The following is a 57,671-nucleotide window of genomic DNA, read 5'->3' as shown; positions in this document are numbered from 1 at the left end:
TTTGCCCCTATTTTGTTGCAAATGCAATAAACATAGTATATATTTAATCTACCCTAATTTTGTTGCATTTGCAACTTGAAATTATAATAAAGAGGTCGAGTAAAGTGAAATATGTTTTTTTTGTAATAGGAATTTTTATATTATCCCTTGGTATTTCTTTCACTATACAATCAGACCTTGGGACATCACCTTTTGATGCACTATTGGTAGGACTATCCACAAATGTGGGGCTTACTGTAGGAAGTTGGGAAATCATAATGGCTTTAATCTTGATCTGTTGTAATTCACTTTTAAAAAGACAAAGACCAGAAGTTTTGGGGTTGTTAACAGCATTTATAACGGGGATTGGTATTGATATGTGGCTTTTTTTATTGCAGGATTTAATAACACCTGAACTATGGTACAGCAAAGTTGTTTGTTTTGGAACTGGTTTAGTTATTGTGGGATTAGGAACTGCAACCTATTTACAGACAAACTTTGCACCCATTCCAGTTGACCGATTAACCATAATCATACAAGAATTAACTGGAAAAAATCTTTTTTTTTCGAGAACATTCATTTACCTTATCTTCTTGATCATAGCATTCATTTTAAATGGACCCATTGGCATTGGAACTTTGTTAACTGTTTGTTTAGGGGGGGTAATACTCAATTATTTCATGCCCCTCACTGGAAAAGTATTAGACCGCATATTAACACACTCTGGTACATCACCAAATCATGATAAAGATAAAAAGCATTCAATGTAGAATGCTTTTTATCTTTATCATTCAACTGACCTGATCTGAAGGCATAATATCATTACAAATATCATTACAAATATCATTACATTAATTTCAATACAGAATCTTTGTTTTCAGTTTTAAGTTTCTCTAAAAGAATTGGTACAGTTATTTGTCTCTTAATTGGTACTTTAATTGTGTCTAATTCATTTTTATAATGTGTTTGTATTTTGAAGGTCAATTCATAAAGGAGTGTAACTTTATGTTCCACGGATTATCTGCTTTTCCACTCACCCCGGTGAATGAGACAGGCATTGACGAAAAAGCATTTGTAGCACTGATTCAACGATTAGTTGCAGCTGGTGTAGACTCAATTGGGGCATTGGGTTCAACTGGAAATTATGCATATCTTAATCGAGAAGAACGTTTCCGGGTTCTTCAACTTGCTGTCCACTCAGCAGACGGGATTCCCGTGATGACAAGTATAAGTGCGATTCGTACCTTAGAAGTACTTCGATTAGCGGAAGATGCACAAAAAGCAGGAGCAAGTGCAGTGCTGCTAGCCCCTATCTCCTATCAAGCACTAACGAATGAAGAAGTATTTTCACTCTATGAACAGGTAACCCGTTCACTCTCCATTCCACTTTGTGTCTATGATAATCCAGGTACCTCCCATTTTCATTTCAGTGACGAATTGCACGGCCGAATTGCTGAGTTACCTCATGTTGGTTCTATTAAGATTCCCGGAGTACCTACTGATCCCGAAGCAGCCAAGACACGCATCAAAAAACTACGAGAGTCGATTCCTCCCCATGTAACTATAGGAGTAAGTGGAGATTCATTTGCAGTCACCGGCTTGAATGCAGGTTGTGAAGCATGGTACTCCGTTCTCGCTGGTTTGTTTCCAAAGGCATGTCTAAAAATAACCCGATTGGCCCAGGACGGTTTTGCTGACGAAGCAGAACGACTCTCGACACTACTTGAACCTATTTGGACGTTATTTCATCAGTATGGTAGCCTTCGTGTTGTTTCAGCAGCAGCAGAAATAAGTGGCTTAATCTCAAGTCCCAGTCTTCCTTTGCCCTTACAACCATTGAATCAATCAGCTAGAGAACACTTGAAACTTATACTAAAGAATCTTCAGGAATGAATTGTTTCTTTTACTATTTATCAAAAAAAGAGCGGAATCTCAACATGTATCTAGATTCCGCTCTTTCAGCATGGAGACGCTGCTTTAGCTTAGGACTGTTTTCTTATCGAATCCGTCCAGAGAGCATCCACAGGCGGTAATTCGCTCCCTTGTGTCATATATATCCGGTCGACTCTGAGTTGTGACTTTCGAGCTAAGATCGAAAACAGGTGAACACCACTGGGCAATTCCAAATCCGACAGTAAACACCAATAGTACACTTGAGCGGTGTTATACGTATGCAGTGTGCCCTTGCCCAGTTGTTCGGATAACGGTCTTACTACGCCGTCCAGCGATAAGTAGCATGAATCGGATTGGTCATTATGATGTCGAACCAAAATCCAAATATGGTAAATACCTTCATTTTTGATATTTATTTTGTAATGCATGGCTGGAGCAATCTCCGGGTTCTCCCACTGTCTTCCAGGCTCAGAAACATGCATGGCGAAACCTGTCCTTCCATTGGTTTCTGCCTGTAAGTGGCTCCAATGAATAGCAGTACCGTCTTTACTGGACGTGAGATATGCATTTTCAGAGTTTTCCAACGCATATTCGGCTTCGATCGCAACGATGCCGTTCGATTCGATAAACATACCCGCACCAAATTCTTTTATAACATCCTTTGTACCATCAGCATCACAAATGTTTGCATAGCGTTTATCCCCTAACGTGGTCTGCGGAACATCAAAACATTTCAAGAAGATTTCATCGATGGTGGCGTAAAAATCTCTTGTGGCATAAAGGACGACGGGAAGAGGTACTTCATGCTCTCCCGTTTCGTAAAATTGATTACATAATTGTTCGACTTCATTCCAATTCACAGTAGAACTTTCCAGTCCATGATCGGTAACCAGCCTATGATGATGCTCACTGGAAATCGGTCCCAAATTGCACGTTTTTTGCTCTTTCGTATATATCACGAACTTGTTGATAGTGACATAAGGATCTACCATATAAATTTTTAAGACATGTATACCGGAAGCCAGGTAGGGCAGCTCCACTCTCATTTTCTCACCGTTATTAAAGACGGCTTCCTGCCAAGCCCCCAACCACTCGTCACGAGTCTCTGATTCTACCAGGATGGGTGCTGTATCATCGACTCCAATACCGAAACGAATATTGCCTGTCGAATTTAAAGTAAGAAAACGATGAATCTCTAAGGTAAACTGTCCAGCCTCTTTCAACAAAATATTGTATCCTAAATATGGATGATTCTTAAGCTCTCCTGCAAGCGGTCGTAGTTCACCGCTCCAGGCCATCATCGCGGCTCCCTCATACCTTGCCATCCCCGGTATGGCCACCCAACCGGACTTATTGGTCGAATCTACACCGGGAACATTATGGTCGTAGGAGGCTGCTGGGATAGACACATACCCGTCTGCCTCTATATGTCCGTAAAACGTTTCAGGAACATTTACACCTTCCTCAACTTGCACCTTTATTGGAACAGATGTCATATCTTTATGGTTTCGGACGGTCAGTTGCGCAGTCTTTCCCGCATGCTTATACGGATCGATGACCGAGACAAGAATTCTTTTCTCCGTTTGGATCGATCCTTCACTTTCGGAAAGAATGATCCAATCTGCGTCTTCCATTACCTCAATCGTGAATGGAATGGTTCCGTTCCCCTGGTTTCCAATCTCGAACCATTTTTGTTTCTGACCATGGATGGAAAAGCGCAGCGTTGGTTCTTCATTCCAAAGATCGATTCTCATGCCACCTTGAGCAATTTTCAATGCGGGCTTTCGCGCAGGATACAAGGCGGTAGGCGGTGGTGGAAAACTTTCCGGTGTCAGGATTCCGTTCCACTTGCCTTCACTCATTTTTGCGTTATAGAAATGAAGCATTCTTCGTTTGTAGTCCGCCATTTTTACCGAAAGCTCCACATATAGGTCAGCAGCCTGCATGTTTCCGCGCTCATAAGAAAGCGTGCTTCTGTCGGCAAAATAAAACTCATGGTTGGTATAATACGATGCGTGAATTTTCATGAGAAACATCTGGAAAAATGCAGCCCGCTCCTGCACTGGAAGGCTGTACATTATGGCATTACCCCGACGAAAAACATCCTCCAACCGCATTAATCTACGCCCTGCTTCATCACCTAATACAGTTTGTGAAAACACATTGGATTGCATATGTTCGATCTTTCGTACGTTAGTGACCTGTGCAAATGTTTCGTATATTTCCGCAGCTTCAGATCCGTGGTTGCCGGAAAAATTGGCGTTTATCCAAGATTCGACGAATTTGGATGCATTCTTGGTCATTCCTTCTTCTTTGCCGGCTTCCCAGCCAGATCGCAAAAAGAATTCCATATCCTGTTCAAGGGGCTTCAACCCGCCAACATTCAGAATCCACAATTTCCGGATTCCCGATTCATACGATTTTTTCAATTCATTCCCTGTATGGGCCAATGGAATTGAATTGATAAAAAGATAACTCATCGCCGTTCCTGGAGCTGCCCAGTAAGAATTGTGATAATACAAACCGTTGCCTCCACTGCGTTGACGCTCCTTCTCATTCGGATATCGGCGCATATGCCCAAAGTTGTCGTTTGCCCAAATGAGGGTCACACCTTCAGGTAGATCAAGACCTCGGTCATATAGCTCTAACACTTCTTTGTACGGGATAAATGTCCGTAATGAAGCATTTTCTTTCGACTCGCCGATCACGTCCTTGAGAATTTGCTTTTGATCCTGTATGACCTTTCCTAAGAGAGAACTCTTGGCTTTTGCCCGTTCTTCCTTAGACATGGAATTATCCTCATCAATGGACTGCGTATGAAATCCGGAATCATGGATTCCACGCATACCAACTGTATAACACACCTCGTAATTTTTATTCTTCTCGACACTTTCCCGCCAATATTCCTGTAGAATTTCGCGATTTCGACCTTCGATGGAATAATCGTATGAGATGTCGTCATAACCCTTGGCTGCGAGCCATGGCTCCCATTCATTCTGGTTGCTGCGAAGCAACATATCGCAATGCGACGTGCCTACTACAATCCCCATTCTTTCCGCGAGTGCTCCATTTTCGGGATTCTCATTAAAATAATTCACATGCATGGCAGGCCAAATGAAATTGGCTTTCAGACGAAGTAAAAGTTCAAAAATAGATTGATACGCGTCAGGTCCGATTGTGCCATCTTGAGTATGAATCTTGGTCCAGTCATCAAGCTCTTCCTCATCATTCAGGAAAATTCCCCGGTACTGAACCGCTGACCAATCTGCTTTGGAGAAGTCCAAAGGCAAACAAAATACATCGCAGGTTTTCACCGGTACATCCGCCCAGTAATACCACGGAGACACACCCATCGCCTCGCACAAGTCATAGATTCCGAAGATGGTACCGCGCCTGTCGGTTCCTATGATATATAACACACCGTCAATGACTTCCTGAAGAAATGCTTCCCACCGGTACGAGCCATCCTCCAACACTAGTTTTTTCAGCGATACCCCTTTATCTTGCAGATAAGCGAGTAACGGCTCATTGTCTGTGATCGTGCCGATCACGATGCTGCTTTGGTCCATTTCTTTTGCTCGCACTAGCTTACAACCGCAAACCCAATCAATATCTCGCATAAGATTGCAAAAAGCAAGATGCACTGCGCTGTTTTCCATTTCGGAAACAAAAACAGGCACCGTGTGATTTCTTTTCAACAGTTCAAATTCATTCTGGGTCCCTTGGTGTGATTTCAAGTGTCTAACCTCCTCATGTGCTCCATTCGGAAGAAAATCTGGTAGCTAAACTATACCTGAATACCAAGCAATAATCTTTTAATATGTTGCCGAATTATCGATTTGTTATATTATATTGCTATAGGATGGAGGTTGAGCAATGGTTGCTGATGTAAGTCATACGCACCCCCTATTTTCAATCGAGTATGTCGTCCATGATGCAGGCCACAACATGACCAATTTTCATTATCACGATGCATATGAACTTTATTTTCTAGAAAAAGGGTATCATCAGATTTTGATCCAGGACTCCATCTATGACATTAAGCTGCATGATGTTGCACTGTTCAAACCAAATCTGTTCCATAAAAGCTACCAAAATCAAGGCTGTGCCAGAACATGTGTCTATTTTACGGAGCGTTTCTTGCGATTATATTTTACGGAACGGGCAATAAAATCTTTATTAGGCTGCTTTGATACAGAAATTATCTCTTTGAAAGAAGAAGTATTTGCGAAAGTGAAAAGGCTATTAAAGTCCCTGGAGAAAGAAAACGTCTCGGGTGAGAATGATCGTATTTTTATACATTTAGCTGAACTATTATCTCTATTAAATAATAAGAAGAAGAATGCCCAAATAGTGGAGCAGCCGTCTTCCAAGAACGCTAACTTTGGACCTATTCTGTCGTACATCAACCAAAACTATAACAAAATCACCAAAATCGAAGATATTGCAAAGTCGTTTTACATGTCCAAATATTATTTGTGTCATCGTTTTAAAGAAGCCACGGGACTTACGGTTATTCAATATTTAAATAACATTAAGATTCAACATGCTTGCAACTTGCTGATCAATACAAAGTTAACGATACTCGAGATTGGTAACGAATGTGGCTTCAACTCGTCCATGTATTTTTGTAAGGTCTTTAAACAAACGGTATTTATGACACCTAGGGAATTTAGAAAGAAAGCTAGATAAGATCATCTGTTATAGTTTTAGGATAAAATTCATGACAGCTTGTGGAACGCGTATAAGCGTAATGCGGGCTTATCTTCCAACGAAAAGAGGAATGTAAATTGACTAGTCTTCCCCTGCATCCGGCTTTGTCTGGAAAAACAGTTGTGGTAACCGGCGGCTCCGGCGTGTTGTGCAGCTCCATGGCCAAGGAACTTGCCCGCCAGGGTACCAAGGTCGCTATTTTGAACCGTACTGCTGATAAGGGCGAATTGATAGCCAAGGAAATTTGTGAGAGTGGTGGAGAATCCATCGCTGTTGCCTGCGATGTGACCGATGTTGAAAGCGTGAAGCAGGCTGAGGAGACGGTCCGTCGTCTGCTCGGTCCGTGCAATATTCTGATCAATGGAGCAGGCGGCAACCACCCCAGTGCGAATACGAGTTTGGAGACATTTCATCCTGAAGATCTGAACCAGTCTGGAATCACTACCTTTTTCGATCTCAGTGTACCTGGCTTCCGCAATGTGCTTGATTTAAATTTTATCGGGACTTTAATCCCAACACAGGTTTTTTCCAAAGGCATGATCGGACGACCTGGCGCTGTGGTCCTTAACATATCCTCCATGAGCGCTCCCAGCCCAATGACCAAGGTTCCCGCTTACAGCGCTGCCAAAGCCGCCATCAACAACTTCACCCAGTGGCTGGCCGTACATCTAGCCGAATCTGGCATTCGGGTGAATGCCATTGCCCCCGGATTTTTCCTGACAGAGCAGAACCGACAATTGCTCACCAACGAGGACGGCTCGCTTACCGAGCGTTCGGCCAAGATTATTGCCCACACCCCTATGCGCCGTTTCGGTGAGCCTGAAGACCTCCTCGGAACGCTGCTTTGGCTGGCAGATGAAACCGCTTCCGGTTTTGTGACCGGTGCAGTCATTCCTATAGATGGTGGTTTTATGGCCTATTCGGGGGTATAGAATCTTCACTTTCCATCCCTTGCCCTTCTATTTACAATTACGAAGTGGCAAGGGGCTTAGTGTGTCAACAACGCTCTACTATAGTTTCAACTGAATCCGTTTACATAAATAATAAGTCGAAGGAAGCATTGCTCAATTGGTCATGCTTTAATTTATCACATTCTCCTATGCGTATATTCAAGCAGGATTACACTTGTCTTGTATACAAGATATCGAACCTCTATGAAAATCCTTCAATTCCATCCACCGCTTGACGGCAAACAACTAGACTCACGAGCAAAAAAATGAATAACACAGGCCAGCATTATTTCTTGATATAGTCAGCGAACTGCCGGAGGAATTCGAGAGAATGTATATCCTTTCGGAGATGATGGTGAACCAGATCATCCATTTTGCTTGTATCCTGATTCAACATATATTCAAGCATAGTTTGGTGTTCATGCCAGATTTCCATCAGCTTCCCTGCTTCCAGCATATGGAGCTTGCGATATCTGATATAGTGAACATTTGATTGCTGAATCAGCTGCCAAAGAAATTCTCGGCCCACCAATTGGAACATAGTATGGTGGAACTGATCGTCCAAAATGAGAAATTGATCCGTAGCATGATCGTCATCAATGACAGCCCTCTGCCTGTCCAAAATTTCGCTCAGCTTCTGTATATCGCTTAATGCAAATTGCGTAGAAAGCTCCTTCATAATCTCTTTTTCCACTGCGCTTCTCAAGTAGCTCATTTGTTCTACGGACTCCAGATCAATATAAGAGACAATGTTCCCCTTCTTGGGATAAATATCAATATAAGACTCCAGCGCAAGCTGTTTCAGCACATCGCGCAGCGGAGTTCTGGACAACTGGAAGCGTTCTGACAAGGTCGTCTCGCTGAGCAGAGTCCCAGGCTTTAAGGTCAACGACAAAATATCATTTTTCAAAAGCTGCTTGATTTCTTCCTTTGTAAACATAACATTCCTGCCTTCACTTTATAAATCTAGTCTTATTATAAAGCATTTTGATGTGATAGACTCCTCAAAAATTGTCATTGACAAGGATAAACTTTGCATTTTATGATCAAGTCAATCTTGTATACAAGATTAAAAAAATCAATCAGGGAGGGTATCGTTATGAACATGACCTGGAGATGGTATGGGGAAGGCAATGACATTATTACACTGGATCATATCCGGCAAATTCCAGGAGTTATGGGCATTGTTTGGTCTTTACATGAAAAGATAGCCGGTGAAATATGGGAAATGGAGCGAATTCAGGAGGTAGCTGATCAGATTACAAGCAAGGGCTTTAGTACGGCAGTCGTAGAGAGTGTAAATGTCCACGATGATATCAAAATCGGCCTGCCATCCCGCGATCAATATATTGACATTTATATTGATACCATTCGCCAATTGGCCAAAGTGGGAGTCAAGGTGATTTGTTATAACTTTATGCCTATTTTTGACTGGACAAGAACGGAACTGTATAAAGAGCTGCCTGACGGATCCAACGCCCTCTTTTATGAAAAGGCTGCCATCACCGATAATCCCCACCAAATGGTGGATCGGATTCTCAAAGGAGCCGGGAAGTTCACGATGCCAGGCTGGGAACCGGAGCGGTTGGCGAGACTGGATGAACTGTTTGCTGCTTACGCGGATGTCACAGAAGACAAGTTGTTTGATAACCTAAAGTATTTTCTTGAGCGCATCATCCCGGTTTGCGAGGAGGTTGATATCAAGATGGCCATTCATCCTGATGATCCGGCATGGCCCATCTTCGGGCTGCCGAGAATTGTTCGAAGTCGTGAGACCATCCGGCGCATCCTGGATGCAGTGAACAGTCCATATAATGGTCTAACCTTCTGCACAGGCTCACTGGGGACTAACCCCGAGAATGATTTGCCAGCTATGATTCGGGAGTTCCATGATCGTATTCATTTTGCGCATATTCGTAATGTCAAGGTGTTTGAGAATGGCGACTTTATTGAAGTGTCACATCGCGGGAAAGACGGAAGCGTCGATATACCGGAAGTGGTTAGAGCTTATCACGAAAAAGGCTATCAGGGATATGTGCGCCCAGATCACGGTAGACATCTATGGGGAGAAGAAAAGAATTGTCGGCCAGGATACGGTTTGTATGACCGTGCACTGGGAGTTATGTACTTGCTGGGTGTCTGGGATAGTCTCGCTCAAAGCAAGGGAGTGAAATAGATGCTCCAGCTTGACCGGAAAGGTCTTTTAGATAAGGCGGCCTGGGAAGCAGTAGGCATCGAACTGCCGAAGTATGATCTGGAACTTGTAGCCCATAACACCCGAGTTAGACCGCAATGGGTGCATTTCGGAGCAGGCAATATTTTTCGGGGGTTCGTAGCCAATGCACAGCAACAACTGCTGAATAGTTTGAAAGCGGATACAGGTATAATTGCGGCCGAAACCTTTGATTTTGGAATGATTGACAAAGCCTACAAGCCTTACGACAATCTAACCTTACTGGTGTTAATGAGTGCAGACGGTAAATTTCACAAAAGTGTGGTCGCAAGCATCGTTGAGAGCCTTGCAACGGAGCAGAATCGTCCGGACGACTATCTCCGTTTGCTTGAAGTATTTGAAAATCCGACTCTGCAAATGGCCAGCTTCACTGTCACGGAAAAAGGATACGGCCTCACCGGGCCCGACGGTAAGTATCTGGCTGTTGTGGAGAGGGATTTAGTGAATGGTCCTGAACAGCCGGTGCATGTGATGAGCATAGCTACTTCGCTTGCCTATCGGCGTTATTTAAAGGGACAGCATCCAATGACCTTGGTAAGCATGGATAATTGCTCCCATAACGGCGATCTGTTAAAGGATAGTATGATTGCTATCGCCAAGGAGTGGACGCGCAGAGGCCTGGTAGAGAAAGGATTTGCAGACTATCTGCAGAATGAGGAAAAAATAACCTTCCCGCTGACTATGATTGATAAAATCACCCCCCGCCCTTCCTTACAGGTACAATCTGCTCTTCGAGAGCTGGGGTTAGCCGACATGGAGATTGTCGTTACCTCCAGGCATACGTATACGGCTCCCTTTGTCAATGCTGAGGTTAGCGAGTATTTGGTCATTGAAGACAAGTTTACAAACGGGAGACCTGCACTGGAGGAAGCTGGCATCATCTTCACGAATCGGGATACGGTAGACAAAGTGGAGAAGATGAAAGTCACGACCTGTCTCAATCCGCTACATACAGCGCTGGCCCTCTCCGGGTGTCTGCTCGGCTATCAGCTCATTGCAGATGAAATGAAGGATTACACCTTGCATCATCTGGTGGAAACCATCGGCTACAAGGAAGGCTTGCCTGTTGTGGTTGATCCCGGAATTATCCAACCCCAAGCGTTCATTAACGAAGTATTGCAGGAACGCTTCGCCAATCCCTATATTCCAGATACGCCACAGCGGATTGCAACAGATACTTCCCAAAAGATGAGCATCCGTTTTGGCGAAACCATAAAGTCGTATGTTAGCACAGCAGGGCTTGATCCCACCGACCTGACTGCTATTCCCTTGACCATTGCGATCTGGTGTCGTTATTTGCTGGGGGTGGATGATCAAGGAGCACCCTTCACACTCAGTCCGGACCCGTTACTGGATACATTGCAGGGGTATTTGCAGGATACGAAGCTGGGCGATCAGACCTCTGGGGTTCGCAACCTCCTTGAGGATGAAAAACTGTTCGGCGTCCGATTATATGAGATTGGTCTGGGCGACAAGATTGAAGCCATGTTTCATGAAATGCTATCAGGTCCCGGAGCAGTCCGAAGCACCATAGAGAAGTATGTGAACTAGAACTTACATTAAACAATCCCCCTGCCACGAAACTTTGGTCAGGGGGATTTGTAATTCTCATGTTTGTTAGCTTGTTGTCAACAGTAGAACCGGGCCACAACTTTGATTAGAATCCTGCCGTCCAACCCGCATCAGCAGCAATAACTGCCCCATTCACAAAGCTCGACTCGTCTGAAGCCAAGAAAAGGGCTATTTTCGCGATTTCTTCAGCCTGCCCTACACGAGGAATTACGCCTTGCGTGACCTTCGTTCGAGATGCGCCAAACTCATTCAAGTTATGAATCGTTGAAGTAATGTTGGTAGCTGTTGCACCTGGCGCAATGGCATTGCATCGGATGCCTTTTTGAGCATACATAAATCCCGTGTTTTTCGTAATACCGACTACCGCATGCTTTGAGGCGGTATAGGCAGCGCCTGCATGCGCACCACTGAAGCCACCCGTGGATGCCGTATTTATAATTACTCCATTTCCTTTATCCAGGAAGATCGGGATGACTTTGCGAATCGCACGCATAACGCTTTTTGTATTAATATCGAATATCAAATCCCATTTCTCGTCGTCCACATCCCCTACTGGCGCCATGTTATCCATAACGCCCGCATTGTTAACCAAAATGTCGAGAGTTCCGAATTCATTAACAGCTGTATCGATCAAAGCATGTATATCATTCAAATCAGCAACATTGGTTTTTATTGCAATGGCGTTTCCTCCAGCTGATTTAATTCCTGCTGCAACCGCTTCTGCTCCTTCAATGTTCAGGTCTGAAAGAACAACACTTGCCCCTTCTTTTGCAAATAATTCTGCAATCGCTTTCCCCATTCCTGATGCTGAGCCTGTAACGACCGCAACTTTTCCTCCCAAACGCATGAAAGATCCCTCCAATGTTTTTTAGTCAACCGTTCATTTGAAGTATGGATCAACTTCTAAATCAAAGTCAATTGTACGAAAGTACAGGCGAATAATCTATCTTTCATACCATAACCCTGATAGTCCCCCTGTAAGATAAAACTGATGTGTATCACGTTGATAAGGAGCAGGATGCATATTATTAAGAGTTTATCGATTTATTTTTACAATTTCTGTGGAATTATATATATACTTTTCCAGAGTAATGGTATATTCTAGTAAAAACAATGCTCATATAAAAAAATATGACCTTATGGAGGGACAGGCCTTGAAGAGACTTTTCGCTTTAAGTTGTGCTTTCTATCTATTAATCGGCGTCACCAGCGTGGTGCTTGGGACATTACTGCCGACTTTACTGCCTCACTATGGACGGGGGTACAGCGATGGTGGATTACTGCTGTTCTTGCAGTTTTTTGGCTTTCTTGTCGGTGTTCTGCTCACTCCCTTCATGGCTCTACATATGGGCCGCAAGTCCATGCTTGCTATTGCCTTGGGGAGTATTGTCGTCTCATGTACTATCTTGGGCCTACTTCCCTCTTGGAATTGGGTCATTGTAATGGCCATATGGATTGGCTTCGGCTCAGGCATTATTGAATCATCCATCGGAGCGTTCACCATTGAGTTTACGGAGGAGCAAAAAGCCGTAGCGATGTCCAAGCTGGATGTCTATTTTGCACTTGGTGCACTGCTTATGCCTGCGATCGTTAGCCTGTATATCTGGTTTGGAATTTGGAATCTAACCTTTTACACCATCTCCTTTCTCACTTTTATCCTATTGCTATTTTGGCTTACCATGCCTGTTTCCGCCTCCACTCACCTCACTCAAGCAGACATCCGCACTACTGAGCGTTCAGTTGAACAAGCCCGTTACTCAGGACAGCATCGTGTATTGCTAGGAATCTTCATTATTTTCTTCTTTGTTTATATGGGTCTTGAACTTGGACTCATGAACTTCCTACCTTCTATTCTGACCGAAACGCTACAACTTCAGGGATCTGTTGCCTCGCTAGGTGTCAGCGTGCTTTGGATTGCAATGATCATTGGTCGTATGTTCTCAGGAAGGATTGCAGAATCAGCAGGATATATTCCTTATCTGCTATGGAGTGCAATTGGAACTTTCTGTTTCTTAGTCGCTATGGTGTTTATATCCAGCCAATGGGCTACATACCTTCTAATTTTTGGTGCAGGGATATTCATGTCTGGACTCTTCTGTATCGCACTTGTCTACGCCAACGTACTGATTCCGGGAATGACGGAGCGGACGACCAGTATTCTGATTGCGTCAGGCGGAATTGGCGGCTCAGTGCTTCAATACGTAATAGGCTGGAGCATGAGCGAATGGCCAGTGACAGCTAGCCTCTGGATCTTAGGAGGATTTACTTTGATTTTGCTGCTGGCACTTATTCTCACACATCTGTGGAATAATCGGGGCAGCCGAGTAATTGACTCCCTTGTCCATCAGGGCAAGGAAGGATGATATTGTTTTAGTCCTTAGGGGAGGTGAGGCCTATCGCGTTTTTGCTTTTCGGGCAGATTCTGTTGCTGCGGTTATCTCTCATATCTGTGAAATCGCAGGAACAGTCAAATTGTGGCTTCTTTGTCCATTAGGACAAGGAAGGTGATTTTCTTATTTTGGGGAGGTGAGTTCAGCCTCGTTATGCTGATTGGGCGTTACTCTTTTTAAGGATGACTTAATGAAATGTATATTCTGATATGGAGGGGAAATATCGTGCATACCTTGACCAAAGAACGTTTCAGATACGGAAAAGGCATTACTTTGATTGACGATTCAGGTAAGGAGTATTTGGATGGCGTATCTGGCACCTTCAATCTGTCGCTCGGTTATAATCACCCTCATGTCGTCTCCAAAGTACAGGAGCAAGTCGCCAATCTTGCCCACATGTCTTCATCCTTTACCGAGCCTTACGTTGAAGAAGTCCTAGACCATCTAATCCAATATGCCCCGAACGGCATCGATGCCGGGTGGATGAGAGATATTACCGGCTCCACGGCGAATGAATGTGCTGTGAAACTGGCCCAGAAATATACCGGAGCAACTGATATCATCAGCCTGCATCTGTCACATCATGGACAGACCCAGTTCGCAACAGGCATTTCCGGTAATGCCTTTCGCCGCAAGAATTTTCCCAATTCAACTGCGGCATATTCTCTGCATGTGCCTGCCCCCTACTGCTATCGTTGTCCCTTTAATTCTTCACCAGACAAGTGTGGTCATCACTGTATTGAAGCCATATCGGACGCCATTGAATATGCAAGCTCAGGCTCTGTGGCCTGCATGATTATTGAACCCATTCTGGGCAACGGAGGTAATATCATCCCGCCTGCAGGATATTTCAAGCGTCTCCGTCAGTTATGCGATGAGCATGGGATGATTCTGATTGCTGACGAAGTGCAGACTGGGATTGGGCGGACAGGCTACATGTTCGCAAGTGAGCTGTTTGACATCCAACCGGATATTATTACTCTTGCTAAGGGTCTGGGCGGCATTGGTGTCCCGGTTGCGGCGGTCTTGATGCAGTCTCGTCTCGATGTCCTGGAGAAGCACGAGCATTCCTTTACCTCGGGCAGCAATCTGATCTCGGTCACGGCAGCCAAATCCACGCTGGAGGTTGTAAGCGAGCCCGGTTTTCTGGAAGCCGTCCGGTCCAAAGGAAACCTGCTCGGATCCCTGCTGACCGAGATAGCTGACAAGCATGATTGCATTGGTGAGGCTCGTGGCGTCGGACTGATGTGGGGACTGGAAATTGTAGACGAGGACGATAGCCCGGATGCAGTGAAAAGCAATGGAATTATCGATCGTGCATTTGAGGAACAGCAATTAATCCTCAGAGGTTCCCGTTACGGTTATGGCAACGTGGTCAAAGTGAGACCTTCCCTCACGGCTACAGAAGATGAGATTGTCGAAATTGTTAAACGGCTTGACACCGTTCTTGCTACCCTTCACTAACGATCTGCCCAATAGGCCAAAGGAGGAATTATTCATGCTTGCACTGGTATACAAATCAGCTTGGGATGTCGCACTTGAGGAAAGACCTATCCCGGAGATTAAAAAAGATAACGATGTACTCGTCCGGATTCGGGCGACAGGCGTATGCGGTACGGATCTAGGCATCATTAGTGGCAAATATCATGCCGTGCCGTCCACGATCTTGGGCCACGAATCAGCGGGGGATGTGATCGCTGTAGGATCAGCCGTCAGTTCACTACAGCCTGGAGACCGGGTGGTAATTGATCCAACATACTACTGCGGGCAATGCGAAATGTGCCGGACAGGAAGACAGAATCATTGCACACACAAATCCGTAACAGAGACCGGAGTCAGCGCCGACGGTACGTTCACCGATTATTATGTGACTGAGGACCGTTTTTTGTACAAGCTGAAGGACCATATCAGCTACGAAGAAGCGACGCTGACCGAACCGCTGAGCTGTATGCTGACCGGAATCAACCAGATTAACCTGCTGCCTAACTTCACAACCGTTATTATAGGTGCGGGTCCGATCGGGATTCTGTACAGCTATGCTCTTGCTTCGAAAGGCGTAACTGGTTGCCTTGTTGACATCTCGGAGGAACGGCTCGCCATAGCGGATTCTATTGCCCCCGAACGGTGGTCCGCGCACGCCACACTGGAATCGGCCATTCATAAGCTGGCTCCGTTAAAAAATCAGGTGGACATGATTGTGGACACCACAGGAGTGGTCGGCACTGAGGTACTAAGCCAGCTTGCGAGCGGCGGGTATTTGATGCTGGTGGGGCTGAGAGATGGGATAAGCTCGTTTAATCCGAAAGAGGTAGTTGACCGTAGCCTTAAAATCATCGGCTCCATTGATTCTCTGGGCACGTTCTCCACGGCACATTACCTGATTGAGCAGCAAATCATTCCCGCCAAAAAAATCATTACCCACTCGTATCCGCTGGACGACTACCATGAAGCCTTCAAGACGCTTGGATGCAATATCAGCGAGCGGACACTTCAGCCTTCGTCGCAGGCGATCAAGATTGTGCTGCAATCGAATGGCTCCGGCAACTAAATTTAGCTACTAACAAGGGGGAGAATGGACATGACGAGCATCCATCATGTTACACCGACGAATAATGAATACACAGGAGACCTATCAGCGTCCGTTCCGGTCAAAGCGGTCATCTTCGACATGGACGGGGTGTTGGTAGACAGCGAACCGATTTATTTTGAAGTTGAACGCAGCTCCTTTGCCCATTTCGGTGCACCCATGACGGAAGAAGAGCACCATACCTATGTCGGAGTGACACTCGAATCCATGTGGCGTCAAGTGCTGGACAGGCATCAACTCACTCATACATTGGAAGAGGCGCTTGCCTATCACCGAAAAAATGTGATGCAGACCATAACAGCACACGAGGGCCTGGTGGCGATCAACGGACTGGAACGGTGGCTGGACTGGCTACAGGAAAAAGGAATTCCGGTTGCAGTAGCCTCTTCCTCTCCACGGTCGTTGATTGATCTCATTATGGAAAAAACGGGACTGGGCCGTTACTTTGATATTCGAATCACCGGAGAAGAAGTATCCCAGGGTAAGCCGGCTCCGGACATCTTCCTATATGCCGCCGAACTGCTAGGTATAGCCCCGGCCCATTGTATTGTTATTGAGGATTCACGAAATGGTGTTCATGCGGCCAAGAGTGCGGGTATGCGCTGCATTGGTTTACACAACCCAGGCTCGGGCCAGCAGGATTTATCCAAGGCAGATCACCGTATTTTCAACTATGATGACCTGTGGGCGCTTAAAGAGAACTTGCCATTCGGGGAATAGTTGCCTGCCAAGAGAAGGACCGTAAGATGCTGGAAGGCATATCTCCTCTATAAATATATTAAACCGCATAACCTTTAAAATGGATGAGGACATATATAAATATGCCCCATAGAGTACACAGTTGAGTATGTTAACCTACCCTGTGTGTACTCTATGGGGTATGCTTTACATCAAATATTTTTTAACCCCATTTTGTTACGGAAAAAACTGAACTTAGGAATGCCATAATCGGAATTTTTATAGTATGTATTTTATGTGTCAAGTAGCAGTTTTCCGCTTTGGCCATCCTCATCAGTCCCGGCTTTCACACCCAAATACACCTCTTCCCTTTTGGGTCCATTAAAAACCATTTTATTATAAGACGCTTGCTCTTAATCATTACTTTATGTGCATATAAGCTAGTTTATAGTATCTCATATTGCTGTGCTCAGTTGTGCAGTCGTTTTTCAATGATGTTCTACTGGAGGATCACTGTGAAGGTCTTGATCCCGCTCTGTAAAGTTCCAGCGAGTAAAGGTAACCTCAAAACCCTCTCGGGTTGGCGAACAGGTATAAGGACCGGCCTGATTTCCGGTGGTGTAGGGAAAACGCGCCACACGTATCGTTCGCCATCCGTGCTGCTCCGTCCTTGCGCGAATAATTACAGCATCCTTGATGATGGAAGCGCGCAGGGTGACTTCTTCACCGACCCACTCTGGCACAGCCGCAAGCGACCAGTCAGAATATCCAGCGGTTACGACTGTGGAAAGCTGAGGAATGCCGTCATTGATTTCTATCCCCGCTTTAATCCATTGCTCCGGGCCATGGTATAACAAAATACCTGCCTGATCGTAAAGCTCCGTAAATGATGCGAGTTGAAACGACACTTCCACCGCCGTGTTATGATTCCAATCCGATAATAGAGCGGACCCATCCTCAAATTCAAAACCATATAAAGTCTTTTTCCAGAAGTCTCTTCCCTTTTCAGGCGCAACCTTAAGAAAATCTCCTTCTTTCCGGGCATATAGAGGTGAATTGATCCAATTCCCTTCCTCCCATTCCATTCTCTTTTTAGTCATCTTTTTGTCCTCCCTTGTTCAATAAAGGTGTGTCGTTCTAAGCAAACATTAGATACCAATAGATCGCGATCTCGTCACTTTCTCTATTTAGACCTTTGTAGACGTAGGAGTCGAATCCACCGATCACAAAACCGCAGCTTTCATAGAATTTACATGCGCGAACATTATTGCTTTGTGTCTCCAGCATGATCCCTGGCATTCCGCCATCTTTCGCCCAGCGTTTAGCCTGTTCGATTAGTTTCTTACCGATACCGAGGCTTCTATATTGCTTGTCGACTTTGATATCTTCCACATATGCATATTTGTTCCAATTTCTTTTCAGAACAATTTGACCTACAACTTGATTATTTACGAGCGCTAAATATATGATTTGATCGGGATTGCTGATATAGTTCGAATAATCCTCAACTGTATCTTCCTCAAGCTGATCATCATCGTAGCTTTTTTTGCTAATAGGCCTCTCCTTCACCGTATATTCGATTTGCTGTCCCGTTAATTGCAAGACAAAGGTAGAATCCACGATAAAGCTACCATCAATGTTAGTACCACGCTCACCGTCCTCAGCCTTCAGTTCTCTGATTAAAATATCCATTTTCACCTCCCCCATCTTGAAGCAAAATCAAATTGCATTAATACTGCACATTCTTCAAATCTACATCAGTTTAACGCTGTTCCGTTCTAACCATTATAACAAAGTTTCGCCATTTTCTGTATAATCCATCAAACATATTAAACCTTCTCCCATTCCCGATTCCGTTCATAAAGTGAGCTAGTAATAATACGGTCCAGCAGCTGCGTAAAGGTTATGCCTGCTGCAGCTGCACTCTTCGGAAGCAGGCTGTTAGCAGTCATTCCGGGTAAGGTGTTTACCTCCAGTACATAAGGTACATCCTGACACAAAATCATATCGACCCTTGCATACACCTTGCACTGCAGCAGCCGATAGCTGACAAGTGCCGTCTCGCGCACACGCTGCTCGATAACGGGAGGAAGCTGGATTACCTTCTCCTCAGCGCCGCCGATCTCATATTTCGCTTTATAGTCAAACCATTCAGAATGAGCGGAGCGAATTCCGATGATTGGTAATACCTCGCCATCCACAATTGAGCAGGTAAGCTCCGTTCCTTGAATAAAAGGCTCAACTAAAAGCGTCTGATCCAAACCGCAAGCCTCCTGAATAGCCGAGTGAAGCTCCATCTCATTATGCACAAGCTGGATGCCGATGCTGGATCCTCCCATATTCGGCTTCACAATAACGGGGTAACCCAACTGCTCTACCGCTTGCTGATCATAATCGTCCCTTCCCTGCCAGCAGAGACCTGCAGGCGTATGCACCCCTGCCGACTTCAGCAGCATCTTGGACAGCTGCTTATTCATGCACAGGCTGCTTGCCAGAACACCGCTCCCTGTATAGGGAATGCCTAGTGTCTCCAGCGCTCCCTGCACCGTGCCGTCTTCTCCATATTGGCCATGCAGCGCCAACAGTGCAAAATCGATGCCTGCGTGCTGAACCTGTGCGATTAAATCCGCTGGCTGATCAATCGCAATTGGAACCACTTCATAGCGGCTGCGGTCCAAATGATTCAGCATCTCTTGACCTGTCTGCAGCGAAACCTCACGCTCAGTGGAAGTCCCTCCCATAATAACGCCTATCTTCATCATGACCCCCCATTTTCTTGAAAAATCATAGTGCAATTACAGGTTGTTCTTATGACCACATGCCTTATGAAAGTTACGCACCTGTTGGCCTATGATCTGAATCCCCCGCTCGATCTGTTCATCGGTTACTCGGGAAAAACCAAGCCGCAAAGTATTCGTCCCTTCACCTTCTTGTATAAAAAACTTGTCTCCAGGTGTATATATAACCCCTTGATTTATGCATACTTCAAGCAACTGGCGCGTATTTACGCCTGACGGAAAGGTAAGAAACACATGTAAGCCCCCATCGCCAGATAGTTGCGCCTCAGAGAGATGGGTTTCACAGCATGCCTTTGTAAGCTCGTATTTGCGCTTATACTCCATACGTGCTCTTTTTACATATTTCTCAAAATTTCCATTGAGCAGATATTGATATAATATCGATTGGTCGATCGTTGAGGTATGAATGGTGCGCGCCCGCTTAATGCTTTCCAGAGTGTCAATCAGCGCTCGATCTCCAAGCACCCAGCCTACTCGCAAGCCAGGGAACAGCACCTTGGAGAAGCTGCCTATATAGATTACTCCGTTCCCTCGCCCTGCTGTTGCTATTAATGGCGCAATATGAGCTCCTGAATAGCGCAGCTCCTCATTAAAACCATCCTCAATCACCGGAATCTGATAGCGCATCATTAAATTCATTACAGCGCTTCGCTTTGCTGGCGACATGACAATGCCTGTAGGATTGTGATAGGAAGGAGTCAAATAAGCGAGATCGAAGCTATTTGTCTGCTTCTGCAATACCGCTTCAAGCTGATCTACATTAATACCATCCCGCTCCATTGGAATACCGGTAATCTCAAAACCTTGTAGTTTTAAATTTTTGATCGCTGTGTGATGGGTTGGATTTTCACAAATTACCGTACCGCGGCGCGCTGAAGGGCGGAGTGCCGACAACACAATGTCAAAGCCTTCTGTAAACCCGCTTGTAATCAGTATATCCTTGCCGCTTATATCGACGCCCTTATTCTCCATATATCCCATCAGGTAATCGATCAGTGGTTTGTAACCCTTGGCATAGCCGTAGTTGAGCAGCACCTGCCCTTCGATTGCCATCCGATCCATAAAGGCTCGCCTTACATCTCCCAGATCAAACAGCTGCTCATCCGGTGCGATGCTTGTAAACGAGATGGTTCCTTTTGGGGTGCGAATGCCCTGCTTCATCATATCAAGCTCTGCAGCCGATACAGCGTACTTGCTCATTCTTGTCTTCCAATTAATCTGCCAGGCGAAGGAGGCGTCAGACCCTCCGTTATCCACAGCCAAACGGCCCACCATAGCGGCCACATAGCTGCCTCTACTCGGTATCGTATACGTAAATCCATCGTCCTCCAGACCTTCATAGGCTGCAATAACTGTATTGCGACTCACCTTGAGCACACTGCTCATTTCTCGTGTGGAGGGTAGCTTCTGATCCTTATGAAACGTCCCTTTTATAATTAAACGTTTAATATATTCTTTTACTTGTATCGCGACCGGACGGTCACCAACAAGCTTAAAATCTTGGAACATGGTTCATCGCCCTCCATCTACAATGATGGCACAGGTAACAAAAGAAAAAAAGAACCACCGCTCTGGACTTTTCATCCTTCGATGGTTCCTTCGATTTTATTCCAGCACATCCGCACCATAACCGTGCCCCCAGATGGTTGTTTACCCAAAGATTATCTTTTGACTAATCTCGAAATCCTTAATGGTTGCATCCGGTCTTAAAACTTTATTTTGATCCAGCTCAGATAACGGACCACCATTTCTAACCTTCTTTATCCAATCATGATTTGCAAGTGCCCCTTTCCCTATAGTCTAACCCTGCTTGCCCTAATTACATGAAAATAACTTCGGCCTCATCCTCTTTTCCTGACCATTTATGCTGATAATCATTAACCTTAGCCTGGGAAATTCGAATGCCTACTGTAAAATCGGGGCCAACGGCTTGGCGAATTGCAGTAGCCACTTCAACCAAGAGTCGTATCCGGTTTTCAATGGATCCACCGTATTCATCTGTTTGACGATTCGTATAGTCCGTAAGGAACTGATCAAGCAAATAACCATTTGCTCCATGGATCTCCACGCCATCAAATCCTACGCTCTTCGCACGAACGGCTGAAGCAACAAATCCACGGATGACTTCCTCAATATCTTCTTTCGTTGCAGCGATCGGAGTAGAAAACGATTCAGCACCACCATAAAAAGCTAGAGGTTCACCCTTTGGAAGCACTTCTGACGGAGCTAGATTTTGGGACTTGAATCGATTTCCTTGTGATAAGGCTCCTGCATGCTCAAGCTGCACAACAATAGATGAGCCTGCTGCATGAACAGCATCCACCACTTTTTTTCCAAGATGTGATTTGCTCCTCATTCACTAAACCAGACTGATTAAAATAACACTGGCTATACAATTCATCTGTATATGTTCCTTCTGTTATGATTAGACCAAGCCCCCACGAGCGAAAGAGGCATAGTAAGCTGCCATTTGATCAGTGGCTAATCCTTCCGATGTAGCACTGATACGTGTCATTGGAGCTACGCCTACACAGTTAATTAACACGTTATTACCTATCTGCACGCTCTTAAACAATGTATTTAGTTGTCCCAATTCACATCCACCTCTAACATTAGATTCATTCGTAACACATTCAATACTTGATTTATGATCATCGAACAAGTACATTATAAACCGGTATATTTTATCGGTAAAATTGATGTTATCGAACGATTAATTCAACAAAATTGAACTGTTATTAACGAAAGACGTGGACGTATGGAACTTCGTTATTTGATCACATTAAAAACCATTGTCGAAACAGGAGGATTTAAAAAAGCAACTGAACACTTGGGTTACGCTCAGTCTTCTGTGACGACACATATTAAGGAATTGGAATCTGAGGTCGGCAAGCCCATCTTTGATCGCTTAGGTAAGAAGGTGGTTCTAACCCATCACGGTCATCAGTTTCTCCCTTATGCACTTAAGATCATTGAGCTCTACACTCAGGCACTAACGACCAATGATGAACCTACCGGCAACTTGACATTAGGAATCTCAGAGTCGTTAATGATCTGCCGTATTCCATCATTGCTTGTTGAATATAGACAAATGTATCCCAAAGTCAATCTTTCTCTGAAATCTTTGGATTATCAAGATGTCTCTCATGCTGTTCAGACCGGTGAGATTGATTTCCTTGTCGCCTTGGAGAAAGAAGGCTGGGGAGCTAATGTGTTAAGAGCGGTTTAGGCATCTCCATGGTTCCTTTTTTCTCCGTTAAAGAGGAACTAGAACATTACAAGCTTCAGGGTGAAGAGGTTGGACCAGACTGTCCTGCAATATCAACATATTTGGCATATCACAAAGATAAATGGCCCTCACCTGCTATGAAGGAAATGATCAAGCTCATTAAAAGACATGCGGAGAAATGGGGCTAGTTTCCTGTGAGGGTGATATCATATGTATTTTGTAGTTATAAATTGTTCTTCTCTGTATATTGACATATCGCAAGTGACTTTCAGGGTCTTATATATCATGATGTACTATTTTAGGAGGAACGCAACCAGATGGATATTTGTTACTGTTATCACGGCAAACAAGTTTGTGAACCCAGCTATTCATGGGGACCCGGCATCAAAGGACAATACAAAATCATGTTTATCCATGCGGGTAGAGGCGTTTACCAGATTGACGGTAAGACCTTTCATCTTCAGCAAGGCGAAGGATTTATCGTATACGATAACATTCTTTGTTACATGGAGGCAGACCAAACTGATCCTTGGATTTATTCTTGGATAGCCTTTTCGGGTAACGGGGTTATACCTCTATTCGAGCAGGCGCACATTTCTCCCCTTCATCCCGTATTCAGGTACTCCCCGTTGTTTTGGTTTGATTCTTATTTGGAGGAATTTTCCGCCTGCGACGTGAACCACAGCACCAGTGAACTGCGAAGACAGAGCATTTTGTTCAGGTTACTTGCCGATTGGATCGAAATGTTGGTTGCTACGAGTCAACTACTGCCCGAGGTACGGCCCAAAGACGCCTACATCCGTAAAGCGGTCGAGTTTATTCGAATGAACTATAACCAAAGAGTTTCCATTTCCGAGGTCGCACACATAGTTGGCATTGATCGTGTCTATCTGTCCGTTCTTTTCAAGGAAATTCTTAATGTTTCCCCTCAGCAATACTTGTTGAACCTCCGGATGGACAAAGCAAGCGATCTGCTGGACAATTCGCAGCTGTCCATCACGGAAGTCTCCTATTCTGTTGGCTATAGCGACCCGCTGCTGTTCTCCAAAATGTTTAAAAAAGTGAAGGGACTTTCTCCATCACACTTTCGCGCAAGGCTTAAAAGAGACAGCTTAATGGGTCTTTCAAGCCTTGACTGATTTGTTCGTTTAATGAATCGTATTGTTGCTCTGACATTACCAGGGGACATCCCCGATATTATGCATAACCTGGTCGATCTCTTGAAGATCCGCTGCTGATAGCGGATCCGCATGTACTGCTAGCACGTTTTCCTCAATTTGACCTACACGGCTTGCACCGATTAGCACCGAATCGACGCCGCCTTCGCGTAGCGCCCATGTCAACGCCATTTGCGGTAGCGTCTGACCGCGGCGCTTCGCGATCGTCTCTAGCGCACGGAATTTGTTGATCCGCTCCTGAGATACGGCCTCCGGTTTCAGTGTGCGCTGGCCTGTTTTAAACTCAGTTTCCAGCTTCTCGATGTATTTTCCCGTCAACTGTCCGCGACCAAGCGGGCAGAAAGCCACTGTGCCGGCTCCCACTTCAGTCAGCACGTCCTGCAATCCGTTCTCAATCCACCGGTTCAGCATTGAATACATAGGCTGGTGGACGAGCAGCGGTGTACCAAGGTTCTTAAGGATCATAGCTGCTTGCTTCGTTTCCTCCGGTCCGTAATTGGATAAACCGACATACAGTGCTTTGCCTGATTTTACAGCATGAGCAAGCGCTCCCATCGATTCCTCTAATGGGGTATCACCATCGGGACGATGATGGTAAAAGACATCGACATAGTCGAGTCCCATTCGTTGAAGGCTGCGGTCCAGGCTTGCAAGCAGGTTTTTTCTCGAACCCCACTCACCGTACGGACCAGGCCACATATAGTAGCCAGCTTTAGTTGAAATAAACAGCTCATCCCGATAAGGTGCAAGGTCTTTTTTTAAAACGTGTCCAAAGGTCTCTTCGGCCGATCCGGGAGGCGGTCCGTAATTGTTTGCCAAATCAAAGTGCGAGACACCAAGATCGAAGGCGCGTAATATCATTGCACGACTATTCTCAAACGGTTTGTCCCCTCCAAAATTTTGCCACAAGCCGAGCGAAATGGCCGGCAGCCTGACGCCGCTCCGTCCAATCCGCCGATATTTCATTTGTTCGTATCGATTTTCTTGTGCGATATAAGTCACCTGATTTCATCCTTTCTCATTCCTAGCGAAATGCTGACCTCCCACGTACCCGCTTCTTATTTTTCATTTCATGCCTCCCTCAAGACATGTCATAAGGTTGAGGACTTAACCTTAGGCAGCTCAAGTATATCTAACAATTCTTATGTATTGGAATGTCACTGTGATAGTAGTACATGTCATAATGTTATTAGATAACAGGACAGCTCCTAAAAAAGAAGCCAAGAGCGAGTAATGTGCTCTTGGCTTGCTTGAAAAGGCGCTGCATTCGACTTTGGATTTATTCTGCCAGCATAAATACCCTTGAATAGTTTCACTAGAGGAATTTGCTCGCTTTCCCGATGGTGCTCTGATATCCGACCGAAGCCAGTCTTCACATGTCGTTTACCAATAAGTTCGTGTCAATGTAAGGGCTAATTCTTGGTTTGCTTTTCACCTATTTTTCGAATTTGTATCCAATACCAAACACGGTAGTAATCAGATCGCTTGCATCCAATTTCTTGCGAAGCCTTTGTATGTGTGTATCAACAGTCCGAGTATCGCCGACAAAATCATATCCCCATACAATATCCAGCAGTTCCGAGCGTGTGAACGTTTTGCCTCGGTGATTTATCAGAGTCATAAGTAAATCAAATTCTTTCGGAGTCAAGTCAATTGGAATACCATTTTGTTTGACAAGATGTTCCTCGACAATAATTTCGATTTGTTTAAACCGAATTACTTTACTCTCCGTATTTTTTCCATTGTTTGCTTGATCTACCCTCCGGAGGATTGTCCGAATCCGAGCAATAACCTCCCTTAAATCAAAAGGCTTTGTAATATAGTCATCCGCGCCGAATTCAAGACCAAGGATTTTATCAGTGATATCCGATTTCGCGGTAATCATCAAGATCGGTATGTTATAACTTGCAGTTACTTGTTTGCAAATATCTAATCCGCTTTGATCCGGCAGCATCCAGTCAAGTAGCAAAAGATTAGGTTGAAATTGTTGAAGTTCAACCATCCCTGCTGCTCCATTTGCCGTAGTTCGCGTTTCAAACCCCTCCATTGAAAGTCCGTATGATAATAAATCTGCTATTGGTGTATCATCTTCAATAATGAGAATTTTTGCTTTATTCATCATAACCCCCGTCTTCTCTCGTTAATCCGCGATATCATAATGTTAATGATTAGTTAGGGAATAATCAACTCGGAACATAATACAGTAATCTTTGCACCTTGGACTGCAGTTCATGAAAACATCAGCCGTTTCTGGCGTTTTGTGTGACACAACGAAGGATGCCTATTTTATAACAAAGAAAAACAACCTTGCTCCAGTCCGAGGACTAAGATAAGGTTGCACTTAAAAGGAGGTTTATTGATTCTATTTATAAGCCACATGTTAATGGCATTTTTGCACAACGGACAACATACCGCCAAAACATCCAGTGAATTGAATATTCACAAAAATACGCTGCTTTACCGCGTAAATAAGATCAAAAAATTACTCAATTCCTCGCTTGATGAGGGTGACGAACTCTTCTCTTACCAGTTGTCTTTCAAAATTTTAAATTATATGTCCTCGCAGCTGTAGCCTTATTTTTCCCAACTACAAAACACGGTACTTCATGAAGACCTGTTAGGAATGTGTTATTGCAGCGTCACGTTGTCAACGTAAACGGCTGACTTACCGCTGCTGTTCTCCGAGGCAAGAAATTGTACGCCGATTTCCCTAACATCGTCAAGATTAGGTACAGATGTAAGGTTGAACGACAACGTCGTACCTCCAGACGAATTAATCTTGACGGCTTTACCAGCATACCAAGCCCAACCTGATCCTGTCTTGGCATAAATCTTGGCATGGAGTCCGTCACCTGCGGAGTCCCAAGATGCATGTTTGACGGTCGCGCTTAGCGTGGTCTTACCACTTAGGTTGCGGCTTTGTGAGAGAAGCAGGTAGTGCTGGGAATTGGCAGACATGATGATATCCGCTTTAAGAGAATTACTGCCCTTGGATGACCACTCGTTTACGCTCCATGGACCATCGGATATATTCGAACCGGTCCAACCCTGCGTACTACCCTCGAAGTCATATAATGTGTTTGCGCTACTGCCACCGCAAGCCGCATTCTGCCTCCACTCGGCATATGGAGCGTGCCCAGCTAAAATGCTTTTCAGATAGTTACCTCCTGCTGTGAGACTCCCGTTCGTATTGAAAATACTGGCGCCTTCTGTCTTGTCATTAATCGCCCAGTTGGCCCATGACAGGTTATTCTGGTTCATCCAGTCAAGCCATTGGTTCGTGGAATCGTAATTAATGCCGCCGTCGCCATCCGCGTTAACAAAGCCCATCTCGGTAACAAACAGCGGGATACCCTTGCTCATTGCGTAGTTGGCTTTGTCCCGGAGCGACTGAAAATGAGATCCAGCGTAAAAGTGCAATGTATAGGCGATATTACCAGAGGATGTAATGGGGTCGTTCGCTGCCTGATCTACACTCTGAGACCAGAACGGCGTTCCAACGACAATCAGATTGTCGGAATGTTGACGAATGGCCGGGATGACTTGCTCAGCGTAACTTTTGATTGTCCCCCACGAGACTTGGGTAGGTTCGTTATAGATCTCAAAAATGACGTTATCATAGCTTCCGTATTCCTGCGCCATCCGGCTGAAGAAACTTTTGGCAGCGTTGACGTTGTTGTGCGCGTCATGTGAGTGCCAATCGATAATGACATAGATCCCTTTTGCGATTGCCATGGACCGGACCAGTTGCTCCAGAAGTAACTCGCCCCTTTGACCATCATCGGTCGATTCGTTTTGGAGCCGTTAATCTTGTTTCCACTTGCTTTCATTTCACCGAAATAGCTTACAGGGTTTGCGCAGGCAGCTGCAGAAGCAGGCGTTGCAGGTATGACCGCTTGAAAAAGCAGCGTTAATAAGCTGAACAGTAGGATCATGGTTAACGACTTAGTGAATGAATTGAACGACATTTTCATAATTCTCTTCTCCCTTTAATATGGCATGGTTACGCGAAAAATTTCGGCAAGTAGCCCCGATATTCATCAGCATATCGGCTGGGTTCAAGAACAGTGACAGTATACATACTTGTTATCGAAAACGTTTTAGAATTCAATACCAATTTTCTAGTTTTATATCTTTCACAAAAAGTATAAATTTATTAATTTCAAAGAAGAATATGAAATTTGATCAGTCGGCAACAAATTCTTAGCATTTAATTACCGAAAACGTTTTCGGTAATTAAATGCTAAGAATGTTAGTAAAACCTCCTGCTCCCATAGATTCAACCATTAACATCTCCAGGCTTGCATTGGGTTTACAACATATCGCCCTACGTCTTCCGGGTCATCACCTTCTTTCAAAATCATATCTATTCTAGTTTCCTCCCCTCTGACGCAATATGAGGCTTTCCCTTTTGTCCATAACTCGGGAATGAAACAAGAACGAGCAGAAGAATGTTTGATTCAAGGAAACTTATGTTAAGCGCTTACATCATAATTAAAATACAATTTGTTTTTGTGTTTGTCAATTCTTAAAAAACTATTCCTTATACTGTCCTGTCGAGTCTCGTACAACCAGATCTGCCGGGACAATCTCCGTCGGCGGTGAATAATCGGGATTCTCAATCATTCGGATGAGATGCTCTCCTGCTTTCATTCCCATTAGAGTAATGTTCTGATTGATCGTCGTAAGCTTAGGCATGGTCAGCTCCGCATAGAACGTGTTGTCAAACCCAACGACGGAAATGTGCTCAGGTACTCGCTTTCCGATTTCGCGAATTGCTTCGATCGCACCGGTCGCCATATAGTCTGAAGAGCAGATCACGCCGGACGGTGCTTCCGGAAGCTGTAGCAGGCGCTTCATCGCCTTATATCCACCTTCAATGCTGTATTTCTCTACCTCAACATATTTGGCATAGTAAGGAAGATCGCTCGAGCGCAGCCCTTCCTGATACCCGGAAAATCTCGTTTGACCAACCAGACATCCCAAATCCCCGGAAATAAAGGCGATGCGTTTATGTCCAAGTTCCACCAAATGCTGAACACCTAAGTAAGCACCTCTGCGATTGTCGGCTGTTACATAGCCGGTTCTAGGTCCCAGCAGATCGGTATCAATCATCATCGTCGGCATCTCAGCCTGAAGCAGATCCAAAAAATTTTGATTAGTTCGATCGACACCAAACATGACAACTCCATCTACATTGCGGCTGATGCAATGCTTAGTGAAGGTATAATCGGGATTGCTAAGATTCGGTGATAGAAAGAGCAGGTCATAACCGCTATCTTCAAGAGACTTTCTTAACCCATCAAGAAGCTCCGAAATAAAAGGATTCGTGAAGAAATCCAGCAGGAACATCCCGACCGTCCAGGAACGCTTTTTCACGAGGCTTCGGGCAACCACATTCGGCTGGTAGTTTAGCAATTCAATCGCCTTGTTTACCTTATTCCTCGTTTTGCTGCTGACATCAGAATAATTATTAATCACTTTGGATACCGTTGCCACTGATACCCCTGCTTGTTTGGCCACCTCATGGATAGATGCCATTACACTCACCCCAAACCAAAATAAACGAATTCACACACAGTACATAACCATTTACTATATATTATACGCGATGCTCAGCCTCATAGGAAACGTTCAGTAATATCGAATAAACAAAAAAAGTCGCCAATACGGCGACTTCCAAGCGTATATGTTTTTGTCCATTGATAACAGTGACAACAAGTTTACCCTTTTCTTCTTTGTGCATTTTTAACTTCCTTTGCTTCTAGTTGATCTCCAAATAGTCAATGTATGCATCCCATGTTCCGTTTTCAGCTGTTAGAACGAGCTCAATCTCTTGATTTCCGGCTCCATGGCTGACATTGGTTAGAGTATAGACCGCGGGATTGCTCCCGCCGAAGTAGAAGGTCCCCTTTGCCTGTCCACCGATTTTTAGGTCGACTCTGGCCATGTTGGAATTACTTGAAGCACCACGGAGTGAAAAATGATGGGTGCCGCTCGCAAAATATTGCGTGTACTTCACCAAATCATTGTTAGAATATAAAGCAACTCCGTTGAACGGCAAACTGATATTCCCGGTGTACTGACCGCCTTTGGTCATACTCTCGACTTCCACTTTTGTACCTGCGCTTGGAGGAGATGTAGAGCTGTCAGGCGCCACCGCGCGACCGGTGGTCGGCGAGATCATGCCAGAGCATAGGCTACGGCTCTTGAGATTTTGTGCAATCTGCGGGATCGCTTGGAGCGTCGTCTGGTACTGGTCATGCATAAGGAGCACGTCGCCGTTTTGCAACCTGTTCGCAGACGCTACGATTTGGGCCGTAGTGGCACCGTTCCAATCCTGGGAATCAACGCTCCACAGCACTTCAGTAAGAGCATTTTGGCTCTCGATGGATTTCAAGGTCGAGTTGGTCGCACCGTATGGCGGACGGAACAGCTTTGGTGCAGTTCCAGTAATCGACTGGATCGCCTGCTGCGTCCGTGTGATTTCTGACGACATTTGCGAGCTACTCAACGTAGTCATATCCGGATGCGTATAGGAGTGGTTACCGATCCACATGCCTGCGTCCGCTTGGTCCCGTACCAGAGACGGACTATTCTGCGCGTTCTGCCCGATGTTGAACATCGTTGCGCGCAAACCGGCCTGCTTCAGAGCCGCAAGCAGTTTTGTCGTGTTACTGGTATTTGGGCCATCGTCGAACGTCAAACCTACGTAACCGTTCGCGCAACTCGCATCGGCAGCACTGGCGACAGACATCATCGGTACGGAGAACAATGTACCGATAAGCATCAGGGCCATTGTGCCTTTTACTAGCTTTGCTTTAAGCATAAAAGTATCTCCTATTCATATAGTATTTGTTTTCACCAAGATTTGGACTGAAAGATTTTCCGTTTGCATTCCCCTGCTCTGCTACGGGTTTAATTGCCAAAAAAAGCCACGTATCTATTGATTGTAAACGTTTACAAATAGTATTTTATCATCGAATTCTTCTTATTTAACCTGCAAAGATTTAACCTTATGCTGTAAAATATTTAGTTTTTTGTACAAAAAAGCTGACATCATGATGTATCAATGTCAGCTCTATAAAAATTATTATTTCCTATTAATGATCCAAGGAAGCCTTTTCTCCCTTGAACACGATCATAAAAATGGCACCGCCTGTAATTACTACAGCTAGAAGAAGTAACGTTAAATTGCTGTATAAGTATGCTGCAACGTCAGTAACGATTGGGAAAATAGAAAAGTTGAACCTCAGCTGTGTAAGCAGTCCGCCTACAACTGCGATACCGATCCCTTCCGCCAAAAAGCAGGAAAAATTCAAAAAACCCATACCTGAACCTGATTCGTCAGCACTTAGCGAGCCTGCCACAATGGTTGAGATGACCGTTTTGACAAAGGATAGTCCACCAAAAATCAAAACCAATGCTCCTGAGATGATCCAGGGGCTACGATCGGAAAAAAGTGAAACGATTAAAAGACCCGACCCCAGAAGCAATAACCCTGCAACCATGACAAAACGAGCTCCCTGCCTATCGACCAAAGAACCGCCAACGATCCCGAAAAGAATCACGCTAATCGTTCCTGGAAACAGAACACCGCCTCCAATAAGGCTTGTCGACATCTGGTGCACTTCTCTCATCATATAAGGGACCATAGACATAAATCCTGCAACGGTTCCTAGAAGTATTCCACCTACAAATACGCCGACAATAAATCTTCTCCTCTTGAATAAAGCTGGTTCTATGAAAGGTTCCTTAGCTCTTCGAATTCTCAGCACAAATCCTATGAAAAGAATGACACTGATGTTCAAATACCACCACTCGTAATGTGTCGTAAATAAAGTGAACGAAACCGTTCCAAGAACAAAGAGCAGGCCTCCCGGAACATCAAGTCCACCTTTTTTCACAGGTTCGTCAGAGAGCGTCCGTAAGAAAAACGGTAGTGTGACTAGCGTCATCATGGGCAGGAAAAACAGATAGGACCAATGTACATAGTCCGCGATCCAGCCTCCAAGTATAGGACCAAAACCTTCTCCCAAGGCAATGGTCGATCCAATCATACCAAAAGCTTTTCCTTGATGCTGCATTTCGATACTTTTGGTAACAATGACCATAATCAGCCCAGGGACGGCAGAAGCACCCGCTCCTTGGATAAATCGTGCAACAAGCAAAATCGGAAACCAGGCATGAAAAAGCAAGCCAATTAGCGATCCCCCGCCGTATATCATCATACTGATGAAAATGAGTTTTTTTACGCCGTAAATGTCCGATATTTTTCCGTAAACGGCCGTTCCTACGGCAAAAGAAAGAATGAAGCTGGTATTAACATAATTTGCAGCGGATGGCTTAATTCCAAATTGAGCGGCAATGTCGGGCAACGATACGTTGAACACCGTCTCATTCAATACGCTGAAAAATGCAAGCACGCACAGCCAAATCAAAGAATTAGGAATACGTTTCTCAATCGATTTTTCCATTATGCAAACCCCTTAAAAATGCCAGGGATTACGCAGTTTATAGGGCCAGTGATGCGTTATCCCCTTTAATTTGTGCCCTTCTTTTCACTATGTACTTCATTCTAACGCCTCCACAAAATAAAAGTAAAAATCTGTTTAATTGCAATTACCTAACCATATTATCACTAAAATAATAAAAATATCACCTGTTATTTTTGACGATAATCATTTCATGACGAAGTAAAGCAAAAACGGTTAGTTCCTACTCGTTGGATAACAATGTTTAGCCTCTGCGCTATCTTATTAACGCAATCTCCTACTTATTTATTTTCAATGGTAGATCATCAAAAACATATATGGAACTAAGTTGTTTGTTTGGAAATCGTCGCAAAATATTTTACAACTATCTCGCGGAATTCCTGAGCAGCCTGCGAAATATACCGATTCCTGTTCCATAATAAAGCAATTTCCCGTATCAATTCGTGATTCTCTACCTGGAGGTATTTGAGATGTTCCTGCGAATTTCGTGCCGTGCTCGGTATGAAAGCTATGCCAATTTCGGCTTCCACAAGAGTACTAAGCCTTGCAGGTTCATCCCCCTCATACACATATTTAGGCACAAATCCTTCCGACATGCATACAGAGTCCACTAAATCACGAGTACCATAGCCTCTCTTTACGCCGACAAACCATTCTTCCCTTAGCTCTGTCAAGGATACGCTATTTCGATCCGCAAGCCGATGCCCCTTTGGAACAGCTACAAGAATGGGGTCGATACATACGATTTTACATTCGATGTCATTCCCTTCTACAGGAGGTGAGGATAAGCAAAAATCAACCTCCCCTCTATGAAGAAGTGTAACCATTTCCTGCGTGGTCAGCATTTGCACATGAAATTGAATATAGGGTCGTTTTCTCCGAAACTCTCGAAGGATATTTGGCAATGTGCTTGCGGTGGTCACTGCCAATTCGAGAGTTCCGTGTTCTGGGCTGGATAAGTCGCTAAGCTCCTGCTTCCCTTGTTCTAATTCAAACAAAGCCCTTTCTGCACGGTGAAGAAATTTGCTCCCGAACTCATTCAATCGCAGTTTTCTCCCTGTTCGATCGAATAAAGGGACCCCCAGATCTTCCTCCAAGCGTTGAATCGTTTTGCTGAGCGACGATTGAGTAACGTGCAGACTTCGTGCAGCTTCTGTTACATGTTCCAAACGAGCTACAGCGAGAAAATATTGCAGTTGAAGAAGTTCCAAATCGCATCCTCCATTCATTCCCTCAAGTCAATGAGATTATAACATCAAATGCATTGGAATAAATAATCGATTTCGAGTACGATGACATTAATTCGCTATAGGGGGACCAGAAATGAGTGTTCGCAGCTGGTGGTTAATGATTTCAGTTGGTCTAGGGATACTATTGAATCCATTAAATTCTTCGATGGTTTCTGTTGCGATTCCAAGTCTGCAAAAGGTATTTCGCCTTGACTTTACAGGTGTTTCCTGGATTATTTTTTCTTTCTACATTGCAAGCAGCATCGCTCAACCTGTCATGGGCAAAGCCAGCGATTTATTCGGTCGTAGAAAGATATTTCTTACAGGTCTTGTTGTATCATTCATTGCATCATTACTAGCCCCATTGTCACCAAACTTTGGATCGCTCATCGTGTTCCGCATTGTGCAATCCATCGGAACAAGCATGATGGTTGGGGTTGGAATGGCCATTGTTCGAATCCATATTACAGAGAAACAAGCGACTGCGCTGTCTGTTTTGTCCATTTTCCTATCAGGAGCGGCAGCAATTGGACCCTTTATTGGCGGGGTTTTGATTCATTGGTGGAATTGGCCTGCCATCTTTTTCATCAATATTCCGTTTGTGGTAGCCAGCTTTCTATTGGCTTGGAGGACTATTCCTAAGGACGAATCACCAACATCCGTTGCACGCAACATGTCCTTTCGTAAATGGTTTGATTTAATTGATGCAAGAGGAATCCTGCTCTTCACATTAGGGCTGGTTGCCTTGCTCGTTGGATTACTCTCGGCAAAATCATCTGGGCATATCTCGTTAGAAAACGTCATTGTCGGGTTAATAGGCCTCGCTGCGCTGGGGGCATTCGTACGATATGAGTTAAAAGCGACGTCACCCTTTATTCCTTTACGCACGTTCGCCAAATATCCTGCGTTGACTTGGGTTAATGTCGAATTCATGTTCGTTAACGTACTCTATTACTCACTTTTTTTCGGGCTTCCGTCCTACTTGCAAGTGGTAAGGCATGTAAGCGAGTTCCAAACAGGGATTCTCATGCTAAGCTTAGGCTTGTGCTCGCTAGCTGCTTCTCCAATAGCAGGACGATGGATTGATAAATCAGGACCCAGACCGGCATTACTGGTATCCGCAATCCTGATGACATTGGGATCTGTGTGGCTTGTAACATTAAATCCAACTTCTCCGGTGATCAGCGTGTGTTTGGCTTTGGCTGCATTCGGTATTAGCAACGGACTGAACAATGTAGGTATGCAAGCAGCCTTGTTCCAAAGTTCTCCAAAAGAAATAATCGGTGTAGCATCCGGATTGTTTAATACATCAAGATATCTGGGAACCATTTTCTCTTCATTGTTGATAGGTATCGTAATGGGAGGTAAGTTCAGCTTCGAGGGATTTCAAGTGCTTGGGATTGTCCTTACGGTAATTGCATTGACTTTGGTATTCATGAGTCGGCGACGCAGGGAGTCAGGACAATTGCGAGAGTCATAGGTTAACCGTTTCTTCAAATAAACCCCTCTACTCTTTATTTAACGTTAACTTTTCAACGAAAGAGAAAGGAGTTTAGTTAAAAAATAGTTGGCACCATTCCCCCATCTATACGGATTGGAGAGCCCTTAAATGCGGCTGCATAAGGACTACATACAAATGTAGCTAGTCTACCTATTTCTATAGGTCTAATAAATCGTTGTATTTCGGATTGAGGCAGGTTTTCGGCCATAAATTGTTTCTCTTTTTCTAAAAAAGTCATATCATCATTGGCATAAATACCCTCAATAATTTGATGTACATTTTCAGAAAGCGTTGGTCCTGGCATAATCGTATTGACTGTAACTTCTGCTCCTATTGTTAATTTAGATAAGCTTTTTGACAGTGATAACAGCATCGATTTGGTCATACAATACTGTGGCATTTGCCCTGAAGGCATGATTGCTTCTTCACTCGCAATAAAAATAATACGGCCATAATTGTTTTTCAACATTTTAGGTAAATAAAATTTAGATAATCCGTTTGCAGCAAGAACATTAGTACGGAAATATTTTTCCCATACTTCATCGTCAACGTCTTCATATTGCATAATTTCATAAATCCCCATATTATTCACTAAGATATCGATATTGGGGTATTTTTCAAACAAAACCTCCCTCTGCTCCAGATCCACAATATCGGCTGTAGCATTTTGAGGAAAGGTCGTTGGAAAATTTGATTTTATTTCATTTACAGTTTGTTCTACCTCTTCATTATTCCGTCCATTAATAAGTACATTCACACCTTCTTTGGCAAGCTCAATGGCTATTGCTTTACCTATACCTTTTGTAGACCCTGTAACTAAAGCTGTTTTATTGTTTAATCCCATATCCATAATACTTTTCTCCCTCTCATTCGTTTATCTTTGCTGGTAAGCGAATTCTTAGCTTATTTTAAAACAACCTTAAGCTCTGGTATCTGATTATATTACCTTGGGCAGCAATGCTCAGTAACTAGCATATTGCGCCAAAGTTCTTGTTTAACACGCCAGATGAATAAGGTCAGTAATTACAAGCTCTCTGTAGAATGAATGGAGTTGGGAAACTATTAATAGATAGTCGATCTTCCTAGCGATTCTTTTGATATCGAGTTGGTATCTAAATGTGTAGTGCGCCAATTTGAAGGAGTATCCCCTTCCCAAAGACGAAAAGCGCGGTAAAATGAGTTCTGGTCTTCATATCCAATCAAAAAGGCCACTTCTTTTATATCAAGCGAGGGATCTGCCAAGTATTCTAGTGCCTGCTCATGTCTAGCTTGTGTTAACAGTTGTTTAAAGCTCGTATTGTCGTCAGTAAGCCGGCGCTGCAAGGTACGATCGCTCATTCTGAGCTCCTTCGCCACAGCCTGAATGTCGGGGCGTCCTCCGGTGAGGCTACGTTTTATAATCCATTTGACCGCCTCAGTAATTGAGCGGCTGCACTGTTCATCCAGCGACCGGTCCAGAGCGGGTGTGAGAATCTCTAACAACTCTTGGTTGTATGAGACAAAAGTTCGGTCCAGATCTCTTCGATATAACGTCAATCGATTACATTTTGCACCAACCTGGACACTACATCCAAAATAAGCTTCAAGAACCTGCACATCTCCCATGGATTGCGAAAATTCTACGAGCTGCGCCGTCAAAGGCTGGCCAGTGCCACGGCGCCCAAGCTCCAGAAGACATGCAAATGTAATACCCGTCAGCATCGGTGGACCGGGCTGTTTGGTATATAGCCATTCCAGTTCTATGGTACAGTGCTCCCCCTCCTCAGTGACACGTAAGGTTTCGGGAGGACATAGTTGTTTGTACCGAGCCATTCGGTTTAGAGCGTCGCGGTAGTCACGAGCGTGGTAAGTCGCTAAGACGGTCGGTGGGTACTTCGCTGTCTCAAAGACAGTTGCAAGCTTAACGATTCCTTTTGCAGTGTCACCAATGAGATCGGAATATGCCTGCCAGATCGCGAGATATTGTACGCTTGTGACTACGGGCTCATGAATAATGGTGAGCGGCAGTCTTGCTTTACAAGCTACGTCGTGAGCGGAAATTCCTAATTGATACAAACCTGTCCAAAATCCTGGTGGAATTTTAATATGGTCAGAAGTATGAGACTTCTTCATACATAGAGACCTCCTTTATTACTTCCATTTTACCTACTAATTGCACTCTCTGATCATTCCAGTATAGTGAATTTTGTTAATATATGCTTACTGAATGTTTGACCACCATAATAAAAAAGCAACCGGCATACCGGTTGCTTTTGAGTCATTTCTACTTCCAAGTTTATTTTCAAGAACACCAGGGTGTATCAACGTGTATGTTAAATTACTATGTTAAAGTATCCTATATTCTTAATACCTGGAAGTATAGTAAGGTTTTGTATCTAAAAACCTGTAGTATACTGTTTCGGGATCGTTATTTCTTTTTTCAAGTTTGTTGAGGCCTCAAGAGCCCAGTAAGGATTTCTTAACATTCCTCTCCCGACAGCCACAAGATCTGCGTCCTCATTTCCTACTACAGCATTAGCCAGGATCGGATCATCGAGTCTTCCGACTGCAATGACCGGAACTTCAAGTGCTTGTCTGATTTCTCGAGCAAGCGGCACCTGGTATGCTGCGTGACTACCTGGTCTACCCCACGCAGCGATAGGTCCTTCACCGCCTGAAGAAATATCAAAAATATCTACTCCTGCTTGTTGATATTCTTTGGCAAAAGAAATGCTATCTTGAATATCGTATCCGCCTTCTACGTATTCTTTAGCGGAAATGCGCATGATAAGCGGCATGTCTTCCGGCATCTCTGCCTTGGCTGCCTGAATAACTTCTCGACCAAATTTTAGGAGATCTTTCCCGTATTCATCATCTCTTTGGTTGGTAAGAGGCGAATGAAATTGATGGATTAAATATCCGTGAGCTCCATGTATTTCAATGGCATCAAATCCGGCCTTCACAGCACGTGCTACAGCGCCGCGGAACTTCTCCACCATTTCTTTAACTTCTTGTGTTGAAAGTGCTCTAGGTAATGTAGATTTCTCATCAAATGGAATAGCGGACGGAGCAACAGGCACTTCAGCATCTTCTGCTTTACGTCCAGCATGAGCAATTTGAATACCTACTTTTGCTCCATAACTATGGCAGGCATCTACAATTCTTTTCAATGCAGGAATTTGCTCATCAGACCACAATCCCAGGTCAAAGTCAGAAATACGTCCATCTGGTTCTACATCAGTCATTTCAACTATAATGAATCCAGTTCCACCAATGGCACGACTTACATAGTGCATAAAATGCCAATCAGTAGCTATACCATCTTTCTTGTCAACAGAATATTGACACATTGGAGGCATGACGACCCGGTTCTTTAATTCCAAGTCTTTAAATTTATAAGGACTAAATAAATCTTTCATTAAGAAAGACCCCTTTCTAGGTTTTATAGTGTATTATATGCATGCACATGCATATAATACAGCATGCATTTTTTATTTGTCAACTACCGTTTAAACTATGCATTTACGTAAATAAAGGCCCAGAGATTGTATTCTCTAGACCTAGGGTTAAATTTTACTCTATTCAGACATTAAATTTCGTATTAAGTTTTAATTTTATATGAAAGAATTATATTTTTTCAATGAGTGATTGTAATTTTTGCTTCAACTCATCTTTTGAAAGAGCCGACTCCAAAATTTGGTTGAAGGTTTCGAGCGCTCTGTCAAACTTCTTTTCCCCAAAATCGGTCATGCTTGTATAGATTCCCCGACGATCATCTTCACATATATGTCTTTGCAAAGCTCCGCAGCTTTTTGCTTCCATTCTGACTACCAGTCTAGATAATGCACTTTGGCTTAACCCAACCATCTCTTGTAAATGCTGTAATCTTAATTTCTTTTCCTCGGTTTGAGATAAGAAATACAGAACCAAAAATTCATTTAAGGATAAACTATAGTTTTCTTGAAGTGCATGTTCCAATTCATCGTTTATGTTCGATTGGAGTTTAGTAAGGGACAGCCAAATATTTAAAAGTTCGATAGTATTGTTGTTATGCATTTCGACTCACCCGTTCTATTCTAAAGTATAAATAACACATATTATAGGAGTCATTATAGGGAATAATTAATTCTATCAGGGTTACCGGAAATGGTCAAAACCCTTAAGAACAGATAGAGGTTATAGAAAATCCTTTCTGAAGCAGTGACTTAAGTGGTCAACACAAAAACACCTTTCAAAATCGGCCTCCCTTTTAGAAATGGAAGCATTCTCCTGAAGGTGTTTTTGTTTTGAAACCCATTGTAGTTTACTAATTATTTATGGTCAGATACTCTTTTGCGCATTCCAGCCAGTCCCAGTAACCCAAGTAAGCCAATCCATCCCCAATCCATATCGTTGTCATTATCTACGGCGTTTGCTCGTACACTGTTAGCGTTGTAGGTTGAATTGTTGTTGTGATAAGCATTATTAGCTGTGTCATTGGCCACATCTACATTTGCACTTTGTGCTGATGAAGGAACGACTAAAGCTGCAAAGAAGAACATGGAAGCTACAGCAGTGACTATTTGTTTTTTCATAAAAAGGAATCCTCCCTGAAAGTGTGATGCATATAATTTCTCCAAAAAACTGCTCCTTATTCCATTGTGTAATTACAAATTTATTTGGATACTTTTAATCATTAATTGGAACTATAAGATCGGTGTAAAAAATATTAAAGGAGCGGTTATGATGGGAATATTAAGTGGAAATCCAAAAGATGAACCTATGCACTATGGTGAAATTTCCGGTGTTTGGCAATTTTCATTGGCCGCAAAAGGAGCTCTGTCTTTCTACCAAGCATTCCTGAATCATGCAGGAGATAAGGATTTGAAAAAAATATTGGATGCACTCATTGATCAAGCGAAACTTGAAATTAAAGAGTGTGATACACTCCTTACTGATAATGGGATTGCTCCAGCGCCAGCCTTACCAGAAAGACCTCCAGTGAAACTTGAAGATATTCCTGTTGGTGCGCGCTTCACTGACCCGGAGATTGCTGCTAAAATTGCGTCTGATACCTCATTGGGACTGGTGGCTTGTAGTCAAGTGATGGGGCAATCCATTAGAGAGGATATAGGGGCCTTGTTTGCAAAATATCATGCTACCAAAACTGCTTTAGGAGTTAAGATTCTTCAAATGACTAAAGAAAAAGGATGGCTGGTGCCTCCTCCCCTTCAAGTGAAAAGGCCTGAAGCTGTTGAAGTTTAAAAATAGATTAAATCGCTTCTAGCCATATTCAGAACAGATTGAAAGTTAAAACAATAACCCCCATTATCCTCAATATGAGGACAATGGGGGTTAGATTTGTTTACAATTCGTTAAATATCTCTTCGAATCACGCTTTTGTTCGCTGCCGCCTCAAAAATCGTCTCAATCAGCACCAGTACACGGTGCACTTCTTCGCTTTTGATCGCAAGCTCGGCTTTTCCTTCAATGGTGGAGACAAAATTTTCGTAAAAGCTTTCTGCAGCAGCAGGTATTTTCTCAATCGGGAACTTAAGGGTGGATTCCTCAGACGGAGGTGCCATCGTTTTCGTCAACCCTTGACCTGCTTGAATCGGTTTGGGTTCCACGTGAGCGACATCTGGATTCCGAGTGACAATCTCTCCGCTCAGATCCCAATCCTTGATCACTGCGGTTCCTTCAGTTCCTTTAACATACCAACGCGGCAACTTTACGTAATTCGTTGTACCTACTTCAATGACCGCTGTAAGACCGTCCTTAAACTCAATGAAGCTACTAAAGCCGTCATCCACTTCTGTCCCCAAAATATAACTTAAGGTAGCGGTCACGCTTTCGATTTGACTGTCCGTAATCTGAAGTAGCTGATCCAACAGATGCACTCCCCAATCCAGCAGCATTCCTCCACCATACGCCTTCAATTGCCGCCAATCGCCTGGAATGCCGTTAGCTCCCTGAACCCGCGATTCCAGATGGAAAAGATCTCCAACAGTCTTCTTACTGATTATATCTTTGACAATACGGAAGTCTTCATCCCATCTGCGATTCTGATGTACTGTAAACAGACGATTTTCTTGCTTGGCCACCTCGACAATATCTAAGAAATCTGCGCTCGTGATCGTAACGGGCTTTTCACAAATAACATGTTTGCCAGCTTGCAATGCTTGGATCGCAATTTCTTTATGAACGTCATTAGGCGTTGCTATTAATACAATATCTACGTCCTGATCGCCGAGAACGGCATCTAGACTGGCATAGGTTTTATAGCCGGCTGCTGCAGCCAATTCCATCCGATAATCGACAATATCATATACACCGCCAATGGCAAGCTGCTCAATAGGTTCAATTAATTGAACATGGTAGCTTCCCATACCTCCATAACCAATAATAACTACATTGTATTTCCGATTGTCCATTTTCATTTTCCTTCCACTCCTAAATTGAGCCACCACCTATCAAACGGTTGCTCACGGATCGAATTCAATTGTAAATCGGTTACTGCCATGCAGGTCATCCGTAAGATGTTATTGCATACGCTTTCATTATAAAGGAAATCTTTCCCCAAAAAAAGGGGGATATTAAGATCTAGGGGATTCAGTATTGGATAAATGCTCACTCAAGATTTCCTGCATTGACTTCTTTGAATTTTGAAACTGTTTTATTCGATGACCATTGGCACCAGACGGGTGAGGGAATCCCCACAGAATTTTGTTTTCTTGAATTTTTTGTTCATCAAGCAAGCGACGAAGAACGGTCTCGACTGACTTTCCTAATGGAATAATAAGTGGATAATCCAAACATTCTAATTCAGGAAGAAAAGACTCAAGCACTGACCCATACAAAAAAGCATGGTTAATAATAGGAGGCTGATGTCCATTATAATTTTCTTTATTCACGAAAACTGGAAAACGAATTAAGGAAGTTGTATGTAACAACGAGCAATCTGAATCAAATAGTTTACGTACATGCGACACTTTCAAAAAATCATGCAATCCTATTTCTTGAAGCATATTTATTAAGTTGTCTCGCATGGAACCGGCCATCCTAGCTGCAAATTTGGCTTTTTTACAAGCTTCCTCATATGACTCTTGATCCTTCAAAGATACTATGGCAGTTCGATAAGCAATCTCCATCTGCTGCCAACCAGGTGTGATACCAACTAGCATTACTTTTGCAGAAGAATTGATATATTCATTATGCGGGGAATAGAACATTTCAACGTCTCCCGAAGACTTTAATTTGAAATCATTAATCAGCAATTCGTATTTAGAATACTTTTGCTTTACCGGTAACGAATTCATCACAGCAACTATACGCTTTTGATGAGTGGAACAGATCAGGTTGCATCCTCCTTACGAGCTTATATTTGAGTATATATTACAGTTTTACAAGAGGGGTGTTCTTCACACCCCCCACATGTATTTACCAATAAATATCCATCCTTATTGTGGCTGTAAGTTTGCGTAGCTCAGCTCTTTCTATCTTCTTGGGTAATTAAAGAACTGTAAGCGGGAATCGTCACCGTTTCTTTCCTTACTTTAGCATCCTTTGAGGTAGAGAAAACCACTTTCCGCTTTTCCTTATCTCGATCTTTCATCTGGATGGTAACCGGCTCTCCTGACAGATTATGATATACATACAATGTTTCTTTGCCTGAAGAACGTTTGTATGCCGTCACGCTGGCAGAACCTGCTTGGATCGGCTCTAGACTGTCGCTGCGAAGAGCCTCATGTTCTTCCCTCAGACGGATAAGCGTGCGGTAGCTTTCCAGCAGAGAATCATTGTCCCGCAACTGCGCTTCCACCGATACTTCGCCTTTGTTGTATTTGGGTTCCTCCCACTTTGTTTGACCGAGGCCTTCTCCCTTGTACCAGCGCATAGGCTCTCGAAGATACTCATCGGGCTTCTCTCCCTTCATGCCGATCTCTTCCCCATAATAGAGAAACGGCTGACCCGGCAACGTCAAAAGAATGGATGCAGCCAGCTTGGCTTTTCGTACATCCCCGCCCAGCTCGCTCATAACTCGGGTTTGGTCATGATTGCTTAAAAATGGAGCATCGAGTGCCGCCTTATTGTATGATTTGTACAGCTTCAGCGTTTTCTCGGAGAATGTAGCAATACCTTGATCTCGACCGTTTTTCACAGAGTTCAATATCGTTCCGCCCAGGTCAAAATTAAACAGAGAGTGGAGCGATTCGTAATAAGGAGCTATTGTCTCCGGTTTATCCCATACCTCTCCTGCCAGATATACGTTTGGATTTATCTTTTCCATCTCGGAACGGAATTCATTCCACCACGCAATGTTTTTATCGGCACCGTCCTTCGTTTGCCCTTTAAAAATATGCATCGCCGCATCAAGCCGGAAGCCGTCTGCACCTTGCTGTAGCCAATACTTACCGACTTTGATCATTTCCTTGCGGACTTCGGGATTATCAAAATTCAGATCCGGCATCCCGGACCAGAAGGTACCGTAAAAATACCCTTCGCCATTCGGATTCTTATGCCATACCTGCTGGCCCCATGATCCCTTTTCATCCAGGTTTGTATTCTCATCAGCCCATACGTAATAGTCATGGTATTTGCTTTGCGGGTTGGCACTAGCCTCCTTGAACCAAGGGTGCTCGCTACTTGAATGATTGATAACAAGGTCAATGATCACCTTGACACCTTTTCTTTTTGCTTCTTTCGTCAAGGTGCGGAAATCATTCAGATTCCCGTACTGCGGGTCCACTTGATAGTAGTCAGTTACATCATATTTATGGTAGCTTGGAGACGGATTCAGTGGCATGAGCCAGAGACCGCTGACCTGCAAATCCTTACCCGAACGGGGATTGCCGTCGTTTAAGTAATCAAGCTTTTGCGTAATACCTTTTAAATCACCATGTCCGTCCCCGTTCGAATCATAAAAAGAATTGATATAAATTTCGTAAAACACGCCGCTTCCAGCAGAATTCGGAGGCTTATGCCCGTTCATATCCTGCTCGGCCATTGCACTTGAGGCGAACATCGTGAGCATAGGCACCGTTAACAGGATCGTGGACCATTTTCTTAAGCGTTTGTTACGAGTCAAAACATATCAGCTCCTTTAATTGTTATGGGTGCGCCTTCATTATAAAGAAAAACCACCCAAAAAAAGGGGATATTATTATCTATTATAGTGGAAAATATCGATTTTATTGTTTGATGTCTGTATCGAACAAATTGCCTGGGTTAGAGGATCTTTTTCTGATCCTTAACCCAGGCAGTTTGCTTGCAAGTCTATTTTTATCCTTTTACAGCGGAACCTACCGTCATCGCCCGCTCCACTTGTTCACTCAAGAACAGATACACGAGTACCATCGGTAAGGAGGCAATAGTCATAACAGCCCCCATGGCTCCCCAATCTGTACTATAAGAACCTTGGAAGAAAAGCAAGCCTAGCGGCAATGTCTTCATATTTTCATCAGAAATGAGAATATAGGCCAAAGTGAACTCATTCCAGTTGTTCAAAAATTGAAAAATGGCTACAGTTGCAATTGCAGGTAATGCAAGGGGTACAATGATTTTCAGGAACAGTCTATAAATATTAGCTCCATCCATGCATGCTGCCTCTTCTATCTCCTTAGGGATTCCTGTAAGGAACCCATAGAAAATCATGGACGAGAAAGGAAGGCCAATTGCGATATAAGGAAGAATAAGAGCTCCATACGTATTCGTTAGATTAAAATCGCGAACCAGAATCGCCAGCGGTATCATGATAACCTGAAGCGGCATAAACATTCCTATGGTCATATAAGTCCGGACGGTAGAACGAAATCTCCACCTCATACGAGCCACTGCGAAGGCAAACATCAGAGCTAGTAAAAGGATAAACAGAGTCGAAATCGTTGATACGACCAGACTGTTCAGAAAGTAACGGGGAATATTAAATTGTGTCCAGGCATTAATATAATTTTCGTATCGAAAATGCGTTGGCAGTCCAAATGGGTTAGAGACGAAGATCTCATCGTTGTTCTTTAACGAGTAGGATACCATCCAAAACAACGGGTAGACCGAAACAATTAGATACAACCACAGTGGTATCTGCAGGGCAGCATGTCTGAACTTGCTCAAAGCGGTTTTACTCATTTCGTTCTCCTTTTCAATACACGCCTCATCAGGCGGTTTGTCCGCGGTCGAACAGCTTATTGATAACTACAGTTGCCAATAACGAGATTAATACAAGCAGCACGGATACAGCACACGCATAACCATAGTTGCTCTCCATAAAAGCATAGCGATAAATCATGAATGTCATTGTATAGTTTGTAGTGCCGGGCCCACCATTTGTCATAATCAGCATCTGCACAAACGCCCCTATTCCAGAGGTTATCGCGATAATGAAGCAAAATTTGTATGTTTCCCTCATTAAAGGAAGCGTAACATGCAGATGCGCTTTCCATTTGCTGCAACCGTCAATCGTGGCCGCCTCAAAGTAGTCTTCGGGTATTGACTTAACTCCCGCATATAACAACGAGAATTGGTATCCCATAAACTGCCAGGCATTAACAAAGGCGATGGCAATAATGGATGTTGTTGGGGAGCTCAACCAATTTTGCTGATACGGGATGTTCAAGAGTTCAAACAGTCGGTTGATTAATCCGTTGGTTGGATCGTAGATTGCAATCCATAGCTGGCACACCACGGTTACCGATAGGACAACTGGGATAAAATAAGCCGTTTTCAGTATTTTCCGCCCGCGTGTACGTGGGTCCGCACAGATTAGTGCCAATATCGTTCCCAGTCCGATCTGAAAGACTGCCAGTACAATTGCAAAGATCAATCCGTTCTTAAGTGAAGTCCCAAGTAGAGGATCGGAGAATAATTCTCGGTAATTATTCAATCCCGAAAAGGTCAGCGTACTAAGACCATCCCAATCATAAAAGCTGCGAAGAACGGTTTGCAAAACAGGATAGATTAGAATCACGCTATACAGTATCAAAGCAGGGAGGAGAAACAGTGCGAGCGCCGGTTTGTTCCCCAAATATTTATTCATGTCTTGCTTCCACCCCTTATCTTTGGAACAGCACCCTCAGCGCCTTATGCCGCCAAGGGTTGCCGATTCCCTGAATTCTCAGTTTTCTTTATTCAATGTGCTATTCAGATTGCTCACAAAATCGTTTTCAGAAAAGTTGTCTACCATCATATTTTGAGTATTGTCATTAATGGTGTTCTGAATTTTTGTATTGCTAAGAAGTTGAGCATATTCCTGCGCATTAGGCAGCAACTCTTTGACAACTCGCTGCATCATTGCTGGAACATTGGAGGCCATTGGCTTATCTACTTTCACTGGAACTATCGGACTTCCAAGTTGAGTGTATCTGTACTCTGCTGACTTCGAGGCAAGGAATGCCGCTACCTTTACGGCTGTTTCCTTATTTTTGCTATTCGCTGATACTGCATAACCTTGCGGAGAACCTGAGCCGTCAATAAAATATTTGGACTTCTCGTAGGTTGCTTCATCCTTTGCAGGCCAGTACATCCAATCGACTTGATCGCCCAGCTTTTCCTGGGAACTGTAAATTTCCCATTGTCCATTCACGAACATGGCAGCTTTGCCCTGATAAAATAGGGAGGATGCCTGATCATAATTGGTGTTCGTAGCGTTGGCATCGAACAATCCGGCTCTTTGCAGTTGCTTCATTTGCTGTGCTGCTGTTACGAATGCTTCTGGCAATGCTTTTACACCCTTCTCCTCAAGTGCTCCAAATCCACGCGGCTGCTCTCTTGTAACCAGTCCGTTATAAAAAGCGGTCGTAATCCATTTTTCCTTTGCAAAGATCGACATCGGTACATAACCAGCAGCTTTTAACTTTTTCGCTGCATCGGCCATCTGGTCAATCGTCTTAAGCGGTGTTTTGATTCCTACCTTCTCAAAAATGGACTTGTTGTAATAAATCATTTGGAATTCAATACCAGTTTCGGGGTAAGCATACACATGATTGTCAGGAGCTACCAAACGCGATTCAACTCCCGGGTTAAGACTCTTCTTAAATTCGGCTGTTGTGTCATAGTTGTCAAGAACCTCGACATTTTTCGATTTTGCAAAAGTTTGCAGGACAGACCAATCCGCTAAATAAACATCTGGCATGTTGCCCGTTGCCGCATATGTTTTAAGCTTCTGGCCTCCGTCCTGCACGGCAGGATCCAATTCAATTTCTACGTTTGGCATCTTCTTTTTGAGCTCTGCCACCGCATAATCGAACGGCTTAATGGTATCGTCATCGAAATGCTGCGCATACACCTTCAATTTGATCGTTCCGTCCCCTGATCCGTTATTGGAAGAGGCTGAGTTGTCTTCGCCACAAGCAACCAATCCTACGGACATGGTGAGTACTAGCAAGGCTGCACTCCAAATTTTAAGATTTTTTTTCATTTGTTTTATCCCCCTCATGAAGAGTCTTTGATGATTGCGCTTTCATTTGCTTGACTACAGTATACCGCTGCCTCTATTCTTCTTTAAGGAATAAAACGGGTATTATCAGTAAAAAACGGGACAAATAGAGCAGCGGTCCTCCATATAGGAAAACCGCCAGGCTTAAATTGATGTGTTCTGCCTCACAAGGCAGATGCTATCTCTTTTTGAGTTGCTCATATTCAGTGGGTGTCATACCAAAACGTTTCTTGAAACATTTGCTGAAATAGTTGGGGTCACTGTAACCGACACTTTCAGCGATTTCTGACAGCTTCCGATTGCCTTTCAGCAGGAGCTCCTTAGCCTTCTTCATTCGGATGTGTGTAATGTGATCCACTATGGAAAAGCCAGACTCCTTGCGAAATACGCGGCGCAGGTAGCTGGGATCGACGAATACTCCGCACGACACCTGCTCAGCAGACAACTCTGCGTCTGCATAATGTTCCTCAATATAGTTGATCGCCGCCGCGAATAAATTGGAAGCCTTCGTAGGACGCATATTCTCCATCAGCAGGATCAGCTTGCGGTATAGGGCGAGCATCCAACCTTCAGCAGCCTCCCAGGAATCTAACTCTCGCAGCCGTTCGTAAGGAGACTTGTCTCCTCCGTTTTCCCATAGCTGGTCATAAGGAATGCCACGTTCACTGGCAAAAGAAAGGGCTAAAGATACGATTCCCATAAGCATCGCATCTGCGTATTCATCTCCCCATTTATATTTACTAAGCTGGCGGATTGCCTTGCGGACCTCCTCTAGCGTTTCACTGTCTTTCATTCGGAGGTCAAGCACAACCGCATCGCGTAGATGACCCAAATCAGGCATACCTGCTCTGCTATGCAGCACTTCGCCGTCCTGTCCCCTTAACTCTGCACTTTCACTCTCCTGTGGAAGCACTGGTAATTTCGCTTTAATACGTTCCAACATTGAGAGCATTTCTTCTGCATTGAACGGTTTCAGCAAATAATCCTGCACTCCAGTTCGAACGGCCTTCTGTAGATATTCAAACTCGTTATGCCCGGATATGAATACAATTACGATTCGTTCGAACTTGACTTTCAACCTCTCGGCTAATTCAATTCCGTCAATAAAGGGCATATTGATATCAACGAGGGCAAGGTGCGGCTGATGCCGCTCGGCTTCCTGAAGTGCTTCCTGCCCGTTCCTTGCTTCACAGCAAACCCGAAAGCCGTAACTTTCCCAGTCTATCTTAATTCGCAGAAAGTCTCGGAACAGCGGCTCATCATCAACAATCATCACTTTATACATCTTGGTGTACACTCCCCTTTGGCTGCTGCGTTGGTAGCGACAGGTCAACAATGGTCCCCTCTCCGAGAACACTCTGCACGGATATCCCATACTCCTCGCCAAAATACAGGCTCAGCCGTTGCTGAACGCTATAGGTACCGATTGATCGTATTCCTTCTTTCGGTAAATGTCTGGACATAATGTTCTGAACTTGAATTTCGTCCATTCCTACACCGTTGTCCTCCACCCGGACGATCACCCTATCGTTCTGTGTAAAAGCGAAAATACGGATAAAACCTTTGGTTCCTTTCTTCTTAAGACCATGGTAAATCGAATTCTCGACAAGTGGCTGGAGCGAGAGTTTCGGGATCGGTGTACCCGCAAGCTCTGGAGGGATATCCACTTCATAGCGGAACACATCGGGATAACGGATTTGCAGAATAGTCAGGTAATCATCAGTAATCTGAGCTTCCTTTTCTAAAATAATGAGTTCCCGTCCTTTATTTAGCACCATTCGATAAAAATCTGCCAGCGCCTTCGTAGTATCTCTAGCCTCATCATTACGATCCAACTCATTCAGTGCATAAATGGTATCTAAAGTGTTGTACAGAAAATGCGGTTTTATTTGAGCCGTCATCAGTGCGAGTTCATATTCACGCTTGCGGTTTTGCTCCTGCCTCACTTCATCCAGCAATTCCCGAATCCGTCTTATCATAAAGTTAAAAGCTTCAGCAATGGTACCGATTTCATCTTCTGTTCGAACTATCGCAACCGATTGTAAATCGCCGGCTACTACTTTTCGCATGGCTCTAGTCAGCTGTTCGAGAGGACTAACGACCATTTTGGACAGGAAGCTAGCACCGAGCCAGGAAAAAGCAAGACAAAATACGCCGATTAAGAGTGAAAGCCTTACATTTTGCCGGACATCAGCTGTAAGCAGGTTAAGAGAAACAATATTGACCAGCTTCCAACCCATCCGGTTATAATCATTGACCGTTACGAGATTGCCACTATCCTCAAATGAACATGTTTTTGGGGACACATCAGATCCACAGCCTTGGATGGCCTCCGCTAACTGTGAACTCACTGGCTTCATCAGCATCCCATTGTCTTCTGCCACAGCCACACGCATCTCGTTATCTAAAAAATAATAAGATTTGGGCGCATCGGGATCGCTGGAACGAAAATAATCAGACAAACCTTCTTCCTTCACTAACAGAAAAAGCGTTCCATAGGGTTCGCCGGTGTCTATATTAATGACCATCTTTCCCAGCGTCAAAACCGGAGAGTTGGGATCCGGTGTTAGGAAATCTCTCTTCTCCATATCAAACCAGAGTGCTTGTCCATAACTTTCGGATTCCCTTACCCGCTTGAGCATGCTATAGACTTTACTATCATCCCCACTTTCGGTATAAGAAGCAAAAATTGTCCCTTCATTATCAATAAATACTGCCGCATCCACTTCGCGAAAGATTGATAAATCAATAGATAGACGGCTTTGCATCAGGTTACCAAATTGAACACGATCTATGGCAGTATCAGGTCTAGCACCGTACGAATCATACATCCGGTTAATATTCGTGACCATAATGTTGGCCGCCGTTTCCACACTACTGAATATGTAGTCGGTCCGGGACAGGATAAGCTGAGATTCGTCAACTACGTTGCTGGTCGTTTGCTCTATCAATGAACGACTGAAAAGTTGGTTGGACACAAGCCCAAGAATGAGCAGAGAAATAATGATCAGCGGGAGAAATACCGCTATAACCTTGCTTTTAAAGCGAAGGCGACCAAACCACTTACGAGCTAGGGACAGAATATTCAAATAAGACCCCTCCGTCATCAGAGAATATTCATCATGTTAACACAACTAATCTGAACAGTAGTAGAACTAAAATAATGTTAAAAAAATTCAACAATCCATCTTGAAAGTACCAAAAGTATGTGTTAGGATAAAGTCGATTTTTAGTAAAATTATTAACTAAAAAGGTGTGAGCTCTTTGGCAACCATTAAAGACATTGCCCGCGAAGCGGGAGTGTCTGCCGCAACCGTTTCAAGGGTTTTAAATAACGATCTGTCACTATCCGTGAGTCCAGACACCAAAAACAGAATTTTTTTAATTGCTGAGCAGCTCGGGTATAAGCCTTCCCGCCTGAGGCAGTTAAAGAGGAACACGGAACGTGCCGGGAAAACAGTCTCCCTCCTGCTGTGGTGTTCCATTGAGGAGGAAAGAGACGATCCGTATTACGCCTCGATCCGCCGTGGAATCGAACTGCGCTGTGAAGAGCTTGGCCTGACATTGGGACAGACGCTGCGAGGCCGTTCATCTCTCGACACCTTGCAGAAGGCGGATGGTCTGATTGTCGTGGGCGGCGTTGATCCTGAAGAGGTGTCCAAGCTGTATCCGGACAAGAACACCATTGTCCTTGTCGACCAGTACCATGAGCAGCTGGAATACGATTCCGTACGACTCCATTTTCGGCAGGCGGTGGACCAGGCACTTGGACATCTGCTCGAGCTTGGCCACCGACAAATCGGATTTATTGGCGGGAAGAGCGATGGAGAGCGAAGGGCGCATTATTTTGAACGATTCATGCGGGAACGAGGTTTGTATAATCCGAAGTTCGTCCGCATAGGCGCCTGGAGTACTGCGGATGGATATCTAATGATGAACGAGCTTCTAGCCGAGCAGGAACGACCGACAGCCTGCTTCGCTGCCAGCGATCCGCTCGCCATTGGAGCCCTCCGCGCCCTTCATGGACATGGAGTCAAGGTACCCGAAGATATGGCTGTTGTCGGCTTCGACGACATTGAGATGGCGGCCTTCGTGCAGCCTCCGCTAACTACTGTACGCGCCTATCCCGAACAAATGGGAAAAGCTGCCGTGCAGTTGCTCTCTGAACGGTTTGAGGGACGTGAACCACCTGCGTACAGCGTGATCGGGACTAAGCTTGTCATACGGGAAAGCTCATGCATTAACAGTAAAATCAATATTTGAGAGTCAATCGAGATGATAACCCCCTAAGGAGTGAATATCATGAACATTCATGTTAACGAAGCGCTTGGTTTGTTTCACCTGCAGTCCAAGGATTGCAGCTATATTATCCAGCTGGTAGAAGGATATCCTGCACATGTCTATTGGGGAGCTCAGCTTCATCATGACCAAAGTCTCGCAAGTATATTGGAGCTTAGAGAGCGCTGCTCCTTCTCCCCCACTCCTGTTTCTTCCAATCGTACGCTTTCTTTGGATGCGCTTCCACAGGAATATCCACAGTATGGGACAAGCGACTTCCGTCAACCGGCTTATCAGGTTGCGCTTGCGGATGGAACTCGAACTACGGAGCTAAAATATAGTGGCCACCGTGTTGAACCGGGGAAACCAAAGCTTGAAGGCCTCCCTTCCGTCTATACCGAATCGGATGATGAAGCAACAACTCTCCTGTTGTTCCTTGAGGACCAGCACTCAGGTCTTAATGCTACATTACTCTATACTGTATTTGCGAACCACAGCGCTATTGCTAGGTCTACTCTTTTTGAACATAAGGGAAGCGCTGTCATGAATATTGAGCAGGCGATGAGCGCCTCTGTCGACTTCGCCGATTCCAATTATCAAGCTCTCTATCTATCTGGCGCCTGGGTTCGGGAAAGACATATCCAACGCCGCGATCTTGGACCCGGCGCCATTCGGTTGGAAAGCCGGCGAGGCTCGAGCAGTCACCAAATGAATCCCTTTCTGGCCCTGCTTCGTCCAGATGCAACAGAAGATCGTGGGGATGTGTACGGCTTCAGTCTAATCTACAGCAGCAATTTCGTTGCGCAGGCGGAAGTAGAACAGTTTAATCAGACCCGTGTAAGTATCGGAATCAATCCTTTTGACTTCTCCTGGCGGCTTGAACCGGGTCAGTCATTCCAGACCCCTGAAGCCGTGCTGGTCTTTTCCGAAGAAGGTCTTGGGGGCATGTCGCGCACCTATCACCGACTCTACCGCACACGTCTGTGCCGAGGAACTTATCGCGACAAGGAACGCCCGATTCTCGTGAACAATTGGGAAGCCACATATTTTGACTTCGACGCCAATAAAATCGAGGCGATTGCCAAAGAAGCGGGACCTCTTGGAATTGAGCTATTTGTTCTTGATGACGGTTGGTTTGGCAAGCGCGACAACGACAACAGTTCGCTTGGGGACTGGTTCGAGGACCGCCGCAAGCTACCTGGAGGTCTCACCGACCTAGCCAAACGGGTTAATGAACAAGGATTACAATTTGGCTTGTGGGTTGAGCCGGAAATGGTATCACCTGATAGTGAACTGTACCGCACCCATCCCGACTGGTGCCTACATGCGGAAGGTCGGCGGCGGACGGAAGGCCGATCCCAATTGGTGCTTGATCTCTCCCGCAAGGAAGTATGCGATTACTTGTACGAGACGCTGAGCTCCGTATTCTCGATCGCCCCAATTACTTATGTCAAGTGGGACATGAATCGTAATATGACGGAGGTTGCTTCGGCTACCGCTACTAGCGAACGTCAAAAAGAAACTGCGCACCGTTATATGCTCGGACTTTATGATCTGCTGGAACGCCTGACCTCACGCTTCCCGGACATCTTGTTTGAAAGCTGTTCTGGTGGAGGTGGACGATTCGATCCCGGGATGCTCTACTATATGCCGCAGACATGGACCAGTGATGACACTGATGCTATTGAAAGATTGGCTATCCAGTACGGCACCAGCATCGTGTATCCGGCCAGTACCATGGGGGCCCACGTATCGAACGTGCCGAACCACCAGGTGGGACGAAACACCTCCCTCGCCATACGTGGCGACGTGGCAATGAGCGGGAATTTTGGCTACGAGCTTGACCTTACTGCATTTACAAATGAAGAAAAAGAGCTTGCTGCCAGACAAATTGCCCAGTATAAAGAAATCCGTTCCCTTGTACAGCAGGGAGATATGTATCGACTTCTTAGTCCGTTTGAGGGCCGAGGCAATACTGCCTGGATGTTTGTTAGCGAGGACCAGTCCGAAGCTTTTGTCGCTTACTTCCGTGTGTTGGCTGAGCCAAATGGTCCTATCCGGCGACTAACTCTAAAAGGACTTGACCCAGCTAAAAAGTATATAATCGAAACCGGGGCAACCAGCAATACTTCAGAACCTGTCGGTGGTACCTTGGCTGAAGATGGCGTCTCCCCCTTCCGTGTGGCGTTCGACGGTGAAATTTTTGGAGGTGACCGTCTAATGAAGATTGGACTTGTTGTCTCGGATCTCACTGGGGATTTTGCCAGCTCTACCTTCCGCCTTAAAGCTATCTCCTGTTAATCATAGTTCAGCCGGTGACGATAAAAAATTAAAACAAGGCAGGTCGATTTTCCGACCTGCCTTGTTTAATAACTTTGTGACCATTTAATAGCATCCTTGATTTTGATTCTCCATATCATATGATCAAAGCCTTTTCCCCAATAATCTTTTAATAAATAATCAGGAGTTCCAAACTTCTTTTCCCATATTTTTTGTGCAATACGATACCCACTATCTAAACAAAATTCTTCTACTCCTCTATCTTTCAACGCCAGATACATTGATTTCAATAATAAATTTCCTACTCCAATCTTCTGGTAGTCAGGGTGAACAAATACAGTTCCTACCTCGCACAAATTTTTTAATGCATCATTGGTAGATTTACTTATAAGTTCACTTGCCGGGCCATATTCAATTGAACCCATTATTCGATCCCCGTCTACAGCGATTAAAAAATATCGTTGCTCACCGTGGCTTTCTAAGTCACTTTCCAAATACGCTCTTTTAGTCTCAATTTCATCCTCTATATCCTCCAGCTTGCTTCCAATACCTTCTTTAGCAAATGTGTCTGTAATCACTATTCTAAACAATTCATTTAACTTTTCGGCATCTTTAACTTTCGGTCTTCTGATTTCTACATCATTCATCTAGATTTCCGCCGACGTACGATTCAGTACAGACCCTATTGAAAGTACACTACTCAGTAGTTCCATTAAACTTGTTATTTCATAAGTGGGTTGAATACCAGACGTATTTGTTTTTCTGGCAGGGTTGAACCAGCAGGTATCAATTCCGTACTTATTCCCTCCTTGAATATCAGAGGTTAAAGAATCGCCGACCATAAGGACCTTACTTTTATCTGAAATGGCTAGCTTGGCAAATGCGTAATCGAAAATACCAGCTTGTGGCTTTTGGCAACCCACTTCTTCTGAAATAATTACCTGCTCAAACACATCACGCAGCGGGGAAAGCTGAATTCTTGAGGTTTGGACCTCTTTGATTCCATTCGTAATAATCGCCAAACGACACTCAGATAGTACATCACATAATTCAATCGCTCCGTCCATCAAAAAAGCACCTTCACCCAAATAACGTAAATAAGCAGCACTAAAGGCGTCTGGATTGAAGTCTAGCTTATGGACAGTAAACAATCGTTTAAATCTTTCCACCCGCAACTGTGCCGAGGTAATAAGTCCTTCCTCTGCCTCTCGCCACAACACACTATTAATCTCATCATAGCTGGATTTGTACTCTGTGGCCCCTTGCGGCAATCCAAATTGGGTGAACGTATTATGTAGCGCATGGCTCTCTGCCATTTTAAAATCAAACAGCGTATCATCAACATCAAATAAAATAATTTCGTATTTCAAAACGACCTCCAACCTCCATATCATAACTTTACATTGTGGTTAAGTTCCGTGAGCCTTGGAATTGTTCCAGATGGTATATAAAAAAACGGAAAATAGACAATCATTACAGTATGATCTCTCGGTTATTATACAGAACCTCATTGATCCGTCAAGTCATGACAAAAAGAATGGAGTAATATTTTCTATGAGTTTGAGCCAGTGCGAAGTAACATGCTTCGTGCCAAACTACTACCATAGCGATTTATAAATGAAAGGAGAATGCTAACTCAAGCTGTCCCCGATGCTTCAGTGACAAGCCTAAAGATAAACATTCTCCTTTTAAAATTCAAACTATTTGTTCTCCATTCGTAGATCTTTAGGGTCAACCTGCCATCATCTTCAAGTCTGTTTCCAGTACCGGAATCGACTGTTTTAAAAACCTAGTGATTTTCATTAATCCATTCGGTTAATGTTTGATCAAAATAATGAGGTTCTTCAAACATCGGATTATGGCCACTATGCTCAAAAACCACCTTTTTTACGTTCGTATAGCTATCATCGACCCGATCCCACAATGAAACAGGCGCGACTAAGTAATCAGTTCTTCCAAGACCAATAAACATGGGCTTATCGACATCTCCCAAGGACTGTATCAAATCTATCTTTCCGAAGGCTTCTCCCCATAAATAATCAATGATAGGCATGTTCGTGTGCACATCATTCCACATATGAGCTGCATCATAGGTATAATCATAAAAACTTTGGGCTCCCATACGTATACACACGTGAACAAATCTTCTGTCGGGATCTCTTTTGATATCATCCTCTAATAAAACAATATCTTTTTCAAAACGTTCTTTTCTGGCTGGACTGGCCGTTTCATAAAAGTATGACAAGCTTTGCCGTTGTCTTTCTTGGCTGTTCGTAGGCGCTGAATTTAATAGCACCACTTTTTCAACATAGTCTGGGTATTGTTTAGCATATTCCAAAGCCATAAAAGCATGCCCGGAATGTCCTAATATGATAAATGGATCTAAATGAAGGCATTGTCTTGCTGTTTCTATGTCTTTGATGACTTTATCCAAAGTATAGTCTTCTGGTTTTAAAGCACGAGTCGGTTTTGCAAACCCTCTATGATCTAAGAAAATAAACTGAAACTTTTTATATAAATGGTCTGAAAATATGCGAGGATAATATACACTACTGCCGATCACCAATATCGGCTTTCCGTTACCTCTTGTAGTATATTTCAGCTCAAATCCATCACTAATAACCGTTTGATAAGTGCTCATCCTCATCGTCTCCTTTTCTTCTTTAAATCACTCCCTTTCCGTTGTTTAAATCCCTTGTATTCTCCATAGAGCGTTCCAGCACTACAACTCACCTCTGAAAGTCCGTTTATTTTATGAGAAAAGTTTAACATGATATTTTCAAAAATAAAACGGGTTTACTTTTTCTTACTTGTCCTGACTTATCAGATTCATATTGGATTTTTGAGAAGCACATCTATTTAGGAATCAAAAAGACCGCGATAATCGCGGTCTTTTTGATGTAGAGATTATACTTTTATTCGCTTGGCGGCGTCCTACTCTCCCAGGACCCTGCGGTCCAAGTACCATCGGCGCTGGAGGGCTTAACGGTCGTGTTCGGGATGGGTACGTGTGGAACCCCTCCGCCATCGCCACCAAACATGAATTTGCTCCGCAAATTCTTCCGTAGGGTTATTCGGTTCATCACAAATTGTGTGAATGAATAGCCATACGCTTGTCGTATGTACTTCTACATACCTTCAAGGTTACACCCTGAAAACTGGATCCGAAACTGCATTGCGTCTTATCTTTAGGATAAGCCCTCGACCGATTAGTATTGGTCAGCTCCATGCATTACTGCACTTCCACCCCCAACCTATCTACCTCGTCGTCTTCAAGGGGTCTTACATACTGGGAAATCT

At 44.1% G+C, this 57,671-nt stretch carries 48 protein-coding genes, 2 rRNA genes and 1 pseudogene; 17 read left to right on the top strand and 34 right to left on the bottom strand.

Going from position 1 to position 57,671, the window contains the following annotated elements:
- The first annotated feature begins 104 nt into the window (after nt 1-104).
- Together MMB75_RS24020 and MMB75_RS24015 are read left to right on the top strand one after the other, a co-directional pair.
- Nucleotides 105-749, top strand: coding sequence for a YczE/YyaS/YitT family protein (locus tag MMB75_RS24020; protein WP_257127056.1), 645 nt, complete (start codon nt 105-107; stop codon nt 747-749).
- A 235-nt stretch (nt 750-984) separates the two neighbouring features.
- A complete protein-coding gene (locus tag MMB75_RS24015) occupies nt 985-1,872 on the top strand; it encodes a dihydrodipicolinate synthase family protein (protein WP_016818793.1) in 888 nt (295 codons plus the stop codon).
- Between the two features lie 89 nt (nt 1,873-1,961).
- On the opposite strand, the gene MMB75_RS24010 is transcribed toward MMB75_RS24015, so the two are convergent.
- Nucleotides 1,962-5,609 (bottom strand): glycosyl hydrolase 115 family protein, encoded by a 3,648-nt coding sequence (locus tag MMB75_RS24010; protein WP_103042419.1) that lies wholly within the window; start codon nt 5,607-5,609, stop codon nt 1,962-1,964.
- A 139-nt stretch (nt 5,610-5,748) separates the two neighbouring features.
- Between MMB75_RS24010 and MMB75_RS24005 the strand changes: the two genes are divergently transcribed.
- Nucleotides 5,749-6,564, top strand: coding sequence for a helix-turn-helix domain-containing protein (locus tag MMB75_RS24005; protein ID WP_103042418.1), 816 nt, complete (start codon nt 5,749-5,751; stop codon nt 6,562-6,564).
- 98 nt (nt 6,565-6,662) lie between these two features.
- A complete protein-coding gene (locus MMB75_RS24000) occupies nt 6,663-7,517 on the top strand; it encodes an SDR family oxidoreductase (protein ID WP_044787898.1) in 855 nt (284 codons plus the stop codon).
- A gap of 304 nt (nt 7,518-7,821) precedes the next feature.
- On the opposite strand, the gene MMB75_RS23995 is transcribed toward MMB75_RS24000, so the two are convergent.
- Nucleotides 7,822-8,475, bottom strand: coding sequence for a GntR family transcriptional regulator (locus MMB75_RS23995; protein WP_103042417.1), 654 nt, complete (start codon nt 8,473-8,475; stop codon nt 7,822-7,824).
- Nucleotides 8,476-8,634: 159 nt separating this feature from the next.
- Here MMB75_RS23995 and uxuA point away from each other — a divergent pair, with 159 nt between their 5' ends.
- Entirely contained in the window at nt 8,635-9,711 is a 1,077-nt protein-coding gene (uxuA, locus tag MMB75_RS23990) for a mannonate dehydratase (RefSeq protein WP_103042416.1), read from the top strand.
- Entirely contained in the window at nt 9,712-11,319 is a 1,608-nt protein-coding gene (locus tag MMB75_RS23985; RefSeq protein ID WP_044787900.1) for a mannitol dehydrogenase family protein, read from the top strand.
- 106 nt (nt 11,320-11,425) lie between these two features.
- Here MMB75_RS23985 and MMB75_RS23980 read toward each other — a convergent pair whose 3' ends face one another.
- Nucleotides 11,426-12,187, bottom strand: a complete 762-nt coding sequence (locus tag MMB75_RS23980) for an SDR family oxidoreductase (RefSeq protein WP_044787902.1) — start codon at nt 12,185-12,187, stop codon at nt 11,426-11,428.
- Nucleotides 12,188-12,494: 307 nt separating this feature from the next.
- On the opposite strand from MMB75_RS23980, the gene MMB75_RS23975 reads away from it, so the two are divergent.
- The 4 genes from MMB75_RS23975 to MMB75_RS23960 all read left to right on the top strand — a co-directional run bounded on the left by MMB75_RS23975 (nt 12,495) and on the right by MMB75_RS23960 (nt 17,037).
- A complete protein-coding gene (locus tag MMB75_RS23975) occupies nt 12,495-13,703 on the top strand; it encodes an MFS transporter (RefSeq protein WP_016818785.1) in 1,209 nt (402 codons plus the stop codon).
- A 222-nt stretch (nt 13,704-13,925) separates the two neighbouring features.
- Nucleotides 13,926-15,194: an aspartate aminotransferase family protein gene (locus MMB75_RS23970; RefSeq protein WP_017426895.1), complete on the top strand. Its 1,269-nt coding sequence runs from the start codon at nt 13,926-13,928 to the stop codon at nt 15,192-15,194.
- A gap of 34 nt (nt 15,195-15,228) precedes the next feature.
- Nucleotides 15,229-16,278 carry a 2-amino-2-deoxy-D-mannitol dehydrogenase GutB1 gene (gutB1, locus tag MMB75_RS23965; RefSeq protein ID WP_019687253.1) on the top strand — a complete coding sequence of 350 codons (1,050 nt, stop codon included), beginning with the start codon at nt 15,229-15,231 and terminating at the stop codon, nt 16,276-16,278.
- Nucleotides 16,279-16,308: 30 nt separating this feature from the next.
- Nucleotides 16,309-17,037 carry an HAD family hydrolase gene (locus tag MMB75_RS23960; protein WP_103042415.1) on the top strand — a complete coding sequence of 243 codons (729 nt, stop codon included), beginning with the start codon at nt 16,309-16,311 and terminating at the stop codon, nt 17,035-17,037.
- 446 nt (nt 17,038-17,483) lie between these two features.
- Here MMB75_RS23960 and MMB75_RS23955 read toward each other — a convergent pair whose 3' ends face one another.
- The 6 genes from MMB75_RS23955 to MMB75_RS26280 all read right to left on the bottom strand — a co-directional run bounded on the left by MMB75_RS23955 (nt 17,484) and on the right by MMB75_RS26280 (nt 22,386).
- Nucleotides 17,484-18,095, bottom strand: a complete 612-nt coding sequence (locus tag MMB75_RS23955; RefSeq protein ID WP_016818781.1) for a DUF1349 domain-containing protein — start codon at nt 18,093-18,095, stop codon at nt 17,484-17,486.
- A gap of 37 nt (nt 18,096-18,132) precedes the next feature.
- On the bottom strand, nt 18,133-18,687 hold the full coding sequence (locus MMB75_RS23950) for a GNAT family N-acetyltransferase (RefSeq protein WP_016818780.1): 555 nt from the start codon (nt 18,685-18,687) through the stop codon (nt 18,133-18,135).
- Nucleotides 18,688-18,824: 137 nt separating this feature from the next.
- A complete protein-coding gene (locus MMB75_RS23945) occupies nt 18,825-19,754 on the bottom strand; it encodes a D-alanine--D-alanine ligase (RefSeq protein WP_017426893.1) in 930 nt (309 codons plus the stop codon).
- A gap of 36 nt (nt 19,755-19,790) precedes the next feature.
- Entirely contained in the window at nt 19,791-21,302 is a 1,512-nt protein-coding gene (locus MMB75_RS23940; RefSeq protein WP_017426892.1) for an aminotransferase-like domain-containing protein, read from the bottom strand.
- A gap of 310 nt (nt 21,303-21,612) precedes the next feature.
- Nucleotides 21,613-22,149, bottom strand: coding sequence for an oxidoreductase (locus tag MMB75_RS26285; protein WP_167441011.1), 537 nt, complete (start codon nt 22,147-22,149; stop codon nt 21,613-21,615).
- Between the two features lie 69 nt (nt 22,150-22,218).
- Nucleotides 22,219-22,386 (bottom strand): hypothetical protein, encoded by a 168-nt coding sequence (locus MMB75_RS26280; RefSeq protein WP_162835295.1) that lies wholly within the window; start codon nt 22,384-22,386, stop codon nt 22,219-22,221.
- A 165-nt stretch (nt 22,387-22,551) separates the two neighbouring features.
- On the opposite strand from MMB75_RS26280, the pseudogene MMB75_RS23930 reads away from it, so the two are divergent.
- A pseudogene (locus tag MMB75_RS23930) lies at nt 22,552-23,210 on the top strand (LysR family transcriptional regulator).
- Nucleotides 23,211-23,339: 129 nt separating this feature from the next.
- Entirely contained in the window at nt 23,340-24,161 is an 822-nt protein-coding gene (locus MMB75_RS23925) for a helix-turn-helix domain-containing protein (RefSeq protein WP_044787906.1), read from the top strand.
- A gap of 36 nt (nt 24,162-24,197) precedes the next feature.
- Here the strand turns inward: MMB75_RS23925 and MMB75_RS23920 are convergent, their stop codons facing one another.
- Complete coding sequence (locus MMB75_RS23920) at nt 24,198-25,202, bottom strand: aldo/keto reductase (RefSeq protein ID WP_016818776.1); 1,005 nt, start codon at nt 25,200-25,202, stop codon at nt 24,198-24,200.
- 433 nt (nt 25,203-25,635) lie between these two features.
- Entirely contained in the window at nt 25,636-26,319 is a 684-nt protein-coding gene (locus MMB75_RS23915) for a response regulator transcription factor (RefSeq protein WP_025364861.1), read from the bottom strand.
- Nucleotides 26,320-26,577: 258 nt separating this feature from the next.
- On the opposite strand from MMB75_RS23915, the gene MMB75_RS23910 reads away from it, so the two are divergent.
- Complete coding sequence (locus MMB75_RS23910; RefSeq protein WP_228552616.1) at nt 26,578-26,772, top strand: helix-turn-helix domain-containing protein; 195 nt, start codon at nt 26,578-26,580, stop codon at nt 26,770-26,772.
- A 56-nt stretch (nt 26,773-26,828) separates the two neighbouring features.
- On the opposite strand, the gene MMB75_RS23905 is transcribed toward MMB75_RS23910, so the two are convergent.
- From MMB75_RS23905 to MMB75_RS23885, 5 genes are all read right to left on the bottom strand, one after another.
- Nucleotides 26,829-27,935 carry a glycoside hydrolase family 5 protein gene (locus MMB75_RS23905; RefSeq protein WP_277511191.1) on the bottom strand — a complete coding sequence of 369 codons (1,107 nt, stop codon included), beginning with the start codon at nt 27,933-27,935 and terminating at the stop codon, nt 26,829-26,831.
- Nucleotides 27,936-28,736: 801 nt separating this feature from the next.
- Complete coding sequence (locus tag MMB75_RS23900) at nt 28,737-29,741, bottom strand: LacI family DNA-binding transcriptional regulator (protein ID WP_016818772.1); 1,005 nt, start codon at nt 29,739-29,741, stop codon at nt 28,737-28,739.
- A 223-nt stretch (nt 29,742-29,964) separates the two neighbouring features.
- Nucleotides 29,965-31,029, bottom strand: a complete 1,065-nt coding sequence (locus MMB75_RS23895; RefSeq protein WP_103042412.1) for a polysaccharide deacetylase family protein — start codon at nt 31,027-31,029, stop codon at nt 29,965-29,967.
- A 274-nt stretch (nt 31,030-31,303) separates the two neighbouring features.
- The gene (locus MMB75_RS23890) at nt 31,304-32,677 is read right to left on the bottom strand and encodes an MFS transporter (protein ID WP_103042411.1); all 1,374 of its coding nucleotides are present in this window, start codon (nt 32,675-32,677) and stop codon (nt 31,304-31,306) included.
- Between the two features lie 341 nt (nt 32,678-33,018).
- A complete protein-coding gene (locus tag MMB75_RS23885; RefSeq protein ID WP_102998120.1) occupies nt 33,019-33,906 on the bottom strand; it encodes a LysR family transcriptional regulator in 888 nt (295 codons plus the stop codon).
- A gap of 112 nt (nt 33,907-34,018) precedes the next feature.
- On the opposite strand from MMB75_RS23885, the gene MMB75_RS23880 reads away from it, so the two are divergent.
- Nucleotides 34,019-35,404, top strand: coding sequence for an MFS transporter (locus MMB75_RS23880; RefSeq protein WP_103042410.1), 1,386 nt, complete (start codon nt 34,019-34,021; stop codon nt 35,402-35,404).
- 76 nt (nt 35,405-35,480) lie between these two features.
- Here MMB75_RS23880 and MMB75_RS23875 read toward each other — a convergent pair whose 3' ends face one another.
- The 5 genes from MMB75_RS23875 to MMB75_RS23855 form a co-directional block, all read right to left on the bottom strand.
- Entirely contained in the window at nt 35,481-36,275 is a 795-nt protein-coding gene (locus tag MMB75_RS23875) for an SDR family NAD(P)-dependent oxidoreductase (protein ID WP_103042409.1), read from the bottom strand.
- Nucleotides 36,276-36,487: 212 nt separating this feature from the next.
- The gene (locus tag MMB75_RS23870) at nt 36,488-37,537 is read right to left on the bottom strand and encodes an AraC family transcriptional regulator (protein ID WP_103042408.1); all 1,050 of its coding nucleotides are present in this window, start codon (nt 37,535-37,537) and stop codon (nt 36,488-36,490) included.
- A gap of 263 nt (nt 37,538-37,800) precedes the next feature.
- On the bottom strand, nt 37,801-38,823 hold the full coding sequence (locus tag MMB75_RS23865) for an NADH:flavin oxidoreductase/NADH oxidase (RefSeq protein ID WP_103042407.1): 1,023 nt from the start codon (nt 38,821-38,823) through the stop codon (nt 37,801-37,803).
- A 208-nt stretch (nt 38,824-39,031) separates the two neighbouring features.
- Nucleotides 39,032-39,460, bottom strand: a complete 429-nt coding sequence (locus tag MMB75_RS23860; RefSeq protein WP_016818764.1) for a MarR family winged helix-turn-helix transcriptional regulator — start codon at nt 39,458-39,460, stop codon at nt 39,032-39,034.
- A 254-nt stretch (nt 39,461-39,714) separates the two neighbouring features.
- Entirely contained in the window at nt 39,715-39,978 is a 264-nt protein-coding gene (locus MMB75_RS23855) for a WGxxGxxG family protein (protein ID WP_016818763.1), read from the bottom strand.
- A 151-nt stretch (nt 39,979-40,129) separates the two neighbouring features.
- Between MMB75_RS23855 and MMB75_RS23850 the strand changes: the two genes are divergently transcribed.
- The gene (locus MMB75_RS23850; RefSeq protein WP_019687234.1) at nt 40,130-40,648 is read left to right on the top strand and encodes a DUF3231 family protein; all 519 of its coding nucleotides are present in this window, start codon (nt 40,130-40,132) and stop codon (nt 40,646-40,648) included.
- Between the two features lie 110 nt (nt 40,649-40,758).
- Here MMB75_RS23850 and MMB75_RS23845 read toward each other — a convergent pair whose 3' ends face one another.
- The 8 genes from MMB75_RS23845 to MMB75_RS23810 all read right to left on the bottom strand — a co-directional run bounded on the left by MMB75_RS23845 (nt 40,759) and on the right by MMB75_RS23810 (nt 50,902).
- Nucleotides 40,759-41,823, bottom strand: coding sequence for a Gfo/Idh/MocA family oxidoreductase (locus MMB75_RS23845; RefSeq protein ID WP_044787916.1), 1,065 nt, complete (start codon nt 41,821-41,823; stop codon nt 40,759-40,761).
- Nucleotides 41,824-41,979: 156 nt separating this feature from the next.
- Nucleotides 41,980-42,615, bottom strand: a complete 636-nt coding sequence (locus MMB75_RS23840) for a hypothetical protein (RefSeq protein ID WP_052679241.1) — start codon at nt 42,613-42,615, stop codon at nt 41,980-41,982.
- A gap of 254 nt (nt 42,616-42,869) precedes the next feature.
- Entirely contained in the window at nt 42,870-44,471 is a 1,602-nt protein-coding gene (locus MMB75_RS23835; RefSeq protein WP_044787918.1) for an alpha-amylase family glycosyl hydrolase, read from the bottom strand.
- A gap of 194 nt (nt 44,472-44,665) precedes the next feature.
- The gene (locus MMB75_RS23830) at nt 44,666-45,508 is read right to left on the bottom strand and encodes a carbohydrate ABC transporter permease (RefSeq protein WP_013371135.1); all 843 of its coding nucleotides are present in this window, start codon (nt 45,506-45,508) and stop codon (nt 44,666-44,668) included.
- A 28-nt stretch (nt 45,509-45,536) separates the two neighbouring features.
- A complete protein-coding gene (locus MMB75_RS23825; protein ID WP_016818758.1) occupies nt 45,537-46,415 on the bottom strand; it encodes a carbohydrate ABC transporter permease in 879 nt (292 codons plus the stop codon).
- A 78-nt stretch (nt 46,416-46,493) separates the two neighbouring features.
- Nucleotides 46,494-47,795 (bottom strand): ABC transporter substrate-binding protein, encoded by a 1,302-nt coding sequence (locus MMB75_RS23820; protein ID WP_025364847.1) that lies wholly within the window; start codon nt 47,793-47,795, stop codon nt 46,494-46,496.
- A 196-nt stretch (nt 47,796-47,991) separates the two neighbouring features.
- The gene (locus MMB75_RS23815; RefSeq protein WP_045245255.1) at nt 47,992-49,098 is read right to left on the bottom strand and encodes a response regulator transcription factor; all 1,107 of its coding nucleotides are present in this window, start codon (nt 49,096-49,098) and stop codon (nt 47,992-47,994) included.
- On the bottom strand, nt 49,091-50,902 hold the full coding sequence (locus MMB75_RS23810) for a sensor histidine kinase (RefSeq protein WP_045245254.1): 1,812 nt from the start codon (nt 50,900-50,902) through the stop codon (nt 49,091-49,093). The genes MMB75_RS23815 and MMB75_RS23810 overlap by 8 nt, the downstream gene beginning before the upstream one ends.
- A gap of 175 nt (nt 50,903-51,077) precedes the next feature.
- Between MMB75_RS23810 and MMB75_RS23805 the strand changes: the two genes are divergently transcribed.
- A complete protein-coding gene (locus tag MMB75_RS23805; RefSeq protein WP_016818754.1) occupies nt 51,078-52,076 on the top strand; it encodes a LacI family DNA-binding transcriptional regulator in 999 nt (332 codons plus the stop codon).
- Nucleotides 52,077-52,115: 39 nt separating this feature from the next.
- Entirely contained in the window at nt 52,116-54,392 is a 2,277-nt protein-coding gene (locus tag MMB75_RS23800; RefSeq protein ID WP_045245253.1) for an alpha-galactosidase, read from the top strand.
- Nucleotides 54,393-54,457: 65 nt separating this feature from the next.
- On the opposite strand, the gene MMB75_RS23795 is transcribed toward MMB75_RS23800, so the two are convergent.
- The 5 genes from MMB75_RS23795 to MMB75_RS23775 form a co-directional block, all read right to left on the bottom strand.
- Nucleotides 54,458-55,018 carry a GNAT family N-acetyltransferase gene (locus MMB75_RS23795; RefSeq protein WP_019687226.1) on the bottom strand — a complete coding sequence of 187 codons (561 nt, stop codon included), beginning with the start codon at nt 55,016-55,018 and terminating at the stop codon, nt 54,458-54,460.
- Entirely contained in the window at nt 55,019-55,741 is a 723-nt protein-coding gene (locus MMB75_RS23790; protein WP_045245252.1) for a YjjG family noncanonical pyrimidine nucleotidase, read from the bottom strand.
- 419 nt (nt 55,742-56,160) lie between these two features.
- The gene (locus MMB75_RS23785) at nt 56,161-57,012 is read right to left on the bottom strand and encodes an alpha/beta fold hydrolase (RefSeq protein WP_044787924.1); all 852 of its coding nucleotides are present in this window, start codon (nt 57,010-57,012) and stop codon (nt 56,161-56,163) included.
- Nucleotides 57,013-57,292: 280 nt separating this feature from the next.
- Nucleotides 57,293-57,409 (bottom strand): 5S ribosomal RNA (gene rrf / locus MMB75_RS23780).
- A 151-nt stretch (nt 57,410-57,560) separates the two neighbouring features.
- Nucleotides 57,561-57,671, bottom strand: a 23S ribosomal RNA gene (locus MMB75_RS23775); the annotation flags it as partial.

The sequence above is a fragment of the Paenibacillus sp. P2(2022) genome (genome assembly GCF_029522175.1).
Classification (GTDB): Bacteria; Bacillota; Bacilli; order Paenibacillales; family Paenibacillaceae; genus Paenibacillus; species Paenibacillus polymyxa.
This window is presented reverse-complemented; position numbering and strand designations above follow the sequence as displayed.

What these genes read in the sequence shown, in the direction of transcription:
- MMB75_RS24015 (WP_016818793.1), top strand. Translation starts at nt 985, where the DNA reads ATGTTCCACGGATTATCTGCTTTTCCACTCACCCCGGTGAATGAGACA.
- MMB75_RS24005 (WP_103042418.1), top strand. Translation starts at nt 5,749, where the DNA reads ATGGTTGCTGATGTAAGTCATACGCACCCCCTATTTTCAATCGAGTAT.
- MMB75_RS23995 (WP_103042417.1), bottom strand. Translation starts at nt 8,475, where the DNA reads ATGTTTACAAAGGAAGAAATCAAGCAGCTTTTGAAAAATGATATTTTG.
- uxuA (WP_103042416.1), top strand. Translation starts at nt 8,635, where the DNA reads ATGAACATGACCTGGAGATGGTATGGGGAAGGCAATGACATTATTACA.
- MMB75_RS23985 (WP_044787900.1), top strand. Translation starts at nt 9,712, where the DNA reads ATGCTCCAGCTTGACCGGAAAGGTCTTTTAGATAAGGCGGCCTGGGAA.
- MMB75_RS23980 (WP_044787902.1), bottom strand. Translation starts at nt 12,187, where the DNA reads ATGCGTTTGGGAGGAAAAGTTGCGGTCGTTACAGGCTCAGCATCAGGA.
- MMB75_RS23970 (WP_017426895.1), top strand. Translation starts at nt 13,926, where the DNA reads ATGTATATTCTGATATGGAGGGGAAATATCGTGCATACCTTGACCAAA.
- gutB1 (WP_019687253.1), top strand. Translation starts at nt 15,229, where the DNA reads ATGCTTGCACTGGTATACAAATCAGCTTGGGATGTCGCACTTGAGGAA.
- MMB75_RS23960 (WP_103042415.1), top strand. Translation starts at nt 16,309, where the DNA reads ATGACGAGCATCCATCATGTTACACCGACGAATAATGAATACACAGGA.
- MMB75_RS23955 (WP_016818781.1), bottom strand. Translation starts at nt 18,095, where the DNA reads ATGACTAAAAAGAGAATGGAATGGGAGGAAGGGAATTGGATCAATTCA.
- MMB75_RS23950 (WP_016818780.1), bottom strand. Translation starts at nt 18,687, where the DNA reads ATGGATATTTTAATCAGAGAACTGAAGGCTGAGGACGGTGAGCGTGGT.
- MMB75_RS23945 (WP_017426893.1), bottom strand. Translation starts at nt 19,754, where the DNA reads ATGAAGATAGGCGTTATTATGGGAGGGACTTCCACTGAGCGTGAGGTT.
- MMB75_RS23940 (WP_017426892.1), bottom strand. Translation starts at nt 21,302, where the DNA reads ATGTTCCAAGATTTTAAGCTTGTTGGTGACCGTCCGGTCGCGATACAA.
- MMB75_RS26285 (WP_167441011.1), bottom strand. Translation starts at nt 22,149, where the DNA reads ATGAGGAGCAAATCACATCTTGGAAAAAAAGTGGTGGATGCTGTTCAT.
- MMB75_RS23925 (WP_044787906.1), top strand. Translation starts at nt 23,340, where the DNA reads ATGGATATTTGTTACTGTTATCACGGCAAACAAGTTTGTGAACCCAGC.
- MMB75_RS23915 (WP_025364861.1), bottom strand. Translation starts at nt 26,319, where the DNA reads ATGAATAAAGCAAAAATTCTCATTATTGAAGATGATACACCAATAGCA.
- MMB75_RS23910 (WP_228552616.1), top strand. Translation starts at nt 26,578, where the DNA reads ATGTTAATGGCATTTTTGCACAACGGACAACATACCGCCAAAACATCC.
- MMB75_RS23905 (WP_277511191.1), bottom strand. Translation starts at nt 27,935, where the DNA reads ATGGCAATCGCAAAAGGGATCTATGTCATTATCGATTGGCACTCACAT.
- MMB75_RS23900 (WP_016818772.1), bottom strand. Translation starts at nt 29,741, where the DNA reads ATGGCATCTATCCATGAGGTGGCCAAACAAGCAGGGGTATCAGTGGCA.
- MMB75_RS23895 (WP_103042412.1), bottom strand. Translation starts at nt 31,029, where the DNA reads ATGCTTAAAGCAAAGCTAGTAAAAGGCACAATGGCCCTGATGCTTATC.
- MMB75_RS23890 (WP_103042411.1), bottom strand. Translation starts at nt 32,677, where the DNA reads ATGGAAAAATCGATTGAGAAACGTATTCCTAATTCTTTGATTTGGCTG.
- MMB75_RS23880 (WP_103042410.1), top strand. Translation starts at nt 34,019, where the DNA reads ATGAGTGTTCGCAGCTGGTGGTTAATGATTTCAGTTGGTCTAGGGATA.
- MMB75_RS23875 (WP_103042409.1), bottom strand. Translation starts at nt 36,275, where the DNA reads ATGGATATGGGATTAAACAATAAAACAGCTTTAGTTACAGGGTCTACA.
- MMB75_RS23870 (WP_103042408.1), bottom strand. Translation starts at nt 37,537, where the DNA reads ATGAAGAAGTCTCATACTTCTGACCATATTAAAATTCCACCAGGATTT.
- MMB75_RS23865 (WP_103042407.1), bottom strand. Translation starts at nt 38,823, where the DNA reads ATGAAAGATTTATTTAGTCCTTATAAATTTAAAGACTTGGAATTAAAG.
- MMB75_RS23860 (WP_016818764.1), bottom strand. Translation starts at nt 39,460, where the DNA reads ATGCATAACAACAATACTATCGAACTTTTAAATATTTGGCTGTCCCTT.
- MMB75_RS23855 (WP_016818763.1), bottom strand. Translation starts at nt 39,978, where the DNA reads ATGAAAAAACAAATAGTCACTGCTGTAGCTTCCATGTTCTTCTTTGCA.
- MMB75_RS23850 (WP_019687234.1), top strand. Translation starts at nt 40,130, where the DNA reads ATGGGAATATTAAGTGGAAATCCAAAAGATGAACCTATGCACTATGGT.
- MMB75_RS23845 (WP_044787916.1), bottom strand. Translation starts at nt 41,823, where the DNA reads ATGAAAATGGACAATCGGAAATACAATGTAGTTATTATTGGTTATGGA.
- MMB75_RS23840 (WP_052679241.1), bottom strand. Translation starts at nt 42,615, where the DNA reads ATGTTCTATTCCCCGCATAATGAATATATCAATTCTTCTGCAAAAGTA.
- MMB75_RS23830 (WP_013371135.1), bottom strand. Translation starts at nt 45,508, where the DNA reads ATGAGTAAAACCGCTTTGAGCAAGTTCAGACATGCTGCCCTGCAGATA.
- MMB75_RS23825 (WP_016818758.1), bottom strand. Translation starts at nt 46,415, where the DNA reads ATGAATAAATATTTGGGGAACAAACCGGCGCTCGCACTGTTTCTCCTC.
- MMB75_RS23820 (WP_025364847.1), bottom strand. Translation starts at nt 47,795, where the DNA reads ATGAAAAAAAATCTTAAAATTTGGAGTGCAGCCTTGCTAGTACTCACC.
- MMB75_RS23815 (WP_045245255.1), bottom strand. Translation starts at nt 49,098, where the DNA reads ATGTATAAAGTGATGATTGTTGATGATGAGCCGCTGTTCCGAGACTTT.
- MMB75_RS23800 (WP_045245253.1), top strand. Translation starts at nt 52,116, where the DNA reads ATGAACATTCATGTTAACGAAGCGCTTGGTTTGTTTCACCTGCAGTCC.
- MMB75_RS23795 (WP_019687226.1), bottom strand. Translation starts at nt 55,018, where the DNA reads ATGAATGATGTAGAAATCAGAAGACCGAAAGTTAAAGATGCCGAAAAG.
- MMB75_RS23785 (WP_044787924.1), bottom strand. Translation starts at nt 57,012, where the DNA reads ATGAGCACTTATCAAACGGTTATTAGTGATGGATTTGAGCTGAAATAT.